The organism is Mycolicibacterium sp. XJ662, from assembly GCF_053484035.1.
Window position 1 is genome coordinate 626,151 of the sequence record NZ_JBEFTL010000001.1, and the last position, 57,671, is coordinate 683,821.

The following is a 57,671-nucleotide window of genomic DNA, read 5'->3' on the forward strand; positions in this document are numbered from 1 at the left end:
TCGAAAAACCAACGGCGCCAGCTCATTCAACGCCTGCTCGGGGTCGCCCAAGGAGACCGCCAGAAAGCCGAGCGTCATCATCGGCCACTCGGCCAGCAGTGGGGACTCGAAACGTTCGGCGGCCGCGATGGCCGCCTGCGCGTCAGCTCGGGCCTGTTCGACGTCGCCGGTGTACGCGGCCGCCAAACCCCGTACGGTCAGCGCGATGCCCATGCTGTTGTCGCCGCCCATCTGTTCCGCGCACACCATGGCGACCTCGGCCGTCTCGGCCGCTTTGCCGAAGTCGCCGCGCCACACGTTGATCAGCGTGCCCCACACGGCGATGAACAACATGTCGCTGTCCGCACCGGTGTCGATGCACCGGCGCCACAGCGTTTCGATGTGTTGGGCCGCCTCGTCGGGCCGGCCGTCCCACGACAGGATCTGGGCGGCGGCCGAGCTGGCCCGGAACGGAATCGGTACGTCGACGTCGATGTCTTCCAGTTCGAGCGCGCGGCGCAACACGGATTCGTCGAACCCGTTGCCGGACAGCATGCTCAGCAGCTGCTGGTCGGCGAGCGCCTGACTGGTCAGCACAGCGATACCGAGCGTCTCGGCGTATTCGACCGCCTTCTCGGCATTGCGCAGCGCTTCGCCGTAGTTGCCCGTGTTGGCTTGCGCGAACGACAACATGAGCAGTGTCTGCGCAAGCACCGCCGGGGTGGCTTCGGCGTCGCACACGGCTTCGGTGAGTACCTCGGCGGCGGCGTGGAAACTGCGGCGGTAGATCCAGATCCCGGCGAGAAGGCTCAACGCAAGTGCCCGCACCACCCCGGGTCGCAGCTTGTCGAGGGCGGGGGCGAGCACTTCGTGTGCCCGGTCGACGTCGCCGGCCCGGAAGTGGTGCTGGGCTGACCGGAGCCGGCGCACCGGTGTGTCACCCAGTTTGACTGCCAAATCCGAGAATTCGGCGGCGGCGGCTGGTGCACCCCTGGCCCGCGCGGCGTCGGCGGCCGCGTCGAGTGCCTGCACGATCTGCGGATCGTGACGGGAGGACGCCAGGGCCAGGTGGCGCGCCTTCAATTCAGGGTGCTCGACCACGCCGGCCAGGGCACGATGAATTCGTCTGCGCCGGGCCGGCTTTGCTTCGGCGTAGACGCCGCGAGCCAGCAGCGGATGCGTGTAACGCACATGGTCGCCGATGATTTCGACGATTCCGTGGTTTTCGGCCTCCTCGAGGTGCGCCGATATCTGCTCGATCGTCGTGCCGGTGGCCCGCGCAAGCACGTCCATTGTCGGATCGGCCGTGCTCGCCGCGGCGAGCAGCGCGTCGTACGTGTCGCTGCCGAGCCCGGCCAGGCGCAACCGCACGACGTCGGCGAGCGTGTCGGGCAGCTCTGCTCCGGTGTCGAGACCACGGGCCATTTCCAACGCGTAGAACGGGTTCCCACCCGAGACGTCGGCGAGGCGCACCAGGGTGGGACGGGACAGCGATCGGCCAAGACGGGTGCTCACCAACTGGTGCAGGCCGCCCAGGCTCAACGGACGCATCGACACCTTGGTCAGCGCATCAGGTCGGGGTAGGTGCAGCCACGCCACCGTGCTGGCGGCATCGGAGGTGGTGCGTTCGGTCGCGACCAGCCCGACCCGGCCCCGCAGCCGCCGCGCCACGAACGCGATGACCGCGCGGCTGGACGCGTCGAGCCACTGCAGATCGTCGACACCGACGACGACAGGCGTGTCGGCGGCCAGCGCACCGAGGACCGAGAGCAGCGCGGCCGCCACCACATGCTGATCGGTGTCGGGCCCGACCCCTGAGCCGCGCAACAGCACCCGGTCCACCGCGACGCGCTGCACATCGGGCAATGTCGCCAGCAGTTCCGCATCGACGCCCGTGAGCAGGTCGGCCACCGCGCCGTAGGCCAGGATCGACTCCGCTTCCCACGCCCGCGCGGACAGCACCGAAAACCCGTTGGCGCTCGCCTCCTGCAACGCTGCCAGCCACAACGTGGTCTTGCCGATCCCGGCCTCACCCTCCAGCAGTAACCCCGCGGGCCAGCGGTCGACCGCCGCGTACAACGCGGCAACTGCCGCCAGTTCCGCGGTCCGGCCGACGACGCCAACGGGCACACGCAATTCTGACACTCAGCAAACGAATACGGGAGTCGAACGGTGCGCCCGGTGCACCGACCACAAAACCCCCCAGTTGCGGGATGGCAGACGGCCGCGCGCGCGCTCACGCTGAGGATGTGGACGACGCCCTCGTCATCGGCAGCGGTCCGGCCGGGCTGGCATGTGCGGCCGAGCTTCGACGGCACCGAGTGGCTGTCACCGTGCTGGAGCGCGGCGCCTGCACCGGTGCGGCGTGGGCCGGTCGGTACGACGCGTTGAGGTTCAACACTTCCCGCTGGTATTCGGCGTTGCCTGGGGCACCGTTTCCCCGTTCGCACGGATGGTTCCCGAGCCGCGACCAGTACGTGGCCTACCTTCAGCAGTACGGCGAGCAGCGGCGTGTTCCGGTGCGCCACAACACGGCCGTGTCGCGACTGGACCCGGTGTCGTCGGGTGGCTGGGCGCTGACCACCAACCGGGGACCGTTGACCGCACGACATGTCATCGTCGCGACCGGCCTGTTCCACACCCCGGCTATTCCACCGTGGCATGGCCGAAAAGAATTCCGCGGCAAGCTCATTCATGCCGCCCAGTACCTCCATCCGCGCCCCTTCGTCGGGCAGCGGGTGCTGGTGGTGGGCGCGGGATCCACGGGTCTGGAGATTGCTTACCAGCTTGTCCGCGGCGGTGCGTCGCGCGTGCTGCTGGCGGTGCGGACACCGCCCAACATTCTGCCGCGCGTTCTGGGCGGACTGCCCGGCGACCTTCCGCTGCCGCTGTTCTTACAGCTGCCCTCACGGTTTGTCGACCCGATGTTGATGGCGCTGCAAGGCTTGGTCATCGGCGATCTCAGCGACCGCGGCCTGGCCAAACCCGTCGAGGGGCCGCTGGCTGGTCTTCGGCGCCGCGGTGCCGGCACGGCGATCGTCGACCGCGAAGTCGTCGAGGCGATTCGCGACGGCTCGATCCCGGTGGTCGCGGCCGTCAACCGCCTCATCGGCGACGGAGCGGTGCTGGCCGACGGCACCAACGTGGCGGTCGACGCGGTGATCGCGGCCACCGGCTACCGCACCGGACTGCCCGATCTCGTCGGACACCTCGGTGTGCTCGACGACCGCGGTATGCCGCGCGATGGCCGGGGCGCGGAGGTGCTGCCAGGGCTGCGCTTCGTGGGCTTCGTTTTCCGGCCCGGGCTTACGCGATTTGTCGGGCACTGCGCGCGCCGCGTCGCCAAGGAAGTTGCCGCGCAGTGCGTCAGCGATCGGCCAACCGGGGCGGCCGGACCTGCGGCTCCTTGGACAGCAGCGCCGCCAGTTCCGGACGGCTGCTCACCGTCAGCTTGGCGAAGATCGACTTGACGTGGCCGCGCAGGGTTTCGGTGGTGATCCACACCCGGCGCGCAATCTCCGCGGTGGGCATCCCGGTCAGCAGCAGCGCGGTGATCTCCTTTTCCCGCGGGGTGAGGTCGTGTAGCTGCAGCAGCAGCGGAGCGATATCGGCACGGCTGGCGGGTTCCAGAACCAACGCCGTGCGGCCTGACCGGTCGTCGTCGACTTCCAGTCGCGCGCCGCGCACCACCAGCCAGTTGCCCGAGGCGCCCTGCACCCGGGCCATCGCTGCGGGACCCTGCCCACCGTCGGCCAGCGCGCGGGCGCGCTGGGCGACCTGGTGCAGCACGATCGTGCGTTGCAGTTTCTCGTCGTCAAGCGGGCCGAGAAGTTCGGCGGCCTGCGGGGTGACGGCGTCGACGCTGCCGTCGTCGGCCAGCACGACCAACGCGGGGGACGCGGTGTCACCGCTGCCTGCCGGTTGCGCGAGCAGCAGGCAGGTCCGGATCCCGTTGCCGATGTGCGGGCACAACCGGGCGATGACGTCGACCTCGGATGACAAGAACCACGGGTCGTCGCCGGCGCGGGTCAGACAGACATTGCCCCAGGTCGCTCCACCGGAGCGGAACACGCCGCGGATCTCGTCGCCGTATCCGTTCGGTTCGTAGATCCGGCGCCAGCGGATGCTGCGGCTCAGGTCGCCGCCGGTCGCTTCGCTCAGCGATGCCGCTGCCACCCCGCGCTCGGCCAAGTCGAAGAACTTGTTGACGTCGTCCTCGGTCAGCTCACATTCGATCAACTGCAAATGTTGTGCGCGGTTGACGTTTTCGGCGTAGACACCGTTGATCAGCAGGGTGTCCGGGTCGGTGAGCAGCCAGCCCGCGGCGACGTACGGGATCTCGGCGCGAACCGCGGCGGCCACCTCGGCGAGCAGATCCAGCGGGTCCTGGGCTCGGACACAGATGCGGGCCACCCGTTCTACGAGGCGGCTCATTGCAGCGTTGCCCGACACCATCGATTTCGATGTTCCTCGGCCGCGGTGGCGATGTCGAGGCTTTACTGATCGGGTGTCGCGTAACCGATCGTCTCGTCGTGCCCAGCAGAACTTTCATCCCGACTTGCGCCGTACCGCGCGGTTCATCCCGAAACAGGTCATCACCCCGGTGACGTTGCCCATCGTCCGGATGGCGACACGCGCGTTGTGGCGGCGGGTACCGCGCGACGTCGAGGCGCTGACCCTGCCGTCGGGGGTCGGGGTGCGGTTGTTCCGGCCGGGCAGCGGGTCCGCGCCGGGCGCGGCGCTGTTGTGGATCCACGGCGGCGGATACGTCATCGGCCACCCGGCCCAGGACGACGTGTTGTGCCGCCGCTTCGCCCGCGAACTCGGTGTCACGGTCGCCTCGGTCGACTACCGGTTGGCGCCCGAGCACCCGTATCCCGACTCGCTGGAGGACTGCTATTCGGCGTTGACGTGGCTGGCGGCCCTGCCCTCGGTGGACCCGGCGCGGGTGGCGATCGGCGGGGCCAGCGCGGGCGGCGGATTGGCTGCGGCGCTGGCGCTGATGGCCCGCGACCGCGGCGAGGTTCCGGTGGCCGCGCAGTTGCTGGTGTACCCGATGCTCGACGACCGCACCTGCGACCGCCGCGATCTCGACAATCCGGGCCTTCGGCTGTGGAACCAGACGAGCAACAAGTTCGGGTGGGCGGCCTACCTAGGAGATGCGGATCCCGACGTGGCGGTGCCCGCACGCCGCGATGATCTCAGTGGGCTGCCGCCCGCCTGGATCGGCGTCGGGACACTGGACCTTTTTCACGACGAGGACCTGGCTTACGCCGAACGGCTGAAGGCCGCTGGCGTGCCCTGCGAGGTCGAGGTCGTCGACGGCGCGTTTCACGGATTCGACGGGATCGCCCCCAAGGCCGCTGTGTCGCAAGCGTTCTTCAACAGCCAGTGCGCGATGCTACGGCAAGCGTTGACGCCCGCGGCGGCGTGACTCAGCTGCGTTCGAACACGAACTCACCGGCGATCAGCGTGGCGGACACCATAGCGGCGTCGAGTTCGCGCAGCACCGCGGCGGGCGGCGCGGACAGCACCACCAGGTCGGCCGGCTGACCCACGTCGACGGTCCTCGGATCCCCGGGGCGCTCGGGCGTGCCAAAGAACATGTTCAACGCCGTTGCCGCGCGGACGCTTTCGTCGGCGCCGAGCACCGCGCCGCTGCCGGTCGCCCGGCGCACTGCGGCGCGCATTGTCTGCCAGGGGTCACCGCCACCGAACGGCATATCGGTGGACAACGCCACCGGCACACCGGCATCCAACAGCGTGGCGACCCGCCACAGCTCGTGGTGTTCGGCGGCAGGGACGTCGACGAGGTACTGGTCGCCGCGCTCGAAGACGAAGTTGGGCTGCGTCACCACCGTGACGCCGCACGCGGCGACCTGCGCGACGGTGTCGTCGGGCACGACCGCCGCATGCTCGATGCGGTCTCCTGGGTGAGTGCCCGCCGTCTGCAACGCCGACAGGGTCAGGACCAGTTGCGCGGCGGTGACACAGTGCACGGCGATCGCGACGCCGGCGGCGTGCCGCGCGGTGATCCATGCGGTCAGTTCGTCGAGGTCGAGGTCGGTGTCGTGCAAGATCCGCTTACCGGGCGCCAAACAGTGCACCCGCTGGCGCAGTTCGCCGCGGCGGTGCGCGACGTTCAACTTCACCACATCGTCGACGCCGAGATCCGGTGTGGCGTCGGTGACGCCGGTGACGCCGTACCCGCACAGCGTTCTGCTGACCTCGGCCAGGCCGGATTCGTTGCGCTGCAAGCTTTCCGCCCAGGTCGGATCCGAGCTGGGTAATCGGCCGTCGGGGTGGTCGGGCAGCCCGACCCGCTCAAGACCGGCCGAGTTCAGCGTCCACAGCACCCCGCTGCGGTGTTGGACGCGCACCGGAACCGCTGGGGCCACGTCGTCGAGCGCCGTGCGGTCCAGCGGCCCGGCGACCGCCTCGTGGTATCCGACCGCCCGGATCCATCCGTCCTCGCCGACGTCCGCCGCGGCCAGGACGCTGGCGAGGTCCGCACGGGTGGCCACGTCGCCGGGCCCGACGCGCGTCGACCGCAGCGCTGCGGCCGCCGACCGCAGGTGCACGTGATGGTCGTGCAGACCGGGGATGACGGTGCCACCTTGTGCGTCGTAAACCTGTTCGCCGCGTCGGCGATCGAGCCGCTCGCCGATTTCGACGATGTGTTCGGCGACGCGGATGTCGACGACGGAGCCGTCGAGCAGCGAGGCCCGTTGGATCAGCACCGCGCCGCCCCCCGCTCGGTCAGCATCTGCTCGACGGTGACGTTGTCGGCGCCGAGGGGCGCGGCGCGGCCACTGAGTTGGGGCATGGCGGCGCACTCGGTTTCCCCGTCGAACGGCAGTTCGGCGTAGGTGGCTGCGACGGCGGCCATGGACATCTCGATGAGCTCACCGCCGCCGGCGTGCAGCGATTCGGCGACCGTCAACGCCGCCTGCAGCCCGGTCAGCGGGTCGGCGATGGCGTCACCGCAGAACTGCGGGTTCTCGACGGTGCCCGCGATCAGACATCCCGACACCGCGGCGTCGTCACCGAACGCGACCCAATTGGCGCGCTCACCGTCGGTGCCGTGTCCGGTGATCCGCAACCAGACTCGGCCGTCGCGCGGCGCCACATCGGTCGGGCCGAGGCCGCGGCGGCTCAGCGCCGCCGGCCGCGATGATTCGAGCACGACGTCGGCGGCCGACAACAACGCCTTGAGGCCGGCGGGCTCGTCGAGATCGGCGACGTAGGACAGTTTCCCGGCGTTCATCCAGTCGAAGAACGCAGGCGGGCCGGACCGTGCGCCGTCGGGGCGGGCGGCGCTTTCGACCTTGACCACGGTGGCCCCGGCGCGCGCCAGCAACTGTCCGCACAGCGGGCCCGCCCACATCGACGACAGGTCGGCGACCAGCAGACCGCCGGGTCCGCGCGGCGTGGTGGCCGCGCCGAACGGATAGTGCCGCGGCGATCCGGCCGGGGTCTCGCCGAGCGCGGCGACCGGAAGGCCCAGCATGCGCGCGCGTTCGGTGACGTCGGCGGTGTCGTTCTCGGCGGCCCAGCGGTGCACGGCCGGCCACGGATCGTCGTCGACGGCATCGGACTGCACCAGCGCGGGAACGGCATTCACATCGTCGGGACGCGACAGGGTCAACGCGCACCAGCCGTCGCGGCTGAGCATCAAGTGGGTGGCACCGCCCGCGGAGACGCGGCCCTTCGGTGTCAGACCGAGCACCGTGGCCCGGCCGGCCAGCAGTTCGGCGGCATCGACCTCGACACCGGTGAGCTGCCCGAACGCCTCGGCGACCCGCCGTGCCCCGGTGAGCACGGCGCGCGGGACGACCAAAGAGGCCACGCCTCCATTGTGGTGCCCCCTCAGCCGCCGTCGGCGCAGGGTCGGGTTCGGGTCAGAACTGCAGCGCGGTGAACCGCCAGTCGAGCACCTGCCGGTCTGGCTCACCGACCGCGTAGACCAGCGACCGCAGCGTCAACACGCCGCCGCGGTCGTCCGGTAGCGGTTCGGCCGCCTCGACGTGCAACTCGCTGTAGAGGGTGTCGCCCTCGTGGACCGGGCCGGTGTGCTCGCAGGACCGCCAGGCCAGCACCGTCACCAGATCGGGCAGCAGCCGGGTGGTTTGGGCCAGCGCCAGCCCGATGGTGTGGCCGCCGTACACCAGCCGCTGACCGGGGCTGCGGTAATCATGGTGTGTCGCAGCGATGTTCAACGTCAGCCGGGCGAGCTCGGGGGCGTTGCTGACCACGTCGGCCGAGCTGTGCAGCACGGTGCCCGCGATGTCTGCGTCGAAGTGGGCACCCGGCACTTTGGCGCGGTAGGCCTCGACGTTCCAGTCGGCCGTCGGGTCGGGCAGGTCGGGTGCGACGACGCCGATCGCGCTCAGGTCGTCGGCGTGGCCGGTGTCGGGGGCCCCGTCGCGTAGCGGCAGCATCGCGCAGCGGTAGAAGTCGAGGATCAGGCGGCCGACGCCGTCCACCGTCGTCATCCGCAGCGCCGCCAGCCCGGTGCGGGCGCGGCCGGGTTTGGCGGAGTTCTGTTTGAGCCCGACGACCTCGGTGCGGGTGAACAGCGTGTCGCCGATGACCGGGAAGCGGTGAAACGTCAGCCCGCGGTAGAACAGGTTGGCCTTCACGCGCTGGGTGACCAGGGTCGTCTGGCCGATCGCCACGTCGCACACCAGGGCGGGATGCGCCAGCGCCCCCGTGGCCCCGGTCACCGCCGTGGCCAGTTCGGCGTCCAGCGCCATGCGCAGCCGGTCGCCGAGGATCGACTGGTGCACGGCCGCCGCGCCGGGCGTCAGCGTCATCGACGGCGCGGTGTCGAAGACCTGACCGACGCGAAGATCGTCAAAATAGGGGCCGCTCACGGCTGCCCATGCTGGCATTGGGCCGCACAAAGTGTCAATATGGCCGTACCTATGAATGCCGAAGAAACGATGCTGGTCGAGACCGTGCGCACGTTCATCGACCGCGACGTCAAACCCCAGGTCCGCGAGGTCGAGCACGCCAACACCTACCCCGAGGCGTGGATCGAACAGATGAAGCAAATCGGCATCTACGGTCTGGCGATCCCCGAGGCCTACGGCGGCTCGCCGGTGTCGATGCCGTGCTACGTCGAGGTGACGCAGGAACTGTCGCGAGGCTGGATGAGCCTGGCCGGCGCCATGGGTGGGCACACCGTGGTGGCCAAACTGCTCGACCTGTTCGGCACCGATGAGCAGAAGCAGCGGTACCTGCCGGCGATGGCCACGGGCGAGGTGCGTGCCACGATGGCGCTGACCGAACCCGGCGGCGGCAGCGACCTGCAGAACATCAAGACCACGGCGCTGCGGTCTCCCGGCGAGGGCCTGGCGATCAACGGGTCCAAGACGTGGATCAGCAACGCGCGCCGGTCGGGGTTGATCGCGCTGCTGTGCAAGACCGACCCCACCGCCACGCCGAAGCACAAGGGCATCTCGGTGGTGCTGGTCGAATCGGGCACGACGGGTCTGATCGTCTCGCGTGATCTGCCCAAGCTCGGATACAAGGGCGTGGAGTCCTGTGAGCTGACGTTCGAGGACTGCCGGGTGCCCGCGTCGGCGATCCTCGGCGGCGAGCCGGGCAAGGGTTTCGCCCAGATGATGAAAGGCCTTGAGACAGGCCGGATTCAGGTGGCGTCGCGCGCGCTCGGGGTGGCGACGGCGGCGCTGGAGGATTCACTGCGCTACGCCCAGGAGCGCGAGAGCTTCGGGCAGCCGATCTGGAAGCACCAGTCCATCGGCAACTACCTGGCCGATATGGCGACCAAGCTGACCGCCGCGCGTCAACTCACCCGGTATGCCGCCGAACGCTACGACAGCGGTGAACGCTGCGATATGGAGGCGGGTATGGCCAAGCTGTTCGCCTCCGAGGTGGCGATGGAGATCGCGTTGAACGCCGTGCGGATTCACGGCGGGTACGGCTATTCCACCGAGTTCGACGTCGAACGGTACTTTCGCGACGCGCCGCTGATGATCGTCGGCGAGGGCACCAACGAGATCCAGCGCAACGTGATCGCCGGGCAACTCATCGCCCGAGGCGGGATATAGGTGAAGCCGCTTCCGGCGTATCAGACGCTGCGCGAACAGCTGCGCGAGCAGATCGCCGCGGGCCGCTACCGCGACGGCGCCCGGCTGCCCACCGAGTCGGAACTGGTTGCCGCCCACGGGTTATCGCGGCAGACGGTGCGACGGGCTTTTCAGGACCTGGTCGCCGAGGGGGTGGTGTACCGGGTGCCGGGGCGGGGCACCTACGCCAGCGATCAGGGGCGACGCTACCTGCGCCAGCTCGGGTCGATCGAGGACCTGATGAGCCTGTCCGACGACACCACCATGGAGGTGCTGTCGGGGCTGCGCAGGCGGGTGGACGTCGATGCCGCCAGCCGGTTGCGGCTCGACGACGACGTGGTGTTCTCGGTGGTGTTTCGCCGTCTGCACGCCGCCGATCCCGGGGCCGATCCGGGCGTGCCGTTCGTGTCGACGACCGTGCACCTGGTGCCGTCGGCCGCGGCCGCGCTTTCCGGTGCCCCCGAACTTGCCGACGGCGCGGTGGGCACCCAGACCGTGATCGGGCTGCTCGAGCCGCACCTGGATGCGCCGATCGCCGAAGCGGCGCAGTGGATCACCGTCGCCCCCGCCGACGATGCCGTCGCCGCCGCGGTGTGCTGTGCGCCGGACCATCCGATGCTGCGGGTGGACCGGCTCTACTCCGACGCCGCCGGGAGACCCGTGGAGTTGTCGGTGAGCCACTTTCTGCCCGAGCAGTACACCTACCGGGTGACGCTACGCCGCTCCGGTTGAGGCGATTTGGGTGCGCGAACAAGCGCTGAGCGATGGTTAGCGCACCGAAATCACACGATGGCGTCGATCAAACCCCATCGCAGGGCGGTCGGCGGGTCGATGCGCCGGCCAGACAACACCAGATACGCGGTGCGCCACCGGCCGATGCGCCGGGTGATGCTCACGGTGCCGCCGGCGCCGGGGATCAGGCCGAGGCTCAACTCGGGCAGGCCGAACGCGGTGTCGGCGCGTGATTGCACCCGGCCGCAGAACGCCGCCATCTCCAGCCCGCTGCCCAGCACTTGACCGTGCACCTCGGCGCGGCACCGAACCCCAAGGCGGGCAGTCAGTTCGGCCAGCACCAGCGCCGGGCTGTGCCGGGTGCGGGCCAGGTGCGCGCTGGCCGGATCGTCGAAGGTGCCGAACTCGGCGAGATCGCCTCCGCTGCAGAACGACGGGCCGTTGCCCGACAGGATCACCTCGCGCACCGACGGGTCGAGGCGGGCGACCTCGAGGGCTTCCAGCAGCGCGGCGCGGGCGTCGGTGGAGAAGGCGTTGTGCCGTTGCGGGCGGTTGAACCGCACGTACAGCTTGTCGTCGATGCGCTCGGCCTGCACCGGGTCGGGGAGGGTCACCGGGCGGGCGGGCCCGCGTTCGGCGAGCCAGCGCGCGAACTCGGGACCCGACTGCAGTGTCGAGTAGGCCAGGGACTCGGTGATGACGCCGCCGAACGCGGGCGCTGCGGGATCGAGGCTGCGCAGCACGTCGTCGCACACGGCGGCCGCCTGCGGCCATCGCGCACAGCGCCCGTCGATCTCGTCGAGCGCGTCGGACACCGATTCCACGGTGATGACCCGGCGGTCCTCGGTGTCTTCCTCGGACAGCGTGAATGTCGCGTCGTCACAGGGTGTTCCGGCCGCGACGACGATGCCGCCGGCGAGCTCGACTGTGCTCTTGGCGGTCACGAGTACTTTTCGACCAGCTCTCGTTTGAGCATCTTGCCGGTCTCGGTGCGCGGCAGCTGCGCCTCGAACGTGATGGCTCGCGGACACTTGTAGTGCGCCAACCGATCTCGCAGCCAGGCCAGCAACTCCTCGGCGAATTCCTCGGTGGCGTCGGCCGGGTCGACGGTCTGCACGACGCCGTGCACGCGTTGTCCCATCTCGTCGTCGGGAACACCGAACACCGCGGCGTCCATCACCTTGGGATGGGTGACCAACAGGTTCTCGGCCTCCTGCGGATAAATGTTCACCCCGCCGGAGATGATCATGTGGTGCTTGCGGTCGGTGAGGAACATGTAGCCGTCCTCGTCGAGATATCCGACGTCGCCCACGGTGACCCAACCTCGTTGGTCCCGGGACTCGGCCGTCTTCTCCGGATCCTTGTGGTAGACGAACTGCATACCGGGCACGGCGAAGTAGATCTGGCCTTCCTGGCCGGGCGGCACCTCGTCGCCGTTTTCGTCGAGGACATGCGCCTCGCCCAGCAGCGGTCGACCGACCGAACCCGGCCGTTTGAGCCACTCTTCGGCGGTGATGAACGTGATCCCGGCGCCTTCAGACGACGAGTAGTACTCGTCGATGACGGGACCCCACCAGTCGATCATCTGCATCTTGATGTCGACCGGGCACGGCGCCGCCGCGTGCACCACCCGCTTGATGCTGGAGACGTCGTAGGAATTGCGCACCGACTCAGGCAGTCTGAGCATCCGGATGAACATCGCCGGCACGAACTGCCCGCTGGTGACCCGGTACTTCTCGATGGCCTGCAGTGCCGACTCGGGCTCGAACTTCGACATCACCACGGTCGTCACCCCCATCGCCTGCGCGGACATCGTCCACAGACACGGCGCGGTGTGATACAGCGGCGCCGGGCTCAGATACACCGAGTCGCTATCCATCTGGATCGCCATCAGCAGTGCGGACAAAAAGTTCGGTGATTCCGACGGGTGCACATGGGGCAGCTCACGCCGAATCCCCTTGGGCCGTCCGGTGGTTCCCGACGAGTACTGCAGCAGGTCGCCTTCGATCTCGTCGGCGATGGGTGTGCTGGGTTGGTGGGCAACGTTTACGGGGTAGCGCTGCCAGCCGTCGAGGTCGCCGTCGGCGATCATCAGCAGCTCCGGCAGACCGTTGGGCAAGTGCTCGCCCAACCCCTCGCACAGCGTGCGCAGCGCCGCCGAGCCGACGATCGCCTTGGCGCCGCAGTTGTCGATGATGTAGGCCGCCTCGACCGCGGTGAGGTGCGTGTTGATCACCGCGTAGTACAGGCCGCTGCGCCGCGCCGCCCACATCACCGCGTGCAGGTGCTCGTTGTTCTCCATCAGCACGGCCACGGCATCGCCTTCCACCAGCCCGGCCTGCCGGAAGTGGTGGGCAAGCTGGTTGGCGCGCGCCTCCAGCTCGGCGAACGTCACCACCGCGGCGCTGGGATGCATGATGACGGCGGGCTTGTCGGGCGTGGCCTCGGCATGTTCGCGGATCTGCATGTAGAGACTTTACGACGAACAGACTTGACGGGTGTCAAGAGGGTCTCGGGCGTCGGGTGCGGCTCCGCTACCGTAACCTGTTTGCTGGCGCGGACCGGGGGCGACGCGAACACGGGCAGCAAACGATGAAAGGACGGCCACCCCATGGCCGAGTACGACTACGTCATCCTCGGAGCAGGCGCGGCGGGATGTGTGCTGGCCAACCGGCTGTCGGCGGATCCCGCCAACCAGGTGCTGTTGGTCGAAGCCGGTGGGCGCGACCGCAACCCCTATATCCATGTGCCGATGATCAGCGCCGCGCTGTTCGGCAACGACAAGTACTCCTGGAGCTATCAGCTGGCGCCGTTCGGACCCGAGAACCGCACCGAGACCTGGCCGCGGGGCAAAGTGCTCGGCGGCTCCACCGCGATCAACGGGCTGGTCTACAACCGCGGCGACCGCGAGGACTACGACGAGTTGGTGCGCCGCGGCAACACCGGCTGGGGCTGGGACGACATCCTGCCCGTCTACCGTGCCTTCGAGGACCACCAGCTCGGCGCGTCGCCGACGCGCGGCGCGGGCGGCGAACTGCCGATCACCACCCCCCGCGACCCCGACCAGCTGGTCTTCGACCTGATCGACGCCGGCGTGAAGCTCGGGCTGCGCAGCGTAGCCGATTACAACGAGAACGACGACGAGCGCGTCGGCCCCGCCATGGCCACGATCCGCCGCGGCGCCCGCGTCACCGCCGCCAAGGCGTTCCTGCGGCCGGTGCGCACGCGGCCCAACCTGCACCTGGCGCTGAATACCAAGGCCCACCGGCTGATCTTCGAGAACGGGCGCGCAGCCGGCGTCGAGGTCCGCAGCGACGGCAACACCAGCCAGCTGCGGCCGCGCCGCGAGCTGATCCTGGCGCTGGGTGCGCTGGAGTCACCGAAGCTGTTGCAGCTCTCCGGGATTGGGCCGCGCGAGGTGCTCGACGCGGCCGGCGTTCCGGTGTACCTCGAGCGCGACAACGTCGGGCGTCGCATGCTCGAGCACTTCTGCGTCATCAACACCTATCAACTGGCCGACGACATCGGCTACAACCGGTTGCTGCGCAACACCAAGGCCAAGGGCCTGACCGCGCTGAAGTACCTGGCCACCCGCAAGGGACCGCTGGCCACCCCCACCGGCGATGTGATGGCGATCTTCAAGACCACACCCGAGGCGGACCGGGTCGACGGACAGGTCCTGGTGCGGATGATGTCGGTGGGCTCGGTGCGGCCCGACGCCCCGGCGGGCATCGAGTCCGTCGGCGGTGTGTCGTGCATGGGTGAGGTGCTGCGCTCGACATCGGAAGGCAGCGTGTGGATCACCTCAGCCGACCCGGACGCGCCGTTGGCCGTCGACGCCAACTACCTTGCCACCGACTACGACCGCGCAACCAGCATCGCGCTGCTGCGTCGCATGCGGGAGTGGTTCGAGCAGTCGCCGATCGCCGAGAAGGTCAGCGCCGAAAGCCGGCCAGGACCGGACATGCAATCCGATGACGAGATCCTGGCGGGTATCACCGCGACGGGCGCGACCGGCAGCCACGCCGTCGGCACCTGCGCGATGGGCCCGAACGACGACGACATCGTCGACGACCGCTGCCGGGTCCGCGGCATTGACGGGTTACGCATCGTCGACTGCGCCAGCCAGCCGACCATGATCTCCGGCAACCTGATGGGCCCGACGATGGCGTGGGCGGGCCGCGCCGCCGAGTTCATCCTCGACGGCTAACCCTGCCGCACCGTGCAGGAAACGGCTACTGCGCGTCGTTCAGGCGGTGCTTGAGCGCGTCGAACTCGTCCTTGATGCCGGTCGGCAGCTTCTCGCCGACGAACTCGAACCACTCCTCGATCAGCGGGAGTTCCTCGCGCCACTCGTCGACGTTGACCTCCAGCGCGGCGTCGACGTCGGCCGGGTCGACGTCGAGGCCGGACAGGTCCAGGTCCTCGGCGCTGGGCACGGTGCCGATCGGGGTGGTGCGCCCGCCGGCGCGCTGCTCGATGCGGTCGACGATCCACTTCATCACGCGGCTGTTCTCGCCGAAGCCCGGCCACAGGAAGCGGCCGTCGTCGCCGCGGCGGAACCAGTTGACGAAGAAGATCTTCGGCATCTTCGACTCGTCGGACTGCTTGCCGATGTCGATCCAGTGCGCGAAGTAGTCGCCGACGTTGTAGCCGAGGAACGGCAGCATCGCCATCGGGTCGCGGCGCACGGTGCCGACCTTGCCCTCGGCGGCCGCGGTCTGCTCGGAGCCCAGCGTGGCACCGATGAACACGCCGTGCTGCCAGTCACGGGCCTGGGTGACCAGCGGGACCGTGGTCTTACGCCGGCCGCCGAACAGGATCGCCGAGATCGGCACGCCCTGCGGGTCGTCCCACTCGGGCGCCAGCGTCGGGCACTGCGAGATCGGGGTGGTGTAGCGCGAGTTCGGGTGCGCGGCCTTCTCCTCGGAGTCCGGAGTCCAGTCGCGGCCCTTCCAGTCGATGAGGTGCTGCGGGTCGCCCTCGAGGCCCTCCCACCACACGTCCTTGTCGTCGGTCAGCGCGACGTTGGTGAACACGGTGTTGCCGGCCTCGATGGTCGTCATCGCGTTCGGGTTCGACGACCAGTTGGTGCCCGGCGCCACCCCGAAGAAGCCGAACTCGGGGTTGACGGCATACAGCCGGCCGTCCTTGCCGAACCGCATCCAGGCGATGTCGTCGCCGACGGTCTCGGCGCGCCAGCCCGGCAGGGTGGGCTGCAGCATCGCGAGGTTGGTCTTACCGCACGCCGACGGGAACGCCGCGGCGACGAAGTAGGACTTGTTCTCCGGCGAGATCAGCTTGAGGATCAGCATGTGCTCGGCGAGCCAGCCCTCGTCGTGGGCGATCGCCGACGCGATGCGCAGCGCGTAGCACTTCTTGCCGAGCAGCGCGTTGCCGCCGTAACCCGAGCCGAAGCTCCAGATTTCGCGGGTTTCCGGGAAGTGGCTGATGTACTTGGTGTCGTTACACGGCCACGGCACATCCTTCTGCCCGGGTTCCAGCGGCGCGCCGATCGAGTGCAGCGCCTTGACGAAGAAGCCGTCGTCGCCGATCTTGTCCAGCGCGGCCTTGCCCATCCGGGTCATCGTGCGCATCGACACGACGACGTACTCGGAGTCGGTGATCTCGACGCCCAGCTTGGGGTCCTCGGCGCCCAGCGGGCCCATACAGAACGGGATGACGTACATGGTGCGCCCGCGCATGCAGCCGCGGTACAGGTCGGTCATGGTGGCGCGCATCTGCGACGGATCCATCCAATTGTTGGTCGGACCGGCGTCGATCTCGCGCTCAGTGCAGATGTAGGTGCGGGACTCGACACGCGCCACGTCGGAGGGGTCGGACAACGCCAGGTAGGAGTTGGGCTTCTTCTCCTCGTTGAGTTTGGTGAAGGTGCCCGCCGCCACAAGCTCGTCGCACAACCGTGCGTTCTCCTCGTCGGAGCCGTCGGTGAAGACCACCCGATCGGGCTGCGTCAACTCTGCGACCTCCTGGACCCAGGCCAGCAGCCCTTTGTGCTTCGTCGGTGCAGTATCCAGACCCGGAATAGTCGCTGAGGTCATCAAAATCTCCTGTGTACGGTTTCTGCCAGGACGTACGCACCGAGAGCGCCGGCCCGACAGGAAAGGCCGGGAAATCGGTCGTCCCTATATACGAGGTTATCGTCCGTGACGTAGCCATGGGCATTCGGGAGTATGTCCGTTAACTCACAAGAACGATTCAGAAACGCTCTCCTGGCGGTTCAGAACATTCAGTCGGGCTGATTTTCGCTTTTCTCACCCGCCAAATCGGCGCGCACCGCGTTCAGCGCCCGCTGCAACGACGGCAGCCGACGGTCGCGCAGGGCGGCTGCGCGGGCCGTCTGCATCGCATGCTCGCGCAGTTCGGCGTTGATCTCGGCGATCCGGTCCTCGGCGGCGGTGCTGTCGCTTTGCTCGCGGGCGTGCAGCTCCGACGTCAGCGCGGTTTCGGCGGCCAGCACCCGGCTGCCGACCCGCTCCTCGACCGCGGAACGCAGCGCGGTGGTCACGTCGGTGACCCAGCGGTCCAGCACCGCCCGATCCTGCAGTAGCGCACGAAGTCCCACCACCCACACCGTCACCACCAGCCCGACCAGTCCCCCTGCCACCAGCCCTGCCGCCGTCAGACCGGGCGCCAGCCCGGTGAACAACCGGATCACCATCAGCGCCACGCCCAGCCCGAAGCCGGCACCGAGGATCATCATTAGCTGGGTCTCCAGGCGGCGGGACTTCAGCGGCGGCCCCGGCAGGGCCGGCGTCGACGGCGAGCCGGGCAGCGGCGGCGCGGGCAGTTGCAGCCCGGCGGCCATATCGCGCAGGTGGGCGGTCACGCCCTCGTCGACCTCGGCGACGACGTCGTCGGCGCGCCTGCGCACGTAGGACTCGAAGTCACCGAGCCCGCGCCGGCCGGTCTGCGATGCGTCCTCGGCCAGTTCGGCGCGCACCGACGTGCACCGGTTGCGCGCGAAGTAGGTGAGCTGCAGGCGGGCCTGCTGCAGTTGGCTGCGCAGCGCGATGGTGTGCTCGGACTTGGCCACCCGACGAGCGCGCACGACGTCGTCGCGTTGGGCGCGCAGCGCGTCGACGCGGGCCTGCCGGTCCATGCCGTCCCCGTCGGCGCGGTAGCGCTCGATTTCCGCCGAGATCCGGGTTTCCCACGCGCGCAGGCGGTTTCGGCGGTCAAGGTCCGGGTCCGCGAGCCGGTGTTGCAGCAGGTCCACCAGCTCGTCGACTTGCGGCTCACCGAGATTCGGCGCCGCAGCCACCCCCACCCACGGCACGTCGGCGTATCGCGGTGCCCGCTCGGTGAGTGTCGCCCGGTCGGCGGCCAGCACGTCGCGCCAGTCGCGGTGCGCGTCGATCTTGGACACCGCACCCACCACCAGGTCGGTGTGGCGCGTCGCCAGATCGATGAGCACACAGTCGGATTCGGTCAGCGGCGCCACCGCGGAGACCACGAACACCACCGCCTTCGGAGCGTCGGTCGCCGACAGGTCCGCACCCTCGACGAACGTGTGCTCGGGCAGGCGCTCACGCAGCGCAGCGACCACGCCCGTGGTGCCCGCCAGCCAGGGACCGGTCACCGCCACCACGTCGCGGCGCCGCACGGCGGGCGGGCTCAGCGCCGGTTCGATCGCGGACACCACGGCGTCGGCCGACGCGACCGGATCGTTCACCGGGACCGCCCGAGCAGACGCAGCGAGCCGCGGCTGATGTCGGCGGCGCACTCGCGGTGCAGCGCGGTGACCGGGCCGCTGCCGTAGCGCCGCCACTGCACGGCGCCGCGCAGGTGCGCGGCCGGATCATCGGCCCGGTCCACGGACACGCCGGCGGCCTCGACCACCTCGACGGCGGCGGCCATGGCGCCCACGACCGCGTCGTCGCCTGCCAGAAACGCTGCCAACCGTTCGTCACCGCCCTGGGCGGCCAGCGCCCGCAACTCGGTGATCGCCGAGCGCACCCGCTGGTAGCGCAGCGCGGCGCCGGCCGCGTCGATCTGCGCGACGACGCGGTCGAGCATGCTGTGCCTGCGCAGCAGCCCCGGCAACGCGGCGGGTTCGGCGCCGCCGCCCAGCGCCAGCACCGCGTGGGCGATGCCGAACCGGTCCAGCGCGTCGAGCAGGCGTCGTCGCACCGGCACCGCCACCGGGTGCGCGCACTGCAGAAACGCATCGGTGGACGTCAGATCCGCGGGCTCGCGTACCAGGACCGACAGCGCGTCGAGCATTGCGTCGTCGAGCACGACCGCGCCCAGCAGCGCCACCATCGGCACGGTCGGCACGCCGGTCAGCGCGCGGTAGCGGCCCGCGCGCCGATGCGCCGTCGCCAGCGGGCCGCCCGGACCGAACCCGGTCAGGTCGGCTTTGTTGAGCACCAGCACGGTCGGTCGCCGCGCAGCGCCGATCAACGTGGTGTCCTCGGGTTTGAGCACCTCCGCGAGCACCACGACGTCGACGTCGGCGCCGGCCGGATCGGGGGTGACGACGACGCCGCCCGCGGTCAGCGCCGCACCGACCGTCGTCGCGCCCGCGCCGCGGCGGCCCCGCACCGCGACCCGCAACGGCGCGCGCAGCCGCCGGATGATGGACCGCAGCCGCGGGTTGCGGCTGTCCTGCGCGTGCTGTGTCAACGCGTCGACGAAAATCTGGCGGCCTTCCCTGTCTCCGGACGTCGGCACCGCGCCGGGCGGGCCTCTGCGTCGATGGTGACACTGCCACGCGCAGGGGGTGAGCGGCAGTTCGCGCCGCTGGGGACAAACCGGGCGCATACCAGCCGAAGGCAACTGTTGGGTATCAATCTGTACCACGATGCGGGTACTCGGACGCACATGAGCGAACATGGACGGATGCATTTGCCCGATGTCGCCGACGGCTCGGCTCCGTCGCCCGATGTCGCCGATGCCCACCATCGGTATCCCCGGGTCACCAGCTTCCGGACCCGGCGTACGACGCTCTCCGCGGCTCAGCAGGCGACCTGGGACCGGCGCTGGCCGGAGCTGGGCACCCACGCCCGCGACGCCGGCGGCCCCGCCCCGCGCCTGGACACCGACGCGTGGTTCAAACGCCGAGCGCCGGTGGTCGTCGAGATCGGCTGCGGTGCGGGCACCTCGACGCTGGCGATGGCCAAGGCGGAGCCGGACCTGGACGTGGTGGCCGTGGAGGTCTACCGGCGCGGCCTGGCGCAGTTGCTGTCGGGAATCGACCGCGACGAGGTGCCCAACATCCGGTTGGTGCGCGGCGACGGCGTCGACGTGCTGGCCCACATGTTCGGCCCCGACTCGCTGACCGGCGTTCGGGTGTTCTTCCCCGACCCCTGGCCCAAGGCGCGCCACCACAAGCGCAGGCTGCTGCAGCCGTCGACCGTCGCGCTGATCGCCGACCGGCTGCGTCCGGGCGGGGTGCTGCACGTGGCCACCGACCACGCCGGCTACGCCGAGCACATCGCCGAGGTGGGTGACGCCGAACCCCTGCTGCGCCGGGTCAGCGCCGCGGACTCCCTGCCGATCTCCGTGCAGCGCCCGGTCACCAAGTACGAGAACAAGGCGCAGCACGCCGGCAGCGCTGTCGCCGAACTGCTGTGGGAGAAGCGGTCATGAGCGTCACCGAGGAGATCCCCGTCACCGAGGAGGCACCGCCCGAGGCGGCCGAACCCACTCCGCCGGAAGGCACCGCGCGGGTCCTGCTGGTCTGGGACGCCCCCAACCTGGACATGGGTCTGGGCTCCATCCTCGGCGGCAGGCCGACGGCCGCGCACCGGCCCCGCTTCGACGCGCTGGGCCGGTGGCTGCTGGCGCGCACCGCCGAGCTCTCCGCGGGACGACCCGACGTCTCGCTGGAGCCCGAAGCGACCGTGTTCACCAACATCGCCCCAGGTAGCGCCGATGTTGTCCGGCCTTGGGTGGAAGCGTTGCGTAACGTTGGCTTCGCGGTCTTCGCGAAACCCAAATTGTGCGACGACAGTGATGTCGATACCGACATGCTCAACCACATCGCGGTGCGGCGCAGCGAAGGCCTGGCGGGCGTTTTGGTGGCCTCCGCGGACGGTCAGGCGTTCAAACAACCGTTGGAGGAGATCGCCCGCGACGGCATACCGGTGGCAGTGCTCGGATTTCGCGAACATGCCAGCTGGGCGCTAGCGTCGGATACCTTGGAGTTCGTCGACCTGGAGGACATTCCTGGTGTTTTCCGGGAGCCGCTACCGCGAATCGGCCTTGATTCGCTGCCCGAGCAGGGGGCATGGCTGCAGCCTTTCCGGCCGCTGTCCTCGCTACTGACCTCGCGCGTCAACAACTGAAATGCGCAGCGTCGTCTATACAGACTTGTAAGGAGTTCACGTGTTCGCCTGGTGGGGTCGAACGGTGTATCGGTTTCGATACATCGTCATCGGCGTCATGGTCGCGCTGTGCCTTGGTGGCGGTGTCTTCGGCATCTCCCTGGGCGACCACGTCACCCAAAGCGGCTTCTATGACGAAGGCAGCGAGTCCGTGCACGCCTCGCTGGTCGGTGACGAGGTCTATGGCCGCGACCGCACCAGCCATGTCGTCGCCATCCTGACGCCGCCCGACGGCAAGAAGGTAGACAACCCGGAGTGGCAGCGCGACGTCGTCGCCGAGCTCGACGCGCTCGTCGCCGACCATCCCGACGAGGTGGTGAGCTGGGTCGGTTGGCTACGCGCGCCGGACGCGGCCAGCGAGACCGTCCAGCAGATGAAGACGAGTGATCTGTCCAAGACGTTCATCAGCATCCCGCTGCAAGGCGACACCGACGACGAGATCCTGAAGAACTACCAGGCCGTCGAACCCGACCTGCAGCAGATCAACGGCGGCAACATCAAGCTGGCCGGCCTCAACCCGCTGGCCAGCGAGCTGACCGGCAGCATCGGCGAAGACCAGCGCCGCGCCGAGATCGCCGCGATCCCACTGGTCTGTGTGGTGCTGTTCTTCGTCTTCGGCGGTGTGGTCGCCGCGGCGCTGCCCGGGTTGATCGGCGGCCTGACCATCGCCGGGGCGCTGGGCATCATGCGGCTGCTCGCCGAGTTCATGCCCGTGCACTTCTTCGCCCAGCCGGTGGTGACGCTGATGGGCCTCGGCATCGCCGTCGACTACGGGCTGTTCATGGTGAGCCGGTTCCGTGAAGAGATCGCCGAGGGCTACGACACCGAGGCCGCGGTGCGCCGGACCGTGATGACTTCGGGGCGCACCGTGATGTTCTCCGCGGTGATCCTGGTGGCGTCGTCGGTGCCGCTGCTGCTGTTCCCGCAGGGCTTCCTCAAGTCGATCACCTACGCGATCATCGCCTCGGTGATGCTCGCGGCGATCCTGTCGATCACCGTGCTGGCCGCGGCCCTGGCCATCCTCGGTCCCAACGTCGACGCGCTCGGCGTGCGCACGCTGCTGCGGGTGCCGTTCTTCCGCAACTGGAAGCCGATGCGGGTCTACCTGGAGTGGCTGGCGGAGAAGACGCAGAAGACCAAGACCCGCGCCGAGGTCGAGAAGGGCTTCTGGGGCAAGCTGGTCAACCGGGTGATGAAGCGGCCCATCGCGTTCGCGGCGCCGATCGTCATCGTGATGATCCTGATGATCATTCCGCTCGGTCAGCTCTCCCTGGGCGGCATCAGCGAGAAGTATCTGCCCCCGGACAACCCGGTACGCCTGGCCCAGGAGGACTTCGACAGGTCCTTCCCCGGCTTCCGCACCGAACCGTTGACGATCGTGATGGAACGCGACGACGGCGAGCCGATCACCGATCAGCAGATCGCCGAGGTGCGCAGCAAGGCGATGACGGTGCCCGGGTTCATCGTGCCCGACGGGGATCGGTCGAAGATGTGGCAGGAGCGGTCGGTCCAGGAGGGCGGCTCCAAGGACCCCTCGGTTCGGGTGATCCAGAACGGTCTGGAAAATCGCAACGACGCGGCGAAGAAGATCGACGAGCTGCGCGCCCTGTCCCCGCCGCGGGGCATCGAGGTATCCATCGGTGGCACACCGGCTTTGGAACAGGACAGCATCCACAGCCTGTTCGACAAGCTGCCCCTGATGGTGACGCTTCTGATCGTCACCACGACGATCCTGATGTTCCTCGCGTTCGGGTCGGTGGTGCTGCCGATCAAGGCCGCGGTGATGAGCGCGCTCACGCTGGGCTCGACGATGGGCATTCTGACGTGGATGTTCGTCGTCGGGCACGGATCCGGGATCATGAACTACACGCCGCAGCCGTTGATGGCGCCGATGATCGGCCTGATCATCGCGGTGATCTGGGGTCTGTCCACCGACTACGAGGTGTTCCTGGTCTCGCGCATGGTGGAGGCCCGCGAGCGTGGCATGTCCACCGCCGAGGCCATCCGGATCGGCACCGCGACCACCGGCCGGTTGATCACCGGCGCCGCCCTGGTGCTGGCTGTGGTCGCGGGCGCGTTCGTGTTCTCCGACCTGGTGATGATGAAGTACCTGGCGTTCGGTCTGCTGATCGCGCTGCTGCTGGACGCCACCGTGGTCCGGATGTTCCTGGTGCCGTCGGTGATGAAGCTGCTCGGCGACGACTGCTGGTGGGCGCCGCAGTGGATGAAACGGCTGCAGGAGCGCCTCGGGCTGGGTGAAACCGAACTGCCCGACGAGCGCAAACGCCCCGCGGTCCGCGAAACCGTGGAGAACCCGGAGGCGCTGGTCGGGGCGGGCGCCCCGGTTCCGCCGCGTCCGGCCGCGCGGCCGCGGCCACCGCACGATCCCACCCATCCGGTCCCGCAGGGTCCGCCCGCCGGTGCGACGACGCGGATCGCCACGCCGCGCGCGGTTCCGTCGAGCGCGGGCACGGCGCGGATCCCTGGCGCCGAACAACCCGAAGAGCCGCCGACCACCCGGCTGGCGATGGCCCGTAACGCCGTGCGCAACGCGGTGAACAACGCGGCCGCCGCCGCCCGCGAGGCCGCCAAACCGCCGAGCCCGCCACCTCCGCCGCCCCGCGCACCGCGAGAGGACCGCCAGATCGAGTCGTGGCTGGGCGAATTGCGCGGCACCGCAACACCGCCCGGTCCGCCACCCCCGCCTGCGGGACGGGCGCGGCCGTCGGCCGAGGCCACCCGGGCGATGCCGCGGTCACCACGGCCCGAGCCCGGCAACGAGCCGACGACGGCGTTCCCGGCGGCGGGCACGGCGCCCGAAAGCGCCAACTCGCAGGACGCCCAGGACGCCGACGCCACCACGGCGATCCCCACGGCGCGGCCACCGGAGAACTCGGGCGATCCCGAGGCCACGGAGAAGATCGACACCCGTGAGGACGAGCAGCCCAAGCGCCGCGGCGGCGGTGTGAGCGCGCAGGATCTGCTGCGCCGTGAAGGCCGCCTCTAACTAGCCGCCCGATCTCGGCGCGCGGCGGCGCGCCTACTCCTGCGGGCGCATCGGGATCTCGTCGGGTTCGGCCTCGACCCGGCCGCCGTCTTCGGCCGCCAGCGCGGCCTCCTCAGCCGCCGGGTCCGGCGCCGTCAACACCCGCACCGCGCTGTTGAGGAACGCCATCACCGGCACCGCGAGCAACGCGCCGACGATGCCGGCCAGCACCCCGCCGCCGGCGATCGCCAACACGATGGCCAGCGGATGGATGGAGACCGCCCGACCCATCACCAGCGGCTGCAGGACATGGCCCTCCAACTGCTGGACCGCGATGATCAGGCCCAGCGTGATCAGGGCGTAAATCCAGCCTTTGGCGATCAGCGCCACGATCACCGCGAGGAAACCGGTGATCACCGCGCCGACCAACGGGATGAACGCACCGAGAAACACCAGCGACGCCAACGGCAGCGCCAACGGCACCCCCATGATCGCCAGGCCGGCGCCGATGCCGACGGCGTCGACCAGCGCCACCAGAAACGTCGCCCGGACGTAGCCGATCAGCGAACGGAAGCCCGCCTTGCCCGCGTCGCGCACCCGCCCCCGGACATGTTCGGGAAAGATCTTGGTGACGAACGCGAAGATGTTGCGCCCGCCGTGCAACAGGAAGATCAGCGTGAACAGCACCAGCAGGGCACCGGTGACGATCTCGGTCACCGTCGTCGCCGTCGACAGCGCACCGCTGGTCAAACGCTCCTGGTTGTTGCGCAGCGCCTCCACGGCCGCCGTCTGCAACTGGTCGATCTGCTGGTCGCTGACCCCCAGCGGGCCGTCGGTCAGCCAGTTGCCGACGCCGTCGATGCTGTGGGTCACCTGTTCCACGAGAGCCGGTGCGCCCTCGATGAACTGGTTGACGACGAACGTCATGATCCCGCCGACGATCGCGAAACCGCCGAGCAGCATCAGCGCCACCGCACCGCCGCGCGGCGCGCCCCGCCGGTGCAGGTAATCCACGGCAGGCAACAACAGGGCGGCCAGGATCGTGGCCAACGCGACCGGCACGACGATGATCTCGAGCCGTTTGACCACCCAGAGCACGGCCACGACGGCGGCCAGGATCACCAACAGTCGCCACGACCACGCCGCGGCTTTCCGGACCAGCGGGCTGACCGCTTCGTCATCCACCGACAGACCCGCGGGCATCCCGACAGCGTAACGGCCTATCGTGACCACCCGCCGAACTCTGCAGTGGTCCCGGAATCACGGACGCCACGCTTTACCCTGTAGGGCGTGTCGCACGACGCGCCGGCGAGCGAGGCCCACAGCCAGAGGCGCCCCGCCCGCGGTAAGTACTGGTGGCTGCGCTGGGCCGTCATCGCCGTCGTGGCCGTCGTCCTCACGGTCGAACTGGTGTTGGTCTGGGATCAGCTCGCGAAGGCCTGGCACAGCCTCTACACCGCCAACTGGGCGTGGGTGCTGGCGGCGGTGGGCACCGCGTTGGCCTCGATGCACTTCTTCGGCGACATCCAGCGCAAGCTGCTGCGCTCCGCGGGAGTGCCGGTGCGGCAGTGGCGATCTCAGGCCGCGTTTTACGGGGGCAACTCGCTGAGCACCACGCTGCCCGGCGGCCCGGTGCTCTCAGCGACGTTCATCTACCGGCAGCAACGCATCTGGGGCGCGACGCCGGTCATCGCGTCGTGGCAGCTGGTGATGTCGGGGGCGCTTCAGGTCATCAGCCTGACCCTGCTCGGGCTCGGCAGCGCGTTCTTCCTCGGCGCGCGCCAGAACCCGTTCTCGTTGATCTTCACCCTGGCCGGGTTCATCTTGCTGATCGTGCTGGCCCAGGCGGTCGCGTCGCGGCCGGATCTGCTCGACGGCATCGGGGTGCGCGTGTTGGGCTGGGTCAACTACCTGCGCACCAAACCGTCCGACAACGGCGTGGCCAAATGGCGCGAGACGCTGGCCCAGCTCGAATCGGTGAAGCTGAGCCGCCCGCAGCTGGGCGTCGCGTTCGTGTGGTCGATGTTCACGTTGGTCACCGGGGTCGGGACGCTGCTGTTCTCCTGCTACGCCACCGGGGAGCGGCCGTCGCTGCTCGGGGTGGTGGTGGCTTTCGTCGCCGCCCGCGCGGTCGGCTCGATCCCGCTGATGCCCGGCGGGCTGCTGGTGGTCGAGGCGGTGCTGGTGCCCGGCCTGGTGTCGAGCGGGCTGACGCTGGCCTCGGCGATTTCGGCGATGCTCATCTACCGCCTGATCAGCTGGGTGTTCATCGCGGCGATCGGCTGGGTGGTGTTCTTCTTCATGTTCCGTACCGAGTCGGAGATCGACCCCGACGCGATTGCCGACACCGCCCAGGCGTGATTGGAGCCCGCTATGCCGCCCGTCGTCGATGAGCAGACCCGGCCCGCGTTGACCGCGCTGGCGACCGACCTCGTGTGCGTGGTCGTGTTCTGCACGATCGGCAGGCGCAGCCACGCCGAGGGGCTGAACCTGGCGGGTATCGCCGAGACAGCGTGGCCGTTTCTGTCCGGTGCGGTGGTCGGCTGGCTGGTGTCGCTCGGGTGGCGCCGGCCGGTCGCGGTGGTGCCCACCGGCGTGGTGGTGTGGCTGTGCACGATCGTGGTGGGCATGCTGCTCCGCAAGCTGACGTCGGCCGGTATAGCACCGAGTTTCATTGCGGTGGCGTCGATTTCGACGGCGGTGCTGCTACTCGGCTGGCGCGTGCTGGCTGCGGTCCTGATCAGCCGCCGCTGACGACGACACGGTCAGCGTTGCGCGCAACCCGCCGAGCGGACCGTCGGACAGTTCGATGCGCCCGCCGTGCAAGCTGGCCTGCTGGGCGACCAGCGCCAGCCCGAGACCGCTGCCGCCGGGCGCGGCGGTGCTGCCGCGGGCGAACCGGCCCAGCACTGACTGGTGCTCTTCGGCGGGCAGCCCCCGTCCGTCGTCGTCGACGATGATCGTCACCGCGTCGTCGTCGCGGTGCGCGGTGAGCACAATCCGCGTGGCCTGCCCGTGGTGCACGGCGTTGCGCACCAGGTTGTCCACGGCCAACCGCAGGCCGCTGGGCCAGCCCCAGATCGCGCCGAGCCGCTCGTCGGGCGCAACGACGATCTCGACGCTGCTGCCCGGCCGGCTGTTCTCGCGCGCGACGCGGTCAAGCAGGTCGGTGACGTCGATGAGCTCGCGGTCCTCGGGTTGGGCCAGCTGACCCGAGGCCAGCTGACCCAGCGCGGTGATCATCGCCTCCACCCGCCGCTGCGCGCGGTCCAGGTCGTCCACCACCTCCTGGCGCTCCTCGGCGGGCAGGTCGCGGATCCGCAGCGTGTTCAGATCGGCGCGCATCGCCGTCAACGGGGTGCGCAGTTCGTGGGCGGCGTTGGCGGCGAAGTCCTGGGCGGCCTGCAACGAGTTGGTGGTCGACTCCTGGGCGGCGGTCAGCCGGCGCAGCATTGCCGACATCGCCTCCGACAGGTCCTCGGCCTCGCGCACCCCGCGCACCTCGGGCAGCTTCTGGGTGCCCTTGCCGAGCCGCTTGGTGTGCTCGGTGAGCTTGCGCAGCGGGCGGATCGCCGGGCCCGCGAGCAGCCAGCCCAGCCCGCCGGCGATCAACACCGTGACCACTCCGACCGCGACGTAGGACGGAATCCGCGACGGGCTCAACAAGATGCTGTCGGCGCGGATGCCGACCGACATCAGCAGCCCGCCCTGCTGTTCGACGACGATGGTCCGCACCCGGTACTCGATCCCGTTGACTTCCACCGTCTCGGTGCCGGGCTGCAGTTGCGGTAGCTGGAACCCGCGCTGAAACACCACCTGACCGGTGGACGCCGACCGGCCCGTCGTCAGCACCCCTTGGCGCGGATCGTCGAGCTCGCTGGGCCGCATACTCGCGGCGATGATCGCGTCGAGGCGCCGATCCAGTTGTGCCGCATCGTTGTTGGCAAGGACCACCGAGGTGAGCACGGTGAACGCGGCGACGACGGTGGCCGCGGCCGCTGCTGCGGCCACCGCCACCCGGGTGCGCAGCGACGCCGAGCGCAGGAACCTCGGTACCCGCACGGGTCAGGTCCCGTTCTCGGGGCTCACGAGTCGTCCCGCAGCACGTACCCGATCCCGCGAACGGTGTGGATGACCCGCGGCAGCCCCTCGCGTTCGAGCTTGCGCCGCAGATAGGAGATGAACACGTCGGCGACGTTGGTGTCGACGTCGAAGTCGTAGCCCCACACCAACTCCAGCAGGCGCTGGCGGCTGAGCACCACGCCGGCGTTCTCGGCGAGCACGGCCAGCAGGTCGAACTCGCGTTTGGTGAGATCGACGCGCTCCCCCTCGACGAAGACCAGCCGGCGCGCGCTGTCGATCGTCAACGGCCCCACGGTCATCGGGTGCGACGCCCGATCGGAGTGGCCGGACCGGCGCAGCAGGGCGTGCAGCCGCGCCACCAACTCGCCCAGGTCAAACGGTTTGGTCAGGTAGTCGTCGGCGCCGGCTTCCAGCCCGGCGATGCGGTCGTTGACGGTGTCGCGCGCCGACAGCACACAGATCGGGATGTCGTTGCCCATCGCGCGCAGCGCGGTCACCACCGCGACACCGTCGAGTTCGGGCATCTGCACATCCAGCACCAGCGCGTCATGCGGTTCGGCCGACAGCAGCCGCAGCGCCTCTTTACCGCTGGCCGCGACCCGGACGTCGAATCCGGAATGGCGCAAACCGCGCGCAACCGACGTCAGCACATCCGGGTCGTCGTCGACCAGCAGCACGGTGCGGCCCGCGCTGTCCTGCTGCGCGGGCGGCCCAACCGGCACGCGGGCTAGGGAAGCGGATCGGCGAGACCGTCGCCGTTGGTGTCACCGCAGCGGTTCTTCAGGTCGACCAGCGGCTGACGGATATTCGTCAACTCGGCCCGCACCTGAGGATTGGCGTCCAGGTATTCCGTGACCTTGGGGCGCACCTCTTCACGTTCCATGCCCTCGAGGCTGGTGAAGAACCAGTTCACATCGGGGTGGGTGAACAGGTACGCCGACGTCGCGGCCGAGACGCCGGATGCCACGCCGGCCAGGTCGGCCGCGGTGCAGTTCGGCGGGGCCTCAGCAAGAGCCGACGGCGCCACGGTCGCAGCACCAAACAACATCGCACCGGCAATCGCGCCGGTGCCGACTGCGCCAGCTACCGCACGTCGCGCAGAACGGGCCGAGAGCAACATGAACAAGCTCCTTCGTCGAGTGTGGAGTGGCCGTAACCATAGGCGGTTACCGACATAAACCAACTGGGTCCAACGCAGAAAAGCTAAGCAGAATGTCGGCCGACTTTCCTGTCTTGTGGTGAACGAATCGCCGAAAAGTCTGAAACCGCAGTTCAAGCGCCTACCTGCGCGGGCGCTCGGGTCGGCGGCGGTTACGGCAAGCCGGCGATCGGCGGCCCGGGCAGCCGGCCCTGACCTGCCGAAACCGGCGACCCCGCCGGCGATTGTCCCGCCGCAGAGGTGCCGGGCAGCCCGACGTTTTGCGCCGTCGGCAGCTCAGCTGGCAAACCCGTCGGCGCCTGCTGAGGCTGCTGCGCCTGCTGCATCAGACCCAACACCTGCGGCAGGGTCAGCGGCAGCTTGCACTGGCCCGCCAGGCTCGCCAGCGGCTGCTGCAACTGCTGCATCTCCTTGGCCGCCTTCGGGTTCGCATCGAAGTAGGCCTTGACCGCCCCCAGCGACTGCGGGCCGGCCTGCTGTTTGGAGATCGTGGTCAACGCCTGGTTGGTCTTGGGGTGCTCGTCGAGGTAGTCGCCGATCGACGTGGCGACCGAACCGATGGTCTTGGCGACCTCGCTGGCGGCACACGGATCGGCGGCGGCGGTCGCCGAGGGCGTCAGCGATCCCGTCGGCGTCGTCCCGGCGACCACGGCGCCGGCGGCGGCGGTCGCCGCGAGCACCGCGGTCAGGCTGCGGCGCAGGGCAGCAGAGGTCGGTCTCATGGGCACTCCTAACGGCTTGCAAATGTTTGCGCTGCCGCGCAAAGACATGCGCTGGGCGGCGGTGGTGTCCCCGACGACAAGGCCGACGAACTACGCGGCCAACCTGCCAGCGCACATACTGCCATCTGCCCGGTCGGACCCGCGAATTCAGCAGGTCCGCCGACCGGCGTGCGGCGTCGGCTGCGGCGCAGGATTAGAAGTGCTTAAAGCGTTGCTGGCAGCTTGTCTGCAGAACCGCGCAATACCACATGCTGCGGTACGCTCACGCTACGAAACGCCGTGCAGAAATGGGGAGTTCACCATCCAGCAGTTCATGATGCGCTTGAGTGGCACCCTGCGCAGATATCGCTGGGCGGTGTTCGCGGTATGGCTGCTCCTTCTGGTGCCCTCGATCTACCTCGGGATGACCCACGGCGGCCAGTTGACCGGCGGCGGATTCGAGGTCAAGGGTTCGCAGTCGCTGCGGGTGCAGGAAGAGCTCGAAGAGCACTTCCCCGACGAGGGCGCCTCCCCGTTGGCGCTGGTCGCCGCGCCGCGGGCCGACGCCTCCTATGAGGACATGAACGTCGCGGTTGCCCACCTGGAGCAGGTGGCCGCCGAGGTGCCCAGCGTCGCCACGGTGCCGACGAGGGGGCAGCCACCGCCGCAACCCGACCGGCCCTACGTCGTCACGCTGGAACTGGACTTCGAGAACACCGGTGCCGTCGACGTCGCCAAACAGCTGCGCGAGAAGGTCGGCATCGACGGTGAGGAGCCCGGCGAGATCGCCGACGGCAAGGTCAAGCTGTACGTCATCGGCCAGGGCGCGTTGGGCGCCGCCGCGTCGCAGGCCACCAAACACGACATCGCCCAGGCCGAGCGGTGGAACCTGCCGATCGTCCTGATCATCCTGCTCGCGGTGTTCGGCTCGCTGGCGGCCGCGGCCATGCCGCTGCTGCTCGGCATCTGCACGGTGGTCGTGACCATGGGCCTGGTCTTCCTGCTGTCGACGGTCACCACGATGTCGGTGTTCGTCACGTCGACGGTGTCGATGTTCGGCATCGCGGTGGCCATCGACTACTCGCTGTTCATCCTCATGCGGTTCCGGGAGGAGCTGCGCGCCGGGCGCGACCCCGACCAGGCCGCCGACGCCGCCATGGCGACCTCCGGTCTGGCCGTGGTGCTGTCGGGTCTGACGGTGATCGCCTCGGTGACGGGCATCTACCTCATCGCGACCCCGGTGCTGGTGTCGATGGCCACCGGCGCGATCCTGGCGGTCGCGGTGGCCGTGCTGACGTCGACGACGCTGACCCCGGCCGTGCTCGCGACGTTCGGGCGGGCGGCGGCCAAACGGTCGTCGTACCTGCACTGGTCGCGCCGCCCGGAGACCACCCAGTCGCGGTTCTGGACGCGCTGGACCGGCCAGGTGATGCGCCGGCCGTGGCTTTCGGCGCTGGCCGCGTCGGCGTTGCTGCTGCTGCTGGCCGCCCCGGCATTTTCAATGGTGCTGGGCAACAGCATGCAGCGCCAGTTCGAGCCGACGCACGAGATCCGCGGCGGGGTCAACGCAGCCGCTGAAGCCCTGGGCCCCGGCGCGCTGGGCCCGGTGCGGGTGCTGGTGAGCTTCCCCGACGGCAACGCCGCCTCGGCGCCGGCCAAGGAGCCGATCCTCAACACAATCCGGGAGCGAATGGCGCAGGGCCCCAACGTCGTATCGGTGAGCCCACCGGTGTTCGGTGAGGACTACCGTCATGCCCTGCTTTCGGCGGTGCTCTCGGTCGACCCCGAGGACATGGCCGCGCGTGACGCCGTCGACTGGATGCGCGCGGAACTGCCGCAGACGCCGGGACTCGACGGCGCCCGCATCGACGTGGGCGGGCCGACGGCGCTGATCAAGGACTTCGACGACCGGGTGTCGGCGACCCAGCCGTTGGTGTTCGTGTTCGTGGCGCTGATCGCGTTCGTGATGCTGCTGGTGGCGATTCGGTCACCGGTGCTGGCCATCAAGGGCGTGCTGATGACCGTGCTGTCGGTTGCGGCGGCCTACGGCAGCCTGGTCGTGGTGTTCCAGTGGGGGTGGCTGGAAGGGCTCGGTTTGGCGCCGATCTCGTCGCTGGACAGCACGATCCCGCCGTTGGTGCTGGCGATCGCGTTCGGTCTGTCGATGGACTACGAGATCTTTTTGCTGACCCGCATCCGCGAGCGCTATCTGCAGACCCACAACACCCGCGACGCCGTCGCCTACGGCGTCAGCACCAGCGCACGCACCATCACCAGCGCCGCGCTGATCATGATCGCGGTGTTCACCGGGTTCGCGTTCGCCGGGATGCCGCTGGTGGCCCAGCTGGGCGTCGCGTGTGCGGTGGCCATCGCCGTCGACGCCACCGTGGTGCGGCTGGTGCTGGTGCCCGCGCTGATGGCGATGTTCGACGAGTGGAACTGGTGGCTGCCGCGTTGGCTGGACCGGATCCTGCCGTCGGTGGATTTCGAGAAGCCGCTGCCCAAGGTGGAGATCCCCGATCTCGTCATCATCCCCGACGACATCTCGTCGCTAGGGCCGACGGGTTCCGATTTGCGCACCGTGGTCAAGTCCGCGGCGCGGCTGAAAACTCTTGCACCCCAAGCGGTTACCGTCGCTGACCCGTTGGCGCTCAGCGGTTGCGAGCCCGTCACCACCATGATGCGTGCCATCGATCCCGTCGATGAGGGGCCTCGAAACGGCTCTGACACCAAGACTGCCACCAAGGTCGCCACCGCGACGCCGGCGAAGCATCCGGTGACGATGTGGCGGGGCCGGCTCGCGGTCGCCCTCGACGCGCTGCAGGCGTCGTCGGAATACGAAGGCGCCCCGCTGAAGCGGCGCAGCCCGGTGGAGACCACCAACGTTCAGCTGCCGACCGGTGACCGGCTTCAGATCCCCACCGGCGCTGAGACATTGCGGTTGCAGGGTTACCTGATCATGTGCCGTAACAGCGTTCACGATTACGCGGAGTTCGCCGACCTGGTCGACGCGCTGGACACTCGAACGGCCGCGCTGGTACTGGCGGGGATGGACCGGTATTACGCTGGAGACCAGGCGAGAGAACAATGGGTCGCCACCCAGTTGGTGCGCCGGCTGGCCGACCCGCAGCCTTCCGACGAGCCCGACATGGAAATGTCGGGGCCTGAGGCGGAGGCAGATTGGGCCAGGGTCAGGCAGCGTTGCCTGTCGGTGGCCGTGGCGATGCTGGAGGAGGCGAGGTGACGGTGACTTCGGAGATCCGGGACGACAGCCGTGAGACTGCCCCCGACGCTCCGCAGCGCCCGGTGTTCGACGACCGGCCGGTGGAGTTCTGGCCCACCGCAGCCATCCGCGCGGCCCTGGAGACCGACGACCTCGCGATCTGGCAGCGGATCGTGGCCGCGATCAAACGTGACCCGTTCGGCCGCACGGCGCGCCAGGTCGAGGAGGTGCTGGAAACCGCTCGCCCGTACGGGGTTTCCAAGGCGCTCTCGGAGGTGCTCAGCCGCACCCGCGAGCACATGGAGGCCAACGAGCGCGCCGAGGTGGCCCGCCACATTCGTGCACTTCTGGAAAAGTCCGGTCTGGGCCAGCAGGAGTTCGCGTCGCGCATCGGCGTGCCGAACGCCGATTTCGCCACGTATCTGTCCGGTCAGGCCAGCCCGACGGCGTCGCTGATGGTGCGGATGAGCAAGCTGGCCGATCGGTTCGCCAAGATGCGGTCGGCGCGTTCCGATGGATCTTGAGCAGATCCTGCGGGACACCCGCACGGTCGCGATCGTCGGCGCCTCGGCCAACCCGGCCAGGGCCAGCCACGAGGTGTGGACGTATCTGAAGTCGGCAAGCGACTACGAGCTGTACCTGGTCAACCCGACGATCAGCGATGTCGACGGCACCCCGGTGTACCCGTCGTTGGCTGATCTGCCCGTGGTGCCCGACCTCGTCGACGTGTTCCGCCGCCGCGAGCATATGCCCGCGGTGCTCGACGACGCCGTCGCGGTCGGCGCGAAGGTGCTGTGGCTGCAACTCGGTCTGCACCACGAGCAGGTGGCCCGCGACGGTGCAGCGGCGGGCATGCAGGTGGTGATGGACCGCTGCCTGAAGGTCGACCACGCCCGCCTGCTCGGCTAGGGATTTGGGTGCGCTAAGACGCGCTCAGCGCTGGTATGCGCACCGAACTCACTTCGGTTAGCGGGAGTGGATCGGGCTCAGGTCGTCGACCAGCCAGCGGCCGTCGTGTTTGGTCAGCTGGACCCGTAACGCCAGGATGGCGTTCTCCGGCGGCTTTTCCGGTGCGTTCTGCGTGCCGCGCAGGATCACCGCGACGCTCGCCGCGTTCGGGCCGATCGCCTCAACGCCCGCGGAGATGGTGCTGGCTTGCGCGGAGACACCTCTGCTGGTCAATTGTTCTGCGACGGTGGCGAATTGGTTCTTGAGCGCCTCGGCGCTGTCGGCCGACATCATGGCCGCGGCGCGGTCGATCGAGGCGGTCGGGTTCTGCGGGGTGAACGTCGCGGAGGCTTCGGCGATGCTGGTGGCGATGCCGACCACCTTGTCGGTGTCGGCGTGCAGGGTGCGGTCGGGCACCGTCCACCGGAAGTATCCGACGGCCACCCCGGCCACCACGGCCACGGTGGCCACGGCCACCACGGCCAACCGCAGGCCGGGCCCGTCGTCGTCGGTGCCCATGGTCACCCCGTCGCGGCGCGCCAACACCACGTTGACGATGACGGCCTCCGCGATCAGCACACACAGCACCGAGCAGGTCGCCACCCACCACAGCGGCCAGGCCAGCACGACGCCGATGTACACCAGCGCCGCGACCGCCGTCAGCGGAGGGGCGACGTCGAATGCCGCAACCCGCCACACATTTCTCATCGGATCGGTTCCAACCGCGAAATCAGCAGGTCGCCGTCCACGTCGGAGACGTCCAGGCGCAGCGTCCAGCGCACGGTGCGGGGCTCCTCGTCGCCGGCGTTCTCGCTGACCGACGTCGCCACCACCATCACCGTGTCGGTGCGCGACGCGAACTCGGTGAGCTCGGGCTGCGGCGGCGGGGGCGGCGCGTTGGTGGCGCCGGCTCCTGGCCGGTGGATCGACTCGACGGCCACGGAGTCGACCTGACCGCGGGTGTTGGACTGCAGGGTCTGGACCAGCTCGCGGAAGGGTTTGATGGCCGCGTCGAAGTCGGCGTGGAGCTGCCCGACCGTGCCTTCGTGCAGCTTGGTCATGCTGGCTTCGACGGTGTCTTTGTCCATGTTGATCAGCGTGGCCGTCCAGTCGGCGGCGGCCGCCATGGCGCGGGTGCGGTACTGCAACTCCTCGACGTCCCCGCGGTGCTGGGTCCAGATCAGCGCGGCCAGCGCGACGGCGACCACCGCGACGACGCCGATCACCGTCGAGGCGATGCCGTAGCTGGTGAAGACGGGACCGTCCTGGTCATCGGGGTCCGGCGGTGCGGCGGCGTCGTCGGGCATGGGCGTGAGGCTACCCGCCGAGGCCGCGGGGGCTGATCGGGATCTGGCACCCTGGTGTGGTGACTGTGGAAACGATCAGATCCGGCATCGACCTGAGCCATGTCGATCCCGACGCCCGCCCGCAAGACGACCTCTTCGGCCACGTCAACGGCCGCTGGCTGGCCGAGTACGAGATGCCGGCCGACCGTGCCACCGACGGCGCGTTCCGCTCGCTGTACGACCGGGCCGAAGAACATGTGCGCGACCTGATCACCGAGGCGGCGGCCGCTGGCGCCGCGCCGGGCACCGACGAGCAGCGCATCGGCGACTTGTACGCCAGCTTCATGGACGAGGCGGCCGTCGCCGCACGCGGGGTGGCTCCGCTGCATGAGGAGCTCGCGGCCGTCGACGCGGCGACGACGCCGGCGGAGCTGGCGGCCGTGCTGGGTGCGCTGCAGCGCACCGGTGTCGGCGGCGGCGCGGGCGTCTACGTCAACACCGACGCCAAGGACTCCACCCGGTACCTGTTGTACTTCAACCAGTCCGGGCTGGGGCTGCCCGACGAGTCGTACTACCGCGAGGAGCAGCACGCCGAGATCCTGGCGGCCTATCCGCAGCACATCGCCGCGATGTTCACGCTGGTCTACGGCGCGGGCGAGCACGCCGAGACCGCGCAACGCATCGTCGCGCTGGAGACCAAGCTGGCCGCCGCGCATTGGGACGTGGTCAAACGCCGCGATGCCGACCTGGCCTACAACCTGCGGACCTTCGCGGGCCTGGTCGAGGAGGCGCCCGGCTTCGACTGGACCGGCTGGGTCACCGCGCTCGGCACTACGCCCGAGAATGCCGCTGAAGTTGTTGTGCGCCAACCTGATTACCTGACCGCGTTCGCCGAAGCGTGGTCAAGCGGCGACTTCGAGGACTGGAAGAACTGGCTGCGGTGGCGGGTCATCCACGCCCGCGCGTTCCTGCTGACCGACGAGCTGGTGGCCGAGGATTTCGCGTTCTACGGGCGCCGGCTGTCGGGCACCGAGCAGATCCGTGACCGGTGGAAGCGGGCCGTTTCGCTGGTGGAGAGCCTGATGGGCGATGCGGTCGGAAAGCTTTATGTCGAGCGGCATTTCCCTCCGCACGCCAAGGAGCGCATGGATGAGCTGGTGGCCAACCTCCGCGAGGCCTACCGCGTCAGCATCAACTCGCTGGAGTGGATGACGCCGCAGACGCGGCAGAAGGCGCTGGCCAAGCTCGACAAGTTCACGCCCAAGATCGGTTATCCGGCCAAGTGGCGCGACTATTCGGCGCTGGTGATCGAACGCGACGACCTCTACGGCAACTACCGCAGGGGCTACGCCGTCGAGTACGAGCGTGAGCTGGCCAAGCTGGGCGGCCCGGTCGACCGCGACGAGTGGTTCATGACGCCGCAGACGGTCAACGCCTACTACAACCCCGGCATGAACGAGATCGTCTTTCCCGCAGCGATTCTGCAGCCGCCGTTCTTCGACGCCGACGCCGACGACGCGGCCAATTACGGCGGTATCGGTGCGGTGATCGGCCACGAGATCGGGCACGGCTTCGACGATCAGGGCGCCAAGTACGACGGCGACGGCAACCTGGTGGACTGGTGGACCGACGAGGACCGCACCGAATTCGGTTCGCGCACCAAGAAGCTGATCGAGCAGTACGACGAGTATGTGCCGCGTCAGTTGAGCAATGGCCACCAGGTTAATGGCGCGTTCACCGTCGGCGAGAACATCGGCGATCTCGGCGGGCTGTCGATCGCCCTGCTGGCCTACCGGCTGTCGCTGAAGGGCAAGGAGGCGCCGGTGCTCGACGGGCTGACCGGCGAGCAGCGGGTCTTCTTCGGCTGGGCGCAGGTGTGGCGGACGAAATCCCGTGATGCCGAGGCGATCCGGCGCCTGGCGATCGATCCGCACTCACCGCCGGAGTTCCGGTGCAACGGCGTCATCCGCAACATGGACGCGTTCTACGAGGCGTTCGACGTCAGCGAGGACGACGACCTGTACCTGGAACCCGAGCACCGGGTGCGGATCTGGAGCTAAGCCTCCGCGAGCGCGAGCCCCGCGAGCTGGGCCCACGCGCAAGCTGGGGAACGCAAAAACCCCCATTTCCCTTGAGAAATGGGGGTTTTTGCGTCTTGTCGGCAGTTAGAACATCTGCCAGTCGGATGCACCGTCGGGCTGGTCGTACCACCCGCCGCTCGTGTTCTTGATCACGACCGGGTCGCCGCTGCCGAAGTTGTCGTAGAACCACTTGGCGTCTTCCGGGCTGAGGTTGATACACCCGTGGCTGACGTTGCTGTTGCCCTGGGCGCCAACCGACCACGGCGCGCTGTGCACGAAGATGCCCTGGTTGTCGATCCGGACGGCGTCCTTGACCTTGAGCTTGTAGCCCTCAGGGTCGTCGACGGGCACCCCGTAGGTCGAGGAGTCCATCACGATTTCCCCGAACTTCTCCAACACGTAGTACGTGCCGTTCCTGGTTTCATAACCCGACTTGCCCATCGACACCGGGAAGGTCTTGACCAACTCGCCGTCGCGCATGATCTCCATCTGCTTGGTGTCGTTGTCGATGGTGGCGACCAACTGCTCGGGGACGCTGAAGCTGGACTTGGTGCCGCCCGCGTCGATGTTCACCACGGTGCCTGCCGGCCAGAAGTCCTGGGGCCGCCAGCGCACCTGGGTGTCGCTGGTCCAGTAGAACCGCCCCGGCACCGGCGGAACCGACGAGACGTGGATGGCGTCCTCGGCCATCTGGCGGTCGGCGATCGGGCGCTGGAAGTTGATGTAGATCGGCTTGGCGGCGCCGACGATGGAGCCGTTCACCGGGTTGAAGCTCGGCGGTGAGAACACCGGCTCACCGGTGTAGGGCAGCGGGTTCTGTCCCGCCGGGGTGCCCGGGGGAATCTGCTGCGGCGCCGCGAACGGATTCGCCGGCATGAACGGGTTGGGCGCAGGCGCGGCGTTCGGCGCCGGCGGCGGGGCCGGTGGCAGGACAACCGGACCCGGGGGCGGGGGCGGCGGTGGGACCGGCGCGGCCGCGGCAGCCGGGTCGACAGGCGCCGGGGGCGGCGGCGGAACGGCGGGCTGGGCCAGCGCGGACGGGGCGCTCAGCACCATCGCACCGACCAAGCCGGTTGCACACATCGCGGTGAGCAGTCGATTTCTCATCGGCTGCGGCATACGGGACCTCCAAGTCACAGAACTTCCAACCAGTGTGGCATAGCGCGGGACCTCATCCCACGCCGCCGGGCGGCGGCCAGACCAGCGCAAATAGCCGGATAGAACGCGCTGACCTGCAGGGTTATCGCTTACCGATGCGCGAAACGTTACGGCGCCTGGTGATCAGGACCGCACCAACCGCGCGATCGCGGCCGAGGCCTCGGCGAGCTTGGCGTCGCTCTGCTCGCCGCCCTCGGCGACCGCCTGGGCGACGCAGTGCCCCAGATGTTCGTCGAGCAGGCCCAGCGCCACCGATTGCAGCGCGTTGTTGACCGCGCTGATCTGGGTGAGCACATCGATGCAGTACTTATCCTCGTCGATCATCTTGGCGATGCCGCGTACCTGCCCCTCGATGCGCCGCAACCGCTTGGCGTAGTTGTCTTTCTGCGCCGAATAGCCGTGCGCAGCGACTGTGGTGGTCTGCTCAGCCATTGGGTCCTCTCAACATCTGCTGCATTTGCGTGATCTCGGCCTGTTGGGTGTCGATCATGGTCTGGGCCATGCGTTTGGCGTCGACGTTCGCACCGTTGGCGACCTCGGCCTGGGCCATCTCGACCGCGCCCTCGTGGTGGCTGATCATCGACTCCAGCCACAGGGTGTCGAATTCCTCGCCGCGCAGCGATCGCAGCCGTTCCATCGTGGCCTCGTCGACCATGCCCTGCATCTCGGAGTGATCTGCGTGACCCTCGCCGGTGGCGGTGTCGGGGTTCTCGTTCCACTGCACCAAAAACACCCGAAGCGCCCTGATCTCGGGTTCCTGCGCGGCCGAGATCTGCTCGGCCAGCGCGATCAACTCGGGGTTCGACGACCGATCGGGCACCATTGCCGACAGCTCGATGGCCTGCTCATGGTGCGGGATCATGTTGGTGGCGAACGCGACATCATCGGCGTTGTAACCGGCCGGCTCGCCGCTGATCGCCGGAGTGTCAGGATGCTCGTGGTCAGTGTGTCCGTCGGCGGACTCGGACTGGGTACACGAGGACAGCAACAGCGCGGTGGCAAGTGCGGCGAGCACCGCGAGAATCCGGGTGGCAAAAGACGTCATGCGGCCAGGGTACCCGATACCCCCTCGGGGTATAAATTGGTTTTGGCAGGATGCCCACCGAAGGCATACTTAGCGTCATGTCCTCAGGTCCTGACATCGAGCCCCGTCGGGCGGAGCACCGCACCCAAGCCTCCCGTCGGGCGGAGCCCGACATCAAGCCGAGAAGCCGCGACGTCACCGACGGCCTCGAGAAAGCCGCGGCGCGCGGGATGCTGCGCGCGGTAGGCATGGGCGACGACGACTGGGGCAAACCCCAGATCGGCGTCGGCTCGTCGTGGAACGAGATCACCCCGTGCAACATGTCGCTGCAGCGACTCGCCCAGTCCGTCAAGGGCGGCGTGCACGCCGCCGGCGGCTTCCCGTTGGAGTTCGGCACGATCTCGGTGTCCGACGGCATCTCGATGGGCCACGAAGGCATGCATTTCTCGCTGGTGTCCCGCGAGGTGATCGCCGACAGCGTCGAGACGGTCATGCAGGCCGAACGCCTCGACGGCTCGGTGCTGTTGGCCGGCTGCGACAAGTCGATCCCCGGCATGCTCATGGCGGCCGCACGGCTCGACCTGGCCAGCGTCTTCTTCTACAACGGCTCGATCATGCCGGGCGTCGCCAAGCTGACCGACGGTTCCGAAAAGGAAGTGACGATCATCGACGCGTTCGAGGCCGTCGGCGCCTGTGCGCGTGGACTGATGCCGCGCGAGGACGTCGACATCATCGAGCGCGCGATCTGCCCCGGCGAGGGTGCCTGCGGCGGCATGTACACCGCCAACACGATGGCCTCGGCCGCAGAAGCGCTGGGCATGTCGTTGCCGGGCAGCGCCTCCCCCGTGGCCATCGACGAGCGCCGCGACGAGTTCGCACGCAAATCCGGCGAAGCGGTCGTGGAGATGCTGCGTCGCGGCATCACCGCACGCGACATCCTCACCAAGGAAGCCTTCGAGAATGCGATCGCGGTGGTGATGGCGTTCGGCGGGTCGACCAACGCGGTCCTGCACCTGTTGGCCATCGCCAACGAGGCCAACGTCAAGCTGACGCTTGACGACTTCACCCGCGTCGGGCAGAAGGTGCCACACCTCGCCGATGTGAAACCCTTCGGCCGCCATGTGATGAAGCACGTCGACGAGATCGGCGGTGTGCCCGTGGTGATGAAGGCGCTACTGGATGCCGGTCTGCTGCACGGTGACTGCCTCACAGTCACCGGCCAGACCATGGCCGAGAACCTCGCCCACATCGAACCGCCGGACCCGGACGGCAAGGTGTTACGCGCGATGAACGATCCGATCCATCCGACCGGTGGCATCACGATCCTGCACGGCTCGCTGGCGCCCGAAGGTGCAGTGGTCAAGTCTGCGGGGTTCGACTCCGATGTGTTCGAAGGCACGGCAAGGGTTTTCGAGCGGGAACGCGCCGCACTCGACGCGCTCGAGGACGGCACCATCGTCCCCGGCGACGTGGTGGTCATTCGCTACGAGGGTCCCAAGGGCGGACCGGGTATGCGCGAGATGCTCGCGATCACCGGCGCGATCAAGGGCGCCGGCCTCGGCAAGGACGTGCTGCTGATGACCGACGGCCGATTCTCCGGCGGCACGACCGGGTTGTGCGTCGGCCACATCGCTCCCGAGGCTGTCGACGGCGGCCCCATCGCGTTCCTGCGCGACGGTGACCGCATCCGGCTCGACGTGGGCAAGGGCACGTTGGACGTGTTGGTCGACCCGGACGAATTCGATTCGCGCAAGGCCGGTTTCGAGCCGCTGCCGCCGCGCTACACCACCGGTGTGTTGGCCAAGTACATCAAGCTGGTCGGCACGGCCGCCACAGGTGCGGTCTGCGGCTAGCCGTCCCCAACGGTGTCACCGTGGCTGCGGTGGGTCGACCGGGGTGAGTGCGATCGGCAGCCAGTAGGTGCCCGCCCCTTGGCCCGGACAGCCGGGCGCAGCGACGGTGAATATCCGCTCACCGGTGAAGCTTCCGTCGCCGACGGGGCGCAGGAAGTCCGACCGGAACGACGGCACCGTGCCGCCGTCGCCGCCCGCACCGCAGTGGAACGGGTAGTCGCCGCTGGACTCCCAACGGTCGTTGTTCCACGTATAGGTGTAAAGCGCAGGCGCATTCGGGTTCTCAATGAGATCGGTTTCCCGCATCCACTCCACGACGCACCCGTTGACGTCGCAGGTCGTGGTGAACCGGCCCAGCTGCACCGCGGGGTCCGACGGGGTTGGTATCCCGTTGAACGTCTGGTGCGCGTGGTCCAGCGTCGCGTCGTAGTACCCGTACATCGGCGCGGGCTGCGCACGGTCCGCGGCCGCCACCGGCGCGAATATCAGTGCAGCGCATCCGGTCATCGCAGTGATCGAGAGCGTCTTCGACACCATCGCAGGTTCCTTTCACCAGGAAGCCCTCGACGGCGGAGAAGCTTCTTATCCGGTGGATACCACACCGGTGATCTCACGCGTCGCGAAATTGCGCAAGCTCGGGCCTTGAGCGGTCCTGACTATCTGACGACGGCGATCGCGAAGCCGTCCCAGCCCTTGACCCCGACGGTCTGGATCGCCGCGGTGTCCAGCCGTGGATGGCGGCCCATCATGTCGAGCATGTCGCGGATGGCCTTGGCCTGCTGATCGTCGGGTGCCGGATCCAGCACCCGACCGAACCGGGCGATGTTGTCCACCACGATGATTGCGCCGGGGTTGCTGAGCTTGATCGCCCATTCGACGTAGGCGACGTTGTTCTCCTTGTCGGCGTCGATGAATACCATGTCGAACTTCTCGTCGCGGTCGGCCAGCGTGGGCAGCGTGTCCAGCGCGGTGCCGACGACGATCTCGACACGATCGGCCACCCCCGCGCGGGTCAGGTTCTCCCGCGCGACGTCGGCGTGCTTGGGCTCGTACTCGAGCGTGACGACCTGACCGCCGGTGCCGACGCCGCGCGCCAGGTTGATGGTGCTGTAGCCGGCCAGCGTGCCGATCTCCAGAATGCGGGTGGCACGCGTCGCCGTTGCGAGCAGGTAGAGCAGCTTGCCGTGCTGGGCCGACACCTCGATCGGGGGCATGCCCGCGGCCGCGGCCGATTCACGTGCCGCCGTCAACGCGGCGTCTTCGGTGTCCAGCACGCGGGTGAACAGGTCGTCGAGCGCTTTGGGATCCGGATCGGCCATCGGATCCACGTTAGCCCATGGGGTTACGGCGCGAGGAACACGTCGTTGAGGGTGACGGTGCGCAGCTTGCGCGCGCGGATGAGGTCGACCAGCTGCGCGTAGACCTGCGTGACGGGTTCGTGGTTGAGGTGTCCGATCACGATGGTCTGCGGCTGGAAGTAGCGCTCGGCCATCTGCACGACTTCGCCCGCCGGTATCCACAGGTGGTCTTCCAGCGTCCCCGACCACAGCGTGTCGACGGTGTACCCCAGATCGCCTGCCACCTTGTCGACGTGCGGATTGTGGGCGCCGTACGGTGGCCGGAAGTACGGGCGCGCATCGACACCGTATGTCTTCCAAAGGAAGTCGTGGTTGTGCCGGAACTCTTCTGCGACGTCGGTCAACGGCAGCTTGGTCAGGTTCGGATGCGTCCAGGTGTGGTTGGCGAGCTGGATCTGGCCGTCGTCGACGAGCGGCCGCAGCATTTCGGCGTGCTCGGTCCACGAGTGGTATACGCCGTTGACGAAGTACGTCAGCCGCATCCCGGTGTCCTTGGCCAGCTGGGTGTAGGCGCGCACCACGTCGCTGCTGACCCCGTCGTCGAGGGTCAGCGCGAGCAGGTCGCCGTGTCCGGGCAGGTTGCTGAGTACCCCCGGCGGCAGCGGGATCCGCGCCGACGGCGGCGGTGGCGGCAGCAATCCTGCGGGCGGGGCGGGCGCGGGCGTGGCCGCCTCGGCGGCGGTGCCGACCACCTGCGTCTGCCCGGTCGTCGAGCATCGGCTGAGCCCGATCGCGCCGAGGCTGGCAACGGTCAGCGCCGCGATGAAGTGGCGCCGGTCGAGCTCGGTTCCGGCGCGGGGGATGCGGTAGCGGGCGGCCATTGCCCCTACTGTCCCGCGAGCAGACGCAGAAACGTCTGATTACGCGGCGTGTCGCCACCTTCTGCGTCTTCTCAACGCAGGAACGTCAGCGCTGGGGGACGGCGGTCGGCTTGATCGGCTCCGGCAGCGCGCTCTGCCCCATCAGGTACCGGTCGACGCCGGCCGCGGCGGCGCGGCCCTCGGCGATGGCCCAGACGATCAGGGACTGGCCGCGGCCCATGTCGCCGGCCACGAACACCCCGGGCACCGAGGTGGCGAAGTTCGCGTCGCGCGCGACGTTTCCGCGGTCGGTGAGCTCCACGCTGAGGTCCGCCAGCAGGCCCTCCCGCTGCGGGCCGACGAAACCCATGGCCAGCAGCACCAGGTCGGCCTCCAGCTCGAACTCCGTGCCGTCGACCTTGACGAACTTACCGCCCTCGCTGCGCACCTCGTGGCCGCGTAACGCGGTGACCCGGCCGTCGCGGCCCACGAACTCCTCGGTGTTGACCGAGTACACCCGTTCGCCGCCCTCCTCGTGCGCCGAGGACACCCGGAACATCAGCGGGTAGACCGGCCAGGGCGTCGAGTCGGCGCGGGTGTCCGGCGGGCGCGGCATGATCTCGAACTGGTGCACGCTGACCGCGCCTTGGCGGTGCGCGGTGCCCAGGCAGTCGGCGCCGGTATCGCCGCCGCCGATGATGATGACCTTCTTACCCTTGGCGGTGATCGGCGGTTCCCCGTCGGGTCCCGTCACAGGATCACCGTGCTGCACCCGGTTGGCCCAGGGCAGGTACTCCATGGCCTGGTGGATGCCGTCGAGGTCGCGGCCCGGAATCGGCAGATCGCGCCATGCCGTCGCGCCGCCGGCGAGCACCACCGCGTCGAAGTCCTTGCGCAGCTGCTGCGCCGTGAGGTCCACGCCGACGTTGACGCCGGTGCGGAACTGGGTGCCTTCGGCAGTCATCTGTTCGAGACGACGGTCGATGTGGCGCTTTTCCATCTTGAATTCCGGGATGCCGTAGCGCAGCAGGCCGCCGATGCGGTCGTCGCGCTCGAACACCGTCACGGTGTGGCCGGCGCGGCTGAGCTGCTGGGCGGCGGCCAGCCCGGCCGGGCCGGATCCGACGACGGCGACCGACTTTCCGGTCAGCACGACCGGCGGCAGCGGCACCACCCAGCCCTCGTCGAAGGCCCTGTCGATGATCTCGACCTCGACCTGTTTGATGGTGACCGGATCCTGGTTGATGCCGAGCACACACGAGCCTTCGCACGGCGCCGGGCACAGCCGCCCGGTGAACTCCGGGAAGTTGTTGGTGGCGTGCAGCCGCTCGTACGCGTCGTGCCAGCGGCCGGTGCGGACCAGATCGTTCCACTCCGGGATCAGGTTGCCCAGCGGGCAGCCGTTGTGGCAGAACGGGATACCGCAGTCCATGCAGCGCGCCGCCTGCTCACGCAGCGTGTCTTCGGAAAAGTCTTCGTAGACCTCTTTCCAGTCCTTCAGGCGCAGCGGGACCGGCCGCCGCGGCGGGGTCTCGCGGTGGGTGTACTTGAGGAAGCCGCGGGGATCAGGCACCGGCGGCCGCCATGATCGCTTCGTCGACGTCGACACCGCGCTCTTCGGCGTCGGCGATGGCTTCCAGCACCCGCCGGTAGTCGCGGGGCATCACTTTGGTGAAGTGCTTCACGTTGGTGCTCCAGTCGTCGAGTATGCGCTGGCCGACAGCGGAATCGGTGGCATCCACATGGGCGTGGATCATGTCCTGCAGCCACGCCAGATCCTCGTCGTCGAGGTCCTCGAGTTCCACCATCTCGGCGTTGAGATTCTGCGGCAGCCGGTTGTCAGGGTCGTAGACGTAGGCGATACCGCCGGACATCCCCGCCGCGAAGTTGCGGCCGGTCGGGCCGAGGATGGCGATGCGTCCGCCGGTCATGTACTCGCAGCCGTGGTCGCCGACGCCTTCGACCACCGCGTGCGCCCCTGAGTTGCGCACCGCGAACCGCTCCCCCACCTGGCCGCGCAGGAACGCCTGCCCGCTGGTGGCGCCGAACAGGATCACGTTGCCGGCGATGATGTTGTCCTCGGCGACGTAGTCGGCGGGCGCATCATCCGATGGCCGCACCACGATGCGGCCGCCCGACAGGCCCTTGCCGACGTAATCGTTGGCGTCGCCGTACACCCGCAGCGTGATGCCCTGCGGCACAAAGGCACCGAAGCTGTTGCCCGCCGACCCGTCGAACGTGATATCGATGGTGCCGTCCGCAAGACCCTGTCCGCCATAGGCTTTGGTGACCTCATGACCGAGCATGGTGCCGACGGTGCGGTTGACGTTGGCGATCGTCGTCGAGAAGCGCACCGGTGTCTGGGAATCCAGCGCTTCGCGGCACATCACGATCAGCTGCTGGTCGAGTGCCTTGTCCAGGCCGTGGTCCTGGCGTGAGCTGCAGTACAGGTCCTGGTTCATGAACGCCGATTCGGGCTGGTGCAGCACCGGCGCCAGGTCCAGCTTGTTGGCCTTCCAGTGCTCGGCGGCGCGGGTGGTGTCCAGCGCGTCGACCTGGCCGACCATCTCGTTGAGCGTGCGGAACCCCAGCTGCGCCATCAGCTCGCGCACTTCTTCGGCAATGAACATGAAGAAGTTCTCGACGAACTCGGGCTTGCCGGTGAAGCGTTGCCGCAGTACCGGGTTCTGCGTCGCCACCCCCACCGGGCAGGTGTCGAGGTGGCAGACCCGCATCATGATGCAGCCCGACACCACCAGCGGCGCGGTGGCGAAGCCGAACTCCTCGGCGCCGAGCAGCGCGGCGACCACGACGTCGCGGCCGGTCTTGAGCTGTCCGTCCACCTGGACCACAATGCGGTCGCGAAGCCCGTTGAGCAGCAACGTCTGCTGGGTCTCGGCCAGCCCGAGCTCCCAGGGCGCACCCGCGTGCTTCATCGACGTCAGCGGCGTCGCACCGGTGCCGCCGTCGTGCCCGGAGATCAGCACCACGTCGGCGTGCGCCTTCGAGACACCGGCGGCCACCGTGCCCACCCCGTTCTCGCTGACCAGCTTGACGTGCACGCGGGCCTGCGGGTTGGCGTTCTTGAGGTCGTGGATCAGCTGCGCCAGATCCTCGATCGAGTAGATGTCGTGGTGCGGCGGAGGCGATATCAACCCGACTCCGGGCGTGGAGTGGCGCACCTCGGCCACCCACGGGTACACCTTGTTGCCCGGAAGCTGGCCGCCCTCACCGGGTTTTGCGCCCTGGGCCATCTTGATCTGGATGTCGGTGCAGTTGGTCAGGTAGTGGCTCGTGACGCCGAACCGGCCAGAGGCCACCTGCTTGATGGCGCTGCGCCGCCAGTCGCCGTTCTCCTCGGGGTCGAACCGGCTGACGTGCTCACCACCTTCACCCGAATTCGACCGGCCGCCAAGGCGGTTCATCGCGATCGCGAGTGTCTCGTGGGCCTCCGCGGAGATCGAACCGTAGCTCATCGCGCCGGTCGAGAACCGCTTGACGATCTCGCTGGCCGGCTCCACCTCCTCGAGCGGAACCGGTGGTCGCACACCGTCTTTGAACTTGAACAGCCCACGCAGCGACGCCATCCGCTCGCTCTGGTCGTCGACCAGCGTGGTGTACTCCTTGAAGATCGAGTACTGGCCGGTGCGCGTTGAATGCTGCAGCTTGAACACCGTGTCGGGGTTGAACAGGTGGTACTCGCCCTCACGGCGCCACTGGTATTCGCCGCCGACCTCGAGTTCACGGTGCGCCCACTCGGTGGGCTGGTCGAGGTAGGCCAACCGGTGCCGGGCGGCCACGTCGTCGGCGATGTCGTCCAGGCCGATGCCGCCGACCGGGCACGTCAGCCCGGTGAAGTACTCGTCGAGCACCTGCTGGCTGATGCCGATCGCCTGGAACAATTGCGCGCCGGTGTAGGAGGCCAATGTGGAGATGCCCATCTTGGACATCACCTTCAGCACGCCTTTGCCTGCTGCCTTGACGTAGTTGTCCTTGGCCTTGTCGGTGTCGATGCCGGTGAGCGCCCCGCGATCGACCATGTCCTCGATCGACTCGAACGCCATGTACGGGTTGATCGCGGCCGCACCGAAACCGCACAGCATGGCCATGTGGTGCACCTCGCGCGCATCACCGGTCTCGACGACCAGGCCGACCTGGGTGCGGGTCCGGTCACGCACCAAGTGGTGGTGCACCGCGGCCACCGACAGCAGCGACGGGATCGGCGCCATCTGCTCGTTGGACTCGCGGTCGGACAACACGATGATGCGGGCGCCCTCCCGGATGGCCGCGGACACCTTCGCGCGGACGTTGTCGAGGGCTTCCTTGAGACCCTGGCCGCCGCGGTTCACCGGGTACAGGCAGCGCACCACTGCGGTCGACAGTCCGTGGCGGCGACCGTCGATCTCCTGCTCGGGGTCGAGGTTGATCAGCTTGGCCAGTTCGTGGTTGCGGATGATCGGCTGCGCCAGCACGATCTGGCGGCACGACTCCGGGCCCGGGTTGAGCAGGTCGCCCTCCGGTCCCATGGCGCCCTGCAGGCTGGTCACCACCTCTTCGCGGATCGCATCCAGTGGCGGGTTGGTCACCTGGGCGAACATCTGCTGGAAGTAGTCGAACAACATTCGGGGCCGCTGCGACAGCACCGCGATGGGGGTATCGGTGCCCATCGAACCGATCGGCTCGGCACCGGTGCGGGCCATCGGCGCGACCAGCAGGTTGAGCTCTTCGTAGGTGTAGCCGAAAGCCTGCTGGCGCAACACCACCCGGTGGTGCGGCATGCGCACGTAGTCGCCCTGCGGCAGCTCGTCGAGACGGAACAGCCCGGCGTCCAGCCACTCCTGATAGGGATGCTCGGCGGCCAGTTCGGCCTTGATCTCCTCGTCGTCGACGATGCGGCCCTGCGCGGTGTCGACCAGGAACATGCGGCCGGGCTGCAGGCGCATCTTGCGCACCACCGTGGACGGGTCGAGGTTGAGCACACCGGCTTCGGACGCCATCACGACGAGGCCGTCGGCGGTCACCCAGATCCGCGACGGCCGAAGGCCGTTGCGGTCCAGCACGGCGCCGATCACGGTGCCGTCGGTGAAGCACACCGAGGCCGGGCCGTCCCACGGCTCCATCAGCGAGTCGTGGAACTCATAGAAAGCGCGCCGGGCCGGATCCATCGACTCGTGGCGCTCCCACGCCTCGGGGATCATCATCAGCACCGCGTGCGGCAGGCTGCGGCCGCCGAGGTGCAACAACTCGAGGACCTCGTCGAACCGCGCGGTGTCGGAGGCCCCGGGCGTGCAGACCGGCGTGATCTTTTCCAGGTCGGCGTCGTCGCCGAACAGGTCGGTGCGGATCAGCGCCTCGCGGGCCCGCATCCAGTTCTCGTTGCCGGTGACGGTGTTGATCTCACCGTTGTGGGCGATGCGCCGGAACGGGTGCGCCAGCGGCCACGACGGGAACGTGTTGGTGGAGAACCGCGAGTGCACGATGCCCAGCGCACTGGTGAGCCGTTCGTCTTGCAGGTCGAGGTAGAACGCCTTGAGCTGCGGTGTGGTCAGCATCCCCTTGTAGACGAAGGTCTGACCGGAAAGGCTTGGGAAGTACACGGTTTCGCGGCCGGGACCGTCTTGACCCGGCCCCCTGGTGCCGAGCTCGTGCTCGGCGCGCTTGCGTACCACGTAGGCACGACGCTCCAGGTCCATCCCCGACGCGCCGCCAAGGAACACCTGCCGGAAGGTCGGCATCGCGTCACGGGCGAGCGCGCCCAGCGACGATTCGTCGGTGGGCACCTCCCGCCACCCCAGCACGGAAAGCCCCTCGGCCTCGGCGATCTTCTCGACGGCCTCAGAAGCCACCGCGGCATCCTTGGACGACTGCGGAAGGAACGCGATCCCGGTCGCGTAGCTGCCGTATTCGGGCAGTTCGAAATCGACGACTGCCCGCAGGAACTCGTCGGGGACCTGCAACAGGATGCCCGCCCCGTCACCGGTGTGCGGTTCAGCGCCCTGGGCGCCGCGGTGCTCCAGGTTCAGCAACGCGGTGATCGCTTTGTCGACGATGTCGCGACTGCGCCGACCGTGCATATCGGCCACCATGGCCACGCCGCACGCATCGTGCTCGAACGCGGGGTTGTAGAGCCCTTGAATCCTGGGCGTCATTCCCACCTACCCTTTTATCCGCACGCCTTGAGCTGTTATCAACGGCGGCCGTACAGCGGCGTTGCGGCCGGCCTGCGAGGGGGCGCCTCCGTGCGACACCGAACGACTGCTCGAACCCAACTCGCCTAAGTGAGAAAAACGATATGACAAACCATGCCTGACATGCCAACTTAGTCGAGCCTAACTAAGTGGTGGCGCCCCGTTGGGCCGGTCAATTCCCCACGCCGCCATCGGTTTCGAACAGCGTTGGGCCGCTTCGGATTTCACTCTCCGCCCGGAAGCGGACGCGCGCCGCCGCACTAAGCGATCCTAACTTTTCCCAGGTATCACTATTTGCTGTGATACTCCGTTCACCACTGTACGCTGGGTGAACTCCATCACATAGTCTTTGCGAAAAGCCTAGTCAGATTCTTAGAGAACGGCTCGCACGCCGGCTTCGGGGGACAGATCCAGCCGTCGCAGCAGCTGAGCGTTGGCCGCCACCACCACCGTGGAGGCCGACATCAGCAACGCCCCGACCGACATCGGCATCACGAAGCCCACCGGAGCCAGCACGCCGGCCGCCAACGGTACCGCGATCAGGTTGTATCCCGCTGCCCACCAAAGGTTTTGCTTCATCTTGCGGTACGCGGCCTTGGACAGCTCGATCACCGAAAGCACCGACCGCGGATCGGAACTGGCCAAGATCACCCCGGCCGATGCGATCGCCACGTCGGTGCCCGCCCCGATCGCAATACCGACGTCGGCCTGCGCGAGCGCCGGGGCGTCGTTGACGCCGTCGCCGACCATCGCGACCTTGAGCCCCTCCGACTGCAGCGACGCCACCTTGGCGGCCTTGTCTTCGGGCCGTACACCTGCGAAAACGCGGTCGATGCCGAGTTCGGCCGCCACCGAGTCCGCGACGGCCTGCGCGTCACCGGTGATCATCATCACTGCGATGCCGAGCCGGTGCAGGGCGTCGACGGCTTGGCGGGACTCCTCGCGTACCTCGTCGGCCAACGCCAGCGCACCCACCGTCACCCCGTCGACCAGCACGTGCAGGATGGTCGCGCCCTGCTCACGCCACCGGTCGGCTTCGGGTAGCTCACGTTGACCGGCTTCGGAGAGCGTTCGCGGGCCCCCGACCTGTACCGTCTTGCCGTCGGCCGTCGCGCTGACGCCGACGCCCGGTAACGATGTGAAGTCCGACCAGGCAGGCACGGTCAGCTCGCGGCGACGCGCGGTCTCCACGATCGCCTTGGCCAGCGGATGCTCGGAGGCGGCCTCGGCGGCGGCGGCCAGCGCCACCACCTCGTCCTCGGAATGCCCGGGCGCGGCGGCCACGGCGGTCACCGTCGGCTCGCCCTTGGTCAGGGTGCCGGTCTTGTCGAACAGCACCGCACCGACCGTGCGCATGCTCTCCAGCGCGAGCCGGTCTTTGACCAGCACCCCGCCCCGCGCCGCGCGTTCGGTCGCGATGGAGACCACGAGCGGTATGGCCAGCCCCAGCGCGTGCGGGCAGGCGATCACCAGCACGGTGATCGTCCGGATCACCGATTGTTCGGGAACCCCGATGAAACCCCAGACCACGGCCGTGATCGCGGCGGCGCCCAGCGCGAACCAGAACAGCCAGCCCGCGGCGACGTCGGCGATCCGCTGCGCCCGCGACGACGAGTTCTGCGCCTCGGTGACCAACCGCTGGATCCCGGCGAGCGCGGTGTCGTCGCCGACCGCGGTCACCTCGACGCGCAGACCCGAGTCGGTGGCGACAGTGCCCGCGACCACGTGATCGCCCACGCCGCGGCGCACCGGCCGGGATTCGCCAGTGACCATCGACTCGTCGACGTCGGCAGCGCCGTCGGTGATCTCGCCGTCGGCGGGCACGCTGCCGCCCGGGCGCACGATCACCACGTCGCCGACCCGCAGTTCGGCCGGTGCGACGATCTCGACCCCGTCATCACCGACCACACGTTCGGCTTCGTCGGGCAGCAGGGCCGCCAGCGAGTCGAGCGCGGAAGTGGTCTGCGCCAGCGAGCGCATCTCGATCCAGTGGCCGAGCAGCATGATCACGATCAGCAGCGCCAGCTCCCACCAGAACTCGAGCTGGTGGTGCAGCAGGCCCAGGCTCGCGCCCCACGACGACAGGAACGCCACGGTCAGCGCCAGGCCGATCAGCAGCATCATTCCCGGTGTGCGGGAACGGATTTCGCTGACCGCACCGGTGAGGAACGGACGTCCGCCCCACAGGTACATCACCGTGCCCAGGACGGGCGACACCCATTGCGCACCGGGTACGTCGGGAAGGGAGTAGCCAAGGATCATCGCGAACATCGTCGACAGCCCGGCCGTCGGGATCGCGAGCACCAGCATGATCCAGAACAGCCGCCGGAACTGCGCGACGTGGTTCCCGTGATCTCCGTGGCCGCCGTGCCCGCCGTGTCTTTCGTGGTCACCGTGGCCGGTCGACGCGCCGTGACCGACGTGTGTGCCGTGCTGCGTCATGACGACACTATATACCCCTGGGGGGTATAGGGGGAACCGGGGCGGTCAGGCTGGACCCTGATGTCATATCCGCTGAGTACCCCGTTGGGCCGGTTCGGCGTCCAAAACTTCGAGGACGGGCCGCACCGCTGCGTGGCCGCGATCCCCGCGGGCGATGCGGTCAACCCGCTGACCGGCGCGCCGACGATCGCGCCGCTGGCGATGCTGGTGGACCACGCCGGGGGCCTGGTCAACCACCATCTTCGCGCAGCCGACGAGTGGACGGTGACCACCGAGTTGGCGTTGGAGTGCCGGCCCGAGGCGGTGGACATCATCGCGGCCGCGCCCGACGAACCGGTGGTCGCGACGGCCCGACCGTTCGGCCCCAAGGGCGAGGTGGCGTTGGCGCTGTGCGAGTTCACCCACCGCGACATCGCGCTGGCGACCGCCACCGTGCGTTCGTTTTTCATCAAGGCGCAGGACCGGGTCGCGGAGTTCCCCGACGGTCCCACCGGCCCGCCGCCGCCCGTCCCGCTCGCCGAGAAGATGGCGGTCAGCGTCGCCGAATCCGGCGGCGCCGCACACGTTCTGCTGCAGGCCGCCGATCCGGTGCTCAACAACAGCATCGGCGTCGTGCACGGCGGCGTGTCGGCCATGGCGCTGGAGATGGTGGCCGCGGCCGCGCTGAACAACGGCGGTGGCGACGAACCGTTGCGCACCGCGTCGCTGCGGGTGAACTTTCTGCGTGAGTTCCACAGCGGTCCCGAATGTCGTTATGTCGGAACGAGTTTGCGCGTCGGTCGCCGGACCGGTATCGCCGAGGCGCAGGCCGTCGGCGCCGACGGCAGGACCGCGATCATCGCCCGCGTCACGGCCTACCGGTGAAAAGCCGATAGCCCGACGTCATCGTGGACTAGCATCCGGACCATGCCAGCTCCCCCCGAAACCGGCGGTGGACTAGGCGGATTCATCCGACGCTCGGGGTATCTGCGCAAATGGCTGATCCTCGGCATCGCGATCGGCGTCATCGCCGGCCTCGGCGCGGTCACGTTCTATCTGGCCCTCGACTACGCCGGCCGCTTCCTGCTCGGCTACCTCGCCGGCTACGACATTCCCAAGCCGATCGGTGACGGCGGCGACGCCGGCTCGCCCGGATTCGACCGGCCGTGGGCGATCCCGCTGGTGACGTTCGGCGGTGCGTTGGTGTCGGCGTTTCTGGTGGCCAAGTTCGCCCCCGAGGCCGAAGGCCACGGCACCGACAGCGCGATCGAGGCGGTGCACACCGACCCGCGCGCGATCCGCGGCCGCGCCATCGTCGTCAAGACGATCGCCAGCGCGCTGACCATCGGCTCCGGCGGGTCCGGCGGCCGCGAAGGCCCCGCCGCGCAGATCTCGGCGGGTTTCGGGTCGCTGCTCACCCGCTGGCTCAACCTCTCCTACGAGGACGGGCGGATCGCGGTGTCGCTGGGCATCGGATCGGGCATCGGGGCGATCTTCGGCGCCCCACTGGGCGGCGCGGTGCTGGCCGCCTCGATCGTCTACCGCGAGGACTTCGACTACCAGGCGCTGATCCCCGGGTTCATCACCTCGGCGACGGCCTACGCGGTGCTGGGTTCGATCCTCGGGTTCGATCCGCTGTTCGGGTTCATGGCCGCCGACTTCCGCTTCGACCATCCGCTGGATCTGAGCTGGTACCTGGTGATCGGCGTCGTCGCGGCGTTCTTCGGATACCTGTACGCCAAGATGTTCTACGGCACCGTCGCGCTGACGGCGAAACTGCCCGGCAACAAGGTGATCAAACCGGCGCTCGGCGGCCTTGCCGTCGGTCTGCTGGCCCTGCTGATCCCGCAGATCCTGGCCAGTGGATACGGCTGGGCGCAGAAGGCCGGCGCCACCGACACGTTGATGGCCATCCCGTTGTGGATTGTGCTACTGCTGCCGCTGGCCAAGATCGTGGCCACCTCGCTGTCGATCGGCACCGGCGGTTCGGGCGGCATCTTCGGACCCGGCGTCGTCGTCGGCGCTTTCGTCGGCGCGGCGATCTGGCGGCTGGCGCACGACCTCGGCGCACCCGGGATTCCCGACAGCCCCGCCGTCTTCGTCGTCGTCGGCATGATGGCCTGCTTCGGCAGCGTCGCCCACGCCCCGCTGGCGGTGATGATCATGGTCGCTGAGATGACCGGATCCTTCGCCGTCATCCCGTGCGCGATGGTCGCCGTCGGCATCGCCTACCTGCTGATCCTGCGCACGGACGTGTCGATCTACCAGGCCCAGCGCACCGACCGGCGGAGCGACGCCGCCGTGCCCTGATGCTTGCTGGCCTGCACAATTTTGTTTGCGGGACGTCATAGCCAGGGACGACGGACGGTTTCTGATCAATTCGCTGAAGCCACTGTTGATCTTGGCTGTTCGTGTTTTAGGATATTGCTGACTACCGACGCAGCTGGCACACGAGGGGGGTTGCCAGCGCACACGCGGCCGATAGCCGCTCAAACGGTTGGCGACCGGGGTTTTGGGGGACCCCGGTCGCCAATTGTCTTTCGGTTACTTCTTCTTGGCGTTGCTGGCAGCGCTCTTCTCGGTGCGGGCGCCGCCGCTGGACAGTTGGCCGCCGGAGTTCTCCAGATGGGCCCGCATGAACCACTGGAATTTCTCCAGCTCGCCGGTGTGGTCGATGAGCATGTCCTGCGACACCAGGTCCAGCTCCTCTAACGTGTCGATGCACTTGCGGGTGTCCTCGATGACCCCGGTGTAGACGAGGTCGAGGGCCGCCAGGTGTGCCTGGGCGGTGTCGCGTGCCACGGAGTAGTCGTCCCAGGTGCGGTCCTTGATGATCGCCCCTGGCGTGCCCAACGGCGAATTACCCAACGCGGCGATGCGCTCGGCCGTTTCGTCGGCGTAACCGCGCACGAGCGCGACCTGCGGGTCGATCATCTCGTGCACGCCGATGAAGTTGGGTCCGACGACGTTCCAGTGCACGTGTTTGAGCGTCAGGTGCAGATCGTTGTACGTGCTCAGCTGCTTCTGCAGCAGCTCGGCCACCTTGTTGCCGTCGCGATCAGACAGGCCAGGAACGGTGTATTCACTCGGCATCGAAAAGCTCCTTTTGAAAGTCGTCGTCCGTAACGCGCCGAGTACCCACCCGGCGTGGCAGGTATGCGAGGTGTCGGCTAGATCGCACGTAGACGCGGGATGGCCTGGCGGGGGCCGAACCGCGGGAGGACCGCCATACCGCTGGCTTCCAGCAACCGCACGGCGCGGTGCCGGTGCGGGCGCAGCGGCGCGAGGAGTTCGACCATCGCGGCATCGTCGATCGGATGACCGAGCAGGCTCCAGCCGATCATCTTCGCGAGGTGAAAGTCACCGACCGACAACGCGTCGGCGTCGCCGAACGCGCGCTGGGCGGTTTCGGCCGCGGTCCACTCCCCAACCCCGGGAAGCGACGTCAGCGCGACGCGCGCCTGCTCGGGCGGGCGCGTGGCCAGCCGCTCCAGCGCGTCCGCGCGCTGCGCGCAGCCCACGACCGTGCGGGCGCGGCGCGGGTCGACGTTGGCCTTGTGGAACTCCCAGGATGGGATGCGCCGCCACACCGCCGCCGACGGCACCACCCGCAGGTGGGCGGGCGCGGGCCCGGGTGCGGGCGCGCCGTACTTGGTGACCAGCGTCCGCCACGCCCGGCGCGCGTCCTTGCCGTACACCCGCTGCTCGAGAACCGCGGGTATCAGCGCTTCGAGCACCCGGTCGGTGCGGCCCAGCCGCAGATGCGGCACCCGCCCATGCGCCGCGGCGATGGTCGGTTCCTCGGGCGCGAAATCGGAGCTGTCGTCGAAGGCGCCGAGCAGGGCGGGCAGCGTCTCGATGAACTCCGTTGCGCCACTTCCCCATGCCTCGCAGTCGACGGTGTCGGGTGCAGATTTGGCGATGCGGGCGGTGACCGGACCGCTGCGCATCAGGCTGGTGCGCCAGATGGCGCCGTCGGGGGCGTCGTGGTAGCACGGGTCGGCGCGGCCGCGGCGCAGCGGGGACAGCGTCAGTCCAGTGCTCACCGGCCCGTCGAAGACAACCCGGCGCACGACGCTGACCGAGCTGTGCACCGCTTCAGGTTAAGCGATGGTGACGTCGGCCTTGTCGGGATAGAACGCGACGTGGCCGGCGATGCGCGCGACCGCGGGGTAGGCGTCCGGGTAGGTCCAGACCGCGTCGTCGACGCGATCACCTGCCTCGGTGACGACGTGGTAGTAAGCCGCCTGCCCTTTGAACGGGCAGTACGTCTCGGTGTCGCTGGGCTCGAGCCGGCCGGAAACGACGTCGCCCTCGGGGATGTACTGCACCGGCGGGTACGTCGACTCCTGCAGGGTCAACGCCGCGTCGGTGTCGGCGATCAGTTCGCCGTTGACCCGGACCGTGACGTGTCTGCCGGTGGGCTCAATGGTGATCGGATGCGTTGCGCTGGGCTCCAGCACGGGGCGATCGGTCATGTTCTCACGGTGGCTACGATCGCGACATGAGTCAACACGGGCCGGCCTCCGCGGAGGCGTCGATCAGCATCAACGCCGACCCGTCGGCGGTGTACGCGCTGATCACCGATCTGTCGACGCTGGCGTCGCTGGCCGAGGAAACCCATGCGATGCAGTGGTCCAAGGGCGCAAGTGCGCAGCCGGGCGCGGTTTTCAAGGGGCAGAACCGCAACGGCGCCAAGACGTGGACCACGACCTGCACCGTGACCGACGCCGCGCCGGGGCAGACGTTCGCGTTCGACGTGCGCTCGCTGGCGGTGCCCGTCGCGCACTGGCGCTACGACATCGTCGCCGACAACGGTGGCTGCACGGTGACGGAGCGAACCTGGGACAGGCGGCCCGGTTGGTTCCGCAAACCGGCGAGCATGGCCACCGGCGTCAAGGACCGTGACAGCGCCAATGCGCAGCACATCCGGTTGACGCTGCAGCGGCTGAAGGAGAAGGCCGAAAGCGGACGGGCCCTCTGATGGCCGAATTACAGCGCCGCGGTTCGGTTTTCGTGTTGCCGCTGGGCGAGGACGAGAACCGTTTCCACCCGGATCGGTTGGCGCAGATCAACGCCGCGCTCGACGAGGTCGAGGCCGCCGACGGTCCGAAGGCCGTCGTCACCACGGGGGTCGGAAAGTTCTATTCCAACGGTCTGGACCTGGACTACATGGCGGCCAATCCCGGTGGCGCGGAGGCGAACCTGAGCGACGTGCACGCGTTGTTCGCGCGGGTGCTCGGCT

The 57,671-nt window shown here is 68.7% G+C and carries 48 protein-coding genes (2 of these 48 cut by a window edge); 19 read left to right on the top strand and 29 right to left on the bottom strand.

Annotated elements, in window-relative coordinates; translation table 11 throughout:
• Positions 1–2,124, bottom strand: partial view of a helix-turn-helix transcriptional regulator gene (locus ABQE93_RS02865; RefSeq protein ID WP_448405753.1) — the 5' portion only. It extends 630 nt beyond the left edge of the window; 2,124 of the gene's 2,754 nt are visible here — the first part of the coding sequence; it begins with the start codon at positions 2,122–2,124; its stop codon lies beyond the left edge, outside the window.
• 104 nt (positions 2,125–2,228) lie between these two features.
• Here ABQE93_RS02865 and ABQE93_RS02870 point away from each other — a divergent pair, with 104 nt between their 5' ends.
• On the top strand, positions 2,229–3,449 hold the full coding sequence (locus ABQE93_RS02870) for a flavin-containing monooxygenase (protein ID WP_448405754.1): 1,221 nt from the start codon (positions 2,229–2,231) through the stop codon (positions 3,447–3,449).
• Here ABQE93_RS02870 and ABQE93_RS02875 read toward each other — a convergent pair.
• Positions 3,346–4,413 carry a helix-turn-helix transcriptional regulator gene (locus tag ABQE93_RS02875; protein WP_448405755.1) on the bottom strand — a complete coding sequence of 356 codons (1,068 nt, stop codon included), beginning with the start codon at positions 4,411–4,413 and terminating at the stop codon, positions 3,346–3,348. The genes ABQE93_RS02870 and ABQE93_RS02875 overlap by 104 nt on opposite strands.
• A 73-nt stretch (positions 4,414–4,486) precedes the next feature.
• Between ABQE93_RS02875 and ABQE93_RS02880 the strand changes: the two genes are divergently transcribed.
• On the top strand, positions 4,487–5,413 hold the full coding sequence (locus ABQE93_RS02880; RefSeq protein WP_448405756.1) for an alpha/beta hydrolase: 927 nt from the start codon (positions 4,487–4,489) through the stop codon (positions 5,411–5,413).
• 1 nt (position 5,414) lies between these two features.
• On the opposite strand, the gene ABQE93_RS02885 is transcribed toward ABQE93_RS02880, so the two are convergent.
• The 3 genes from ABQE93_RS02885 to ABQE93_RS02895 are packed head-to-tail and all read right to left on the bottom strand — an operon-like array spanning position 5,415 to position 8,873.
• Positions 5,415–6,719: an amidohydrolase family protein gene (locus ABQE93_RS02885; protein WP_448405757.1), complete on the bottom strand. Its 1,305-nt coding sequence runs from the start codon at positions 6,717–6,719 to the stop codon at positions 5,415–5,417.
• A complete protein-coding gene (locus ABQE93_RS02890) occupies positions 6,713–7,828 on the bottom strand; it encodes a CoA transferase (RefSeq protein WP_448405758.1) in 1,116 nt (371 codons plus the stop codon). The genes ABQE93_RS02885 and ABQE93_RS02890 overlap by 7 nt, the downstream gene beginning before the upstream one ends.
• A gap of 52 nt (positions 7,829–7,880) precedes the next feature.
• Positions 7,881–8,873 carry a MaoC family dehydratase gene (locus tag ABQE93_RS02895; protein ID WP_448405759.1) on the bottom strand — a complete coding sequence of 331 codons (993 nt, stop codon included), beginning with the start codon at positions 8,871–8,873 and terminating at the stop codon, positions 7,881–7,883.
• Between the two features lie 21 nt (positions 8,874–8,894).
• Between ABQE93_RS02895 and ABQE93_RS02900 the strand changes: the two genes are divergently transcribed.
• Both ABQE93_RS02900 and ABQE93_RS02905 read left to right on the top strand, forming a co-directional pair.
• Complete coding sequence (locus ABQE93_RS02900; RefSeq protein WP_448405760.1) at positions 8,895–10,055, top strand: acyl-CoA dehydrogenase family protein; 1,161 nt, start codon at positions 8,895–8,897, stop codon at positions 10,053–10,055.
• Positions 10,056–10,805 carry a GntR family transcriptional regulator gene (locus tag ABQE93_RS02905; protein ID WP_448405761.1) on the top strand — a complete coding sequence of 250 codons (750 nt, stop codon included), beginning with the start codon at positions 10,056–10,058 and terminating at the stop codon, positions 10,803–10,805.
• A gap of 50 nt (positions 10,806–10,855) precedes the next feature.
• On the opposite strand, the gene ABQE93_RS02910 is transcribed toward ABQE93_RS02905, so the two are convergent.
• Both ABQE93_RS02910 and fadD4 read right to left on the bottom strand, forming a co-directional pair.
• Positions 10,856–11,749: an enoyl-CoA hydratase/isomerase family protein gene (locus tag ABQE93_RS02910; protein WP_448405762.1), complete on the bottom strand. Its 894-nt coding sequence runs from the start codon at positions 11,747–11,749 to the stop codon at positions 10,856–10,858.
• Complete coding sequence (fadD4, locus tag ABQE93_RS02915) at positions 11,746–13,272, bottom strand: fatty-acid--CoA ligase FadD4 (protein ID WP_448405763.1); 1,527 nt, start codon at positions 13,270–13,272, stop codon at positions 11,746–11,748. The genes ABQE93_RS02910 and fadD4 overlap by 4 nt, the downstream gene beginning before the upstream one ends.
• 144 nt (positions 13,273–13,416) lie before the next feature.
• Here fadD4 and ABQE93_RS02920 point away from each other — a divergent pair, with 144 nt between their 5' ends.
• Complete coding sequence (locus ABQE93_RS02920; protein ID WP_448405764.1) at positions 13,417–15,015, top strand: GMC family oxidoreductase; 1,599 nt, start codon at positions 13,417–13,419, stop codon at positions 15,013–15,015.
• Positions 15,016–15,040: 25 nt separating this feature from the next.
• Here the strand turns inward: ABQE93_RS02920 and ABQE93_RS02925 are convergent, their stop codons facing one another.
• The 3 genes from ABQE93_RS02925 to ABQE93_RS02935 form a co-directional block, all read right to left on the bottom strand.
• The gene (locus ABQE93_RS02925; RefSeq protein WP_448405765.1) at positions 15,041–16,867 is read right to left on the bottom strand and encodes a phosphoenolpyruvate carboxykinase (GTP); all 1,827 of its coding nucleotides are present in this window, start codon (positions 16,865–16,867) and stop codon (positions 15,041–15,043) included.
• A gap of 188 nt (positions 16,868–17,055) precedes the next feature.
• Positions 17,056–18,501, bottom strand: coding sequence for a hypothetical protein (locus tag ABQE93_RS02930; RefSeq protein WP_448405766.1), 1,446 nt, complete (start codon positions 18,499–18,501; stop codon positions 17,056–17,058).
• Entirely contained in the window at positions 18,498–19,502 is a 1,005-nt protein-coding gene (locus tag ABQE93_RS02935; protein WP_448405767.1) for a hypothetical protein, read from the bottom strand. Before ABQE93_RS02935 ends, ABQE93_RS02930 begins: the two co-directional genes overlap by 4 nt.
• 150 nt (positions 19,503–19,652) lie before the next feature.
• Between ABQE93_RS02935 and trmB the strand changes: the two genes are divergently transcribed.
• The 3 genes from trmB to ABQE93_RS02950 are packed head-to-tail and all read left to right on the top strand — an operon-like array spanning position 19,653 to position 24,164.
• Complete coding sequence (trmB, locus tag ABQE93_RS02940) at positions 19,653–20,420, top strand: tRNA (guanosine(46)-N7)-methyltransferase TrmB (protein ID WP_448412323.1); 768 nt, start codon at positions 19,653–19,655, stop codon at positions 20,418–20,420.
• Positions 20,417–21,118, top strand: coding sequence for an NYN domain-containing protein (locus ABQE93_RS02945; protein WP_448405769.1), 702 nt, complete (start codon positions 20,417–20,419; stop codon positions 21,116–21,118). Before trmB ends, ABQE93_RS02945 begins: the two co-directional genes overlap by 4 nt.
• 40 nt (positions 21,119–21,158) lie before the next feature.
• Positions 21,159–24,164, top strand: a complete 3,006-nt coding sequence (locus tag ABQE93_RS02950; RefSeq protein WP_448405770.1) for a trehalose monomycolate exporter MmpL3 — start codon at positions 21,159–21,161, stop codon at positions 24,162–24,164.
• A 33-nt stretch (positions 24,165–24,197) separates the two neighbouring features.
• Here the strand turns inward: ABQE93_RS02950 and ABQE93_RS02955 are convergent, their stop codons facing one another.
• Positions 24,198–25,346, bottom strand: a complete 1,149-nt coding sequence (locus ABQE93_RS02955) for an AI-2E family transporter (RefSeq protein ID WP_448405771.1) — start codon at positions 25,344–25,346, stop codon at positions 24,198–24,200.
• 87 nt (positions 25,347–25,433) lie between these two features.
• Here ABQE93_RS02955 and ABQE93_RS02960 point away from each other — a divergent pair, with 87 nt between their 5' ends.
• On the top strand, positions 25,434–26,504 hold the full coding sequence (locus tag ABQE93_RS02960; protein WP_448405772.1) for a lysylphosphatidylglycerol synthase transmembrane domain-containing protein: 1,071 nt from the start codon (positions 25,434–25,436) through the stop codon (positions 26,502–26,504).
• Between the two features lie 12 nt (positions 26,505–26,516).
• A complete protein-coding gene (locus ABQE93_RS02965) occupies positions 26,517–26,897 on the top strand; it encodes a DUF3054 domain-containing protein (RefSeq protein ID WP_448405773.1) in 381 nt (126 codons plus the stop codon).
• Here the strand turns inward: ABQE93_RS02965 and ABQE93_RS02970 are convergent.
• From ABQE93_RS02970 to ABQE93_RS02985, 4 genes are all read right to left on the bottom strand, one after another.
• Positions 26,850–28,205, bottom strand: a complete 1,356-nt coding sequence (locus ABQE93_RS02970) for a sensor histidine kinase (RefSeq protein WP_448405774.1) — start codon at positions 28,203–28,205, stop codon at positions 26,850–26,852. The two genes, ABQE93_RS02965 and ABQE93_RS02970, sit on opposite strands and share 48 nt — an antisense overlap.
• A gap of 23 nt (positions 28,206–28,228) precedes the next feature.
• Positions 28,229–28,948 (bottom strand): response regulator transcription factor, encoded by a 720-nt coding sequence (locus ABQE93_RS02975; protein WP_448405775.1) that lies wholly within the window; start codon positions 28,946–28,948, stop codon positions 28,229–28,231.
• Between the two features lie 5 nt (positions 28,949–28,953).
• Positions 28,954–29,346, bottom strand: a complete 393-nt coding sequence (locus ABQE93_RS02980) for a heme-binding protein (protein WP_448395121.1) — start codon at positions 29,344–29,346, stop codon at positions 28,954–28,956.
• A gap of 191 nt (positions 29,347–29,537) precedes the next feature.
• On the bottom strand, positions 29,538–30,107 hold the full coding sequence (locus tag ABQE93_RS02985) for a hemophore (RefSeq protein ID WP_448405776.1): 570 nt from the start codon (positions 30,105–30,107) through the stop codon (positions 29,538–29,540).
• Between the two features lie 313 nt (positions 30,108–30,420).
• On the opposite strand from ABQE93_RS02985, the gene ABQE93_RS02990 reads away from it, so the two are divergent.
• The 3 genes from ABQE93_RS02990 to ABQE93_RS03000 are packed head-to-tail and all read left to right on the top strand — an operon-like array spanning position 30,421 to position 34,218.
• Positions 30,421–33,330, top strand: coding sequence for an MMPL family transporter (locus ABQE93_RS02990; RefSeq protein WP_448405777.1), 2,910 nt, complete (start codon positions 30,421–30,423; stop codon positions 33,328–33,330).
• On the top strand, positions 33,327–33,833 hold the full coding sequence (locus ABQE93_RS02995) for a helix-turn-helix domain-containing protein (RefSeq protein ID WP_448405778.1): 507 nt from the start codon (positions 33,327–33,329) through the stop codon (positions 33,831–33,833). Before ABQE93_RS02990 ends, ABQE93_RS02995 begins: the two co-directional genes overlap by 4 nt.
• Positions 33,823–34,218, top strand: coding sequence for a CoA-binding protein (locus tag ABQE93_RS03000; RefSeq protein ID WP_448405779.1), 396 nt, complete (start codon positions 33,823–33,825; stop codon positions 34,216–34,218). The genes ABQE93_RS02995 and ABQE93_RS03000 overlap by 11 nt, the downstream gene beginning before the upstream one ends.
• Before the next feature lie 57 nt (positions 34,219–34,275).
• Here ABQE93_RS03000 and ABQE93_RS03005 read toward each other — a convergent pair whose 3' ends face one another.
• Together ABQE93_RS03005 and ABQE93_RS03010 are read right to left on the bottom strand one after the other, a co-directional pair.
• A complete protein-coding gene (locus tag ABQE93_RS03005; RefSeq protein WP_448405780.1) occupies positions 34,276–34,965 on the bottom strand; it encodes a hypothetical protein in 690 nt (229 codons plus the stop codon).
• Positions 34,962–35,564, bottom strand: coding sequence for an Rv1363c family protein (locus ABQE93_RS03010; protein ID WP_448405781.1), 603 nt, complete (start codon positions 35,562–35,564; stop codon positions 34,962–34,964). Before ABQE93_RS03010 ends, ABQE93_RS03005 begins: the two co-directional genes overlap by 4 nt.
• A 59-nt stretch (positions 35,565–35,623) precedes the next feature.
• Between ABQE93_RS03010 and ABQE93_RS03015 the strand changes: the two genes are divergently transcribed.
• Entirely contained in the window at positions 35,624–37,603 is a 1,980-nt protein-coding gene (locus ABQE93_RS03015; protein ID WP_448405782.1) for a M13 family metallopeptidase, read from the top strand.
• Between the two features lie 105 nt (positions 37,604–37,708).
• Here ABQE93_RS03015 and ABQE93_RS03020 read toward each other — a convergent pair whose 3' ends face one another.
• From ABQE93_RS03020 to ABQE93_RS03030, 3 genes are all read right to left on the bottom strand, one after another.
• The gene (locus ABQE93_RS03020; protein ID WP_448405783.1) at positions 37,709–38,743 is read right to left on the bottom strand and encodes a L,D-transpeptidase; all 1,035 of its coding nucleotides are present in this window, start codon (positions 38,741–38,743) and stop codon (positions 37,709–37,711) included.
• Positions 38,744–38,905: 162 nt separating this feature from the next.
• Positions 38,906–39,214 carry a copper-sensing transcriptional repressor RicR gene (gene ricR / locus ABQE93_RS03025; RefSeq protein WP_448405784.1) on the bottom strand — a complete coding sequence of 103 codons (309 nt, stop codon included), beginning with the start codon at positions 39,212–39,214 and terminating at the stop codon, positions 38,906–38,908.
• The gene (locus ABQE93_RS03030; RefSeq protein ID WP_448405785.1) at positions 39,207–39,827 is read right to left on the bottom strand and encodes a DUF305 domain-containing protein; all 621 of its coding nucleotides are present in this window, start codon (positions 39,825–39,827) and stop codon (positions 39,207–39,209) included. The genes ricR and ABQE93_RS03030 overlap by 8 nt, the downstream gene beginning before the upstream one ends.
• Before the next feature lie 77 nt (positions 39,828–39,904).
• Between ABQE93_RS03030 and ilvD the strand changes: the two genes are divergently transcribed.
• Positions 39,905–41,659 carry a dihydroxy-acid dehydratase gene (gene ilvD / locus ABQE93_RS03035; RefSeq protein WP_448405786.1) on the top strand — a complete coding sequence of 585 codons (1,755 nt, stop codon included), beginning with the start codon at positions 39,905–39,907 and terminating at the stop codon, positions 41,657–41,659.
• Between the two features lie 15 nt (positions 41,660–41,674).
• Here ilvD and ABQE93_RS03040 read toward each other — a convergent pair whose 3' ends face one another.
• From ABQE93_RS03040 to ABQE93_RS03065, 6 genes are all read right to left on the bottom strand, one after another.
• A complete protein-coding gene (locus tag ABQE93_RS03040; protein ID WP_448405787.1) occupies positions 41,675–42,196 on the bottom strand; it encodes an MBOE_33420 family protein in 522 nt (173 codons plus the stop codon).
• A gap of 119 nt (positions 42,197–42,315) precedes the next feature.
• Positions 42,316–42,978 carry an O-methyltransferase gene (locus tag ABQE93_RS03045; RefSeq protein WP_448405788.1) on the bottom strand — a complete coding sequence of 221 codons (663 nt, stop codon included), beginning with the start codon at positions 42,976–42,978 and terminating at the stop codon, positions 42,316–42,318.
• Between the two features lie 23 nt (positions 42,979–43,001).
• Positions 43,002–43,838, bottom strand: a complete 837-nt coding sequence (locus tag ABQE93_RS03050) for a polysaccharide deacetylase family protein (protein WP_448405789.1) — start codon at positions 43,836–43,838, stop codon at positions 43,002–43,004.
• Between the two features lie 85 nt (positions 43,839–43,923).
• On the bottom strand, positions 43,924–45,390 hold the full coding sequence (locus ABQE93_RS03055) for a glutamate synthase subunit beta (RefSeq protein WP_448405790.1): 1,467 nt from the start codon (positions 45,388–45,390) through the stop codon (positions 43,924–43,926).
• Positions 45,383–49,966, bottom strand: coding sequence for a glutamate synthase large subunit (gene gltB / locus ABQE93_RS03060; protein WP_448405791.1), 4,584 nt, complete (start codon positions 49,964–49,966; stop codon positions 45,383–45,385). Before gltB ends, ABQE93_RS03055 begins: the two co-directional genes overlap by 8 nt.
• Positions 49,967–50,377: 411 nt before the next feature.
• Positions 50,378–52,447 (bottom strand): heavy metal translocating P-type ATPase, encoded by a 2,070-nt coding sequence (locus tag ABQE93_RS03065; RefSeq protein ID WP_448405792.1) that lies wholly within the window; start codon positions 52,445–52,447, stop codon positions 50,378–50,380.
• 60 nt (positions 52,448–52,507) lie between these two features.
• On the opposite strand from ABQE93_RS03065, the gene ABQE93_RS03070 reads away from it, so the two are divergent.
• A complete protein-coding gene (locus ABQE93_RS03070) occupies positions 52,508–53,311 on the top strand; it encodes a PaaI family thioesterase (RefSeq protein WP_448405793.1) in 804 nt (267 codons plus the stop codon).
• Positions 53,312–53,353: 42 nt separating this feature from the next.
• The gene (locus ABQE93_RS03075) at positions 53,354–54,736 is read left to right on the top strand and encodes a chloride channel protein (protein ID WP_448405794.1); all 1,383 of its coding nucleotides are present in this window, start codon (positions 53,354–53,356) and stop codon (positions 54,734–54,736) included.
• A gap of 234 nt (positions 54,737–54,970) precedes the next feature.
• On the opposite strand, the gene ABQE93_RS03080 is transcribed toward ABQE93_RS03075, so the two are convergent.
• The 3 genes from ABQE93_RS03080 to ABQE93_RS03090 form a co-directional block, all read right to left on the bottom strand.
• Positions 54,971–55,519, bottom strand: a complete 549-nt coding sequence (locus tag ABQE93_RS03080) for a Dps family protein (RefSeq protein ID WP_448405795.1) — start codon at positions 55,517–55,519, stop codon at positions 54,971–54,973.
• 77 nt (positions 55,520–55,596) lie between these two features.
• On the bottom strand, positions 55,597–56,520 hold the full coding sequence (locus tag ABQE93_RS03085; RefSeq protein WP_448405796.1) for a DNA-3-methyladenine glycosylase family protein: 924 nt from the start codon (positions 56,518–56,520) through the stop codon (positions 55,597–55,599).
• Positions 56,521–56,529: 9 nt separating this feature from the next.
• Positions 56,530–56,904: a DUF427 domain-containing protein gene (locus tag ABQE93_RS03090; protein WP_448405797.1), complete on the bottom strand. Its 375-nt coding sequence runs from the start codon at positions 56,902–56,904 to the stop codon at positions 56,530–56,532.
• Positions 56,905–56,930: 26 nt separating this feature from the next.
• On the opposite strand from ABQE93_RS03090, the gene ABQE93_RS03095 reads away from it, so the two are divergent.
• Entirely contained in the window at positions 56,931–57,410 is a 480-nt protein-coding gene (locus ABQE93_RS03095) for an SRPBCC family protein (RefSeq protein ID WP_448405798.1), read from the top strand.
• Positions 57,410–57,671 carry the 5' end (the start) of an enoyl-CoA hydratase-related protein gene (locus ABQE93_RS03100; protein WP_448405799.1) on the top strand. The gene runs 395 nt beyond the window's last position, so 262 of the gene's 657 nt are visible here — the first part of the coding sequence; it begins with the start codon at positions 57,410–57,412; the stop codon falls past the right edge of the window. Before ABQE93_RS03095 ends, ABQE93_RS03100 begins: the two co-directional genes overlap by 1 nt.

What these genes read in the sequence shown, in the direction of transcription:
- ABQE93_RS02875 (WP_448405755.1), bottom strand. Translation starts at nt 4,413, where the DNA reads ATGAGCCGCCTCGTAGAACGGGTGGCCCGCATCTGTGTCCGAGCCCAG.
- ABQE93_RS02895 (WP_448405759.1), bottom strand. Translation starts at nt 8,873, where the DNA reads ATGCCAGCATGGGCAGCCGTGAGCGGCCCCTATTTTGACGATCTTCGC.
- ABQE93_RS02900 (WP_448405760.1), top strand. Translation starts at nt 8,895, where the DNA reads ATGGCCGTACCTATGAATGCCGAAGAAACGATGCTGGTCGAGACCGTG.
- fadD4 (WP_448405763.1), bottom strand. Translation starts at nt 13,272, where the DNA reads ATGCAGATCCGCGAACATGCCGAGGCCACGCCCGACAAGCCCGCCGTC.
- ABQE93_RS02920 (WP_448405764.1), top strand. Translation starts at nt 13,417, where the DNA reads ATGGCCGAGTACGACTACGTCATCCTCGGAGCAGGCGCGGCGGGATGT.
- ABQE93_RS02925 (WP_448405765.1), bottom strand. Translation starts at nt 16,867, where the DNA reads ATGACCTCAGCGACTATTCCGGGTCTGGATACTGCACCGACGAAGCAC.
- trmB (WP_448412323.1), top strand. Translation starts at nt 19,653, where the DNA reads ATGAGCGAACATGGACGGATGCATTTGCCCGATGTCGCCGACGGCTCG.
- ABQE93_RS02945 (WP_448405769.1), top strand. Translation starts at nt 20,417, where the DNA reads ATGAGCGTCACCGAGGAGATCCCCGTCACCGAGGAGGCACCGCCCGAG.
- ABQE93_RS02955 (WP_448405771.1), bottom strand. Translation starts at nt 25,346, where the DNA reads ATGCCCGCGGGTCTGTCGGTGGATGACGAAGCGGTCAGCCCGCTGGTC.
- ABQE93_RS02965 (WP_448405773.1), top strand. Translation starts at nt 26,517, where the DNA reads ATGCCGCCCGTCGTCGATGAGCAGACCCGGCCCGCGTTGACCGCGCTG.
- ABQE93_RS02980 (WP_448395121.1), bottom strand. Translation starts at nt 29,346, where the DNA reads ATGTTGCTCTCGGCCCGTTCTGCGCGACGTGCGGTAGCTGGCGCAGTC.
- ABQE93_RS02985 (WP_448405776.1), bottom strand. Translation starts at nt 30,107, where the DNA reads ATGAGACCGACCTCTGCTGCCCTGCGCCGCAGCCTGACCGCGGTGCTC.
- ABQE93_RS02990 (WP_448405777.1), top strand. Translation starts at nt 30,421, where the DNA reads ATGATGCGCTTGAGTGGCACCCTGCGCAGATATCGCTGGGCGGTGTTC.
- ABQE93_RS03000 (WP_448405779.1), top strand. Translation starts at nt 33,823, where the DNA reads ATGGATCTTGAGCAGATCCTGCGGGACACCCGCACGGTCGCGATCGTC.
- ABQE93_RS03005 (WP_448405780.1), bottom strand. Translation starts at nt 34,965, where the DNA reads ATGAGAAATGTGTGGCGGGTTGCGGCATTCGACGTCGCCCCTCCGCTG.
- ABQE93_RS03010 (WP_448405781.1), bottom strand. Translation starts at nt 35,564, where the DNA reads ATGCCCGACGACGCCGCCGCACCGCCGGACCCCGATGACCAGGACGGT.
- ABQE93_RS03020 (WP_448405783.1), bottom strand. Translation starts at nt 38,743, where the DNA reads ATGCCGCAGCCGATGAGAAATCGACTGCTCACCGCGATGTGTGCAACC.
- ricR (WP_448405784.1), bottom strand. Translation starts at nt 39,214, where the DNA reads ATGGCTGAGCAGACCACCACAGTCGCTGCGCACGGCTATTCGGCGCAG.
- ABQE93_RS03030 (WP_448405785.1), bottom strand. Translation starts at nt 39,827, where the DNA reads ATGACGTCTTTTGCCACCCGGATTCTCGCGGTGCTCGCCGCACTTGCC.
- ilvD (WP_448405786.1), top strand. Translation starts at nt 39,905, where the DNA reads ATGTCCTCAGGTCCTGACATCGAGCCCCGTCGGGCGGAGCACCGCACC.
- ABQE93_RS03040 (WP_448405787.1), bottom strand. Translation starts at nt 42,196, where the DNA reads ATGGTGTCGAAGACGCTCTCGATCACTGCGATGACCGGATGCGCTGCA.
- ABQE93_RS03045 (WP_448405788.1), bottom strand. Translation starts at nt 42,978, where the DNA reads ATGGCCGATCCGGATCCCAAAGCGCTCGACGACCTGTTCACCCGCGTG.
- ABQE93_RS03050 (WP_448405789.1), bottom strand. Translation starts at nt 43,838, where the DNA reads ATGGCCGCCCGCTACCGCATCCCCCGCGCCGGAACCGAGCTCGACCGG.
- gltB (WP_448405791.1), bottom strand. Translation starts at nt 49,966, where the DNA reads ATGACGCCCAGGATTCAAGGGCTCTACAACCCCGCGTTCGAGCACGAT.
- ABQE93_RS03065 (WP_448405792.1), bottom strand. Translation starts at nt 52,447, where the DNA reads ATGACGCAGCACGGCACACACGTCGGTCACGGCGCGTCGACCGGCCAC.
- ABQE93_RS03070 (WP_448405793.1), top strand. Translation starts at nt 52,508, where the DNA reads ATGTCATATCCGCTGAGTACCCCGTTGGGCCGGTTCGGCGTCCAAAAC.
- ABQE93_RS03075 (WP_448405794.1), top strand. Translation starts at nt 53,354, where the DNA reads ATGCCAGCTCCCCCCGAAACCGGCGGTGGACTAGGCGGATTCATCCGA.
- ABQE93_RS03080 (WP_448405795.1), bottom strand. Translation starts at nt 55,519, where the DNA reads ATGCCGAGTGAATACACCGTTCCTGGCCTGTCTGATCGCGACGGCAAC.
- ABQE93_RS03090 (WP_448405797.1), bottom strand. Translation starts at nt 56,904, where the DNA reads ATGACCGATCGCCCCGTGCTGGAGCCCAGCGCAACGCATCCGATCACC.
- ABQE93_RS03095 (WP_448405798.1), top strand. Translation starts at nt 56,931, where the DNA reads ATGAGTCAACACGGGCCGGCCTCCGCGGAGGCGTCGATCAGCATCAAC.